Below are 57,671 nucleotides of genomic sequence, written 5' to 3'. Positions count from 1 at the left end.
CTCATTGGACCGTACATACCGAAGTGATCAAGATCTATGGGCACCTTCACCATCTCATAGATCCTCTTAAAGACCTCTAAAGGAGATATTCCCACCCTCTCCCCTATATCTCCAAGGGCATAGGCACATACATGAATGGGAAAACCTATATAATCTGCCAGGGTGCAGTTCTCTAGGAGTTCCCTAAGTGTCAATGAGGAGGCACAGGGACCTACTCCAATCTCCACTACATCACAACCTAGGGGGAACCTCCTGAAGTTACTTCCAAGTTTCTGAATATCTTCCATACTTAGATCATCTACTGTATCCACTATCTCTATTATATCACTTTCAGATAATTTTCCTCTAAGTATCCTTTTAATAACCTCTCTCCTTAACTCTAAACATGCATCTAAACTGTTAACAGCCTCCTTTATTATATCTCTCATATTAACACACATCTTTTTTTAATGATATTTTTTATTTAAATAAACATTAATTTTTAACTTTATAAGATTCAAATAAATTAATTAAACATATTTAGTTAAATAATTTTATAGGTTTAATATATAAAAAATAAAAGAGCAAAAAAATCTTCTCCAAAGGTCTCAAACACTTGAAAAGTCAAGTAAGAGGTATCTAGCATGTTCCTCTTAAATACTCCTTCATCCACTCTATAGTTCTCCTAATGCCCTCCCTTAAGTCAACAATAGGTTTCCATTGGAGATCTAAGGCCCTCTCTATATTTACCACCATTCTATATATCTCACCTTCTCGAGGATCTGAATATATAGGTTTCTCCTTAAAATCTAAAATATCTGATATTGTATTATACAACTGATTGATAGAAGTTTCCTTTCCTGTACCGATGTTCACTACCTTATTCTTCCAATTTAAAGCCATAATGGTGCCCCTTGCAACATCTCCAACATATACAAAATCCCTCGTTTGATACCCATCTCCGTAGATAGTAGGTACCTTACCCTTAAGCATACTCTCTATGAAGATACTTACAACTCCAGATTCCCCCCTTGGATCCTGCCTCTCTCCATAGACATTTGAATACCTTAAAATAGTGTAGTCTATACCGTAGAGATCACCATATAGTTCTATATATCTCTCACCGCAGTACTTACTCAACCCATATGGACTTAAGGGCTTCTTAGGGTGCTCCTCATCCACTGGTAGATACTTTGGATCTCCATACACCGCAACAGAGGAGGCAAAAACTATCTTTTCAACGTCGTATCTCCTAATAGTTTCTAGAATATTTAGAGTTCCCATAACATTTACATCGCAGTCGTAGAGAGGTTTTTCTAAGGAGGTTCTAACGTTCACCTGGGCACCTAGGTGAATAACTCCGTCTATATCTCTAAAATCTAAATTTTTATCCCTAATATCTCCTTTTATGAATTTAACCTTTTTATTTAGGTTTTTTATATTTCCAGTGCTGAGATTGTCCAAAACTATAACGGTATAGTTATTTTTTAGGAGATGATCTACAACATGGCTCCCTATAAATCCAGCACCACCTGTGACAAGTATTCTCACATTTTCACCTAATATCTTTTGGACATCCCTCCTTTACAGGTTCGGGATGTCCTACTCTACACCTACTATCTTTACGTCTCTACTTAGATACGCCTTCCCAACGCCCTTTCTTTTAACCTCTCCAACTTCAAACCCATAACACCCATACTTCTGAAGTTTCTCTATGAGATCTTCAGTGTACTCCCTATCTACGGATATAAAAAGACCCCCTGCAGTCTCTGCTCCATACCCCTCCAACAATGGATGTCCAAAGAGAGGGGCTAGGCGCTCGGTACCCTTTATTACAGGTAGTGTATGTATCACTATCTCAACGTTACTCTGTTTAGCCATCTCATTACCGTGGCCTAATATACCGAAGCCTGTAATGTCAGTCATTGCATGGCCTACCCTCCTACCTACCTCTCTCTCAAGTTCTCTAAGGGCTAACAATCCCTTTCTGTTGGAGAATGTCATCAACTCTATGGCTTTATTTATTATCTTCTCCCTCTCTCTATCCTCTATATCCAGTAATGAGATATACTCCTCTTCTACCCTTGAGAGCGCCATTGCAGTCTGAGTACCTAGAGGTTTTGTAAGTACTATCTTATCTCCCTCTCTGGCTCCCCCCTTGGTAAGTATGTCTTCTTTCTTACCTACTCCTATCACTGCACCTCCTATAAGAGGCCATGGGTTGAGAATAGTATGCCCTCCTATCACTGTGGTTCCTTCACCTCTACAGAAGTCTTGGAATCCCTTTAACATCTCCCTTGAAACCTCCACTGGAAGATTCTCTGGTATACCCATAATTACCAATACTCCAGTTATATCTAACACCCCCATAGCGTAGATATCACTTGTAGAGTTGCAACCTGCAATCTTTCCCTGAAGGTAGGGATCGTCCACTATCGGTGTAAAGACATCCACTGTCTTTACTATGGCTATATCACCCCTTAGAACTACTGCTCCGTCATCTCCTAGTCCAATATAGACATCTCTTAAATCCTCCTCTGAGATAATTCCCTGTATAAGGTGCTCTAACTGGGCGTTGGGAAGTTTACATGCTCAACCGTGAAGTTTTACCATCTTTGTAAGTTTTACATCTTTAAGGGTGTTTTTATGGGACAATGTTATCACCATAAGTATTTATTTCTTTAAAAATTATTTTATAAGGTATATTACTATGAAAGTGCCTCTTCTCTGCTGTTAGAGTTTTCTTTAAAAGGGTAGATATATATCCCTGTTTCTATATCTATGTATAATATAAACACCTTTTTATTTATAGTTTTAATTATCATTAATAACAATTTAGTTTCCTATTAAAAATGGTAATTAAAAAAATATATGACTTACCTTTTGGGAAGGTTCCTGAATATTAAATACTGGTAAAACAGAGCAGGATTTCTGTTAAATTCTTTTTTAGAGGATTATATCTCTTTTTTATTTAAAATTATAGTTTTTTATTATTTCTTAAATTCCATTCCATTTAATAAAATTTTTGATAGGGACTGGGTTTTTATAATAAAAATAATTTTTTATTAAATTTTAATTGGAATTAAATATTAAAATTAAAAATACAGGTGATAATATTTACAAAAAACCTTTAGAAAAAAAGAAAGTTTTAAAGTGGATAAAATCTAAAAAAAATATTATTATTGAATGGATATTATTCTTAGTAGTTTTTTTCATTGTTTGGAGTCATGTCAACGTCGTAGTGTCTAACAGTATGTACCCTGTAATGAAGAGGGGCGATTTAGTAGTTGTAGAAAACGCATATTGGGAGTTTAATCCTGAAGATGTCGAAGTTGGAGATATTGTAGTGTACAAAGCCCACTGGCCTCTTAGTGGTAATAGAATAGATTATATCCTTCAGATAAATAATAAAACCTTGGCAGTGTATAGTGGAGATAAAACTAAACCTGTGATTCATAGGGTAATAGAAAAGGTAAATATTGATGGCAGTTATTACATAATTACAAAGGGAGATAACAATCCTATTTACGATCCAGAACTTGTGTCTTTAGAGCAGATAAAACAGAGGGTTATAACAATTAATGGAAATCCCTTAATAATTCCTTATGTAGGGTATATATCTATATACCTGAAAAAATATATATGGGTATTTCTGCCTTTAATAATTATATGGATGATCTACGACTATATTAAAGATAAGATAAAAAATATAAAAAGGTGAGACGTTGGAAAATCAGGAAGAAGTAATTAGGGTGAGGATACCAAAAAAGGATCAGAATGAAATACTGGGAGTTATAGAGCAGATGCTCGGAGCCAGTAGGGTAAGGGTTAGATGTGTAGATGGAAAGGTTAGAATGGGTAGAATCCCTGGAAAGTTGAAGAGGAAGATATGGATAAAGGAGGGAGACGTTGTAATAGTGTCTCCCTGGGAGGTACAGTCTGACAAGAAGTGTGATATAATATGGAGATATACCAAGAACCAGGTTAGTTGGCTGGAAAAAAAAGGATATCTAAAGGATCTCTTATAACGGGGGGATAGTATAGGGAGGAGGAAAAAATCCTCTGCCAACAACTTTGAAGAAGAAATAGATAAAGAGTATCAGAAGAAGATAATAGAGAGGGAGAGAAAGTTTTTAGAGGATTTAAAAACGGAAGATGGAGTATTTGATCGTAGGACACTTTTTACACTTTACAGTTTACTCTGTGGAAAACATGTAGATGAATACATAGGTATTATAAACTCTGGAAAAGAATCTGCAGTTTTTTCTGCAATTAAAGGAGATAGATATTTGGCTGTAAAGGTGTATCGTGTTGCAACCTGTGATTTTAAAACTATGTGGAAGTATATCCAGGGAGATCCAAGGTTTCATCTAAGTAGGAGTTCTACTAGAAAGATTATACATACCTGGGTTGAGAAGGAGTTTAGAAATCTGAAGAGGGCAAATAACTACGTTAACAGTCCAGAGGCTATACTTAGAAGGGAGAACGTACTCCTTATGGAGTTAATATGTGATGATAAGGGAATTCCCTCTCCAAGACTGAAGGATGCTCCAGATGTGGATTATGAGAAGATGTATCAAAGAATAAGAAAGGATATGAAAATCCTATATAACGATGCTGAGTTGGTTCATGGGGATCTCTCCGAGTACAACATCCTTGTTAAAGATGGAGAGCCCTACTATATAGATTTCTCCCAGGGGGTTGTTGTTAGACATCCTCTATCTAAACCTCTACTTATAAGGGATGTTAAAAACATCTGTAGTTTCTTTAGAAAGAAAGGAGTAGAATGTGATTACAGGGAGTTATATAAGTATATTACAGGAGAAGAACTTAACCCAGTAGATGAGGAGTTGGCAGAGGAGTTATAACACTAATCAACTGATTAAAAAATAAAAAATATCCATTAAAGAAGAGTAAAAATCCTGTTATCAATACTTTTTATGTTTTTAATCGGAATAATAGAGAAAATTTTCTAGTATAGAGAATAACATCACTCTTTTATAATATTATTCACTGGTAAAATTCTACTTAGATCTACATTCTCCTCAATAACCTTTGCAATCTTCTCAAAACTACTCTCAAGGGTATCTTTATAGTTATCCTCAGTTATAGGCTTAAGGCCCTTTCTCCTCCTTACAAGATTTACAATGAAGTTTCTAAACTTGTAGTTCTCAAAGATACCATGGAAGTAGGTACCTAGGATATAACCTCTTTTCCCTCTTCCAACCTCTATCACCTTTATAGCACCATCAAAACCCTCCCCATTATTCCCAAAGCCTTTTATCACTTTAATTAAAGGTTTCTCCTGGGATACAGTAATACCTTCGTGGAGTTCATAGCCAGATACTTCAAATCTCTCCTCCTCTATCTCTAAAATACCGTAGGAGTTCTTTATCGCCTTCTCGTTTCCAAAGATTGTTTCCATATTAAAAAGCCCTATACCCTCTATGGTACCTACATCCCCCTCACTGAAGTTCCTGTCTATCAACATCTTCCCAAGGATCTGAAATCCTCCACATATCCCGATTACAATACCTCCCCTCTCTACAAACTCCCTTATCTTCCTATCCATCCCATACTCCTTTATCAGTTTCGCCTCAAGGGTAGAACATCGAGTGCCTGGTAGTATAAGTATATCCCCTGTAATGTCCTCCTGGAAGTCTATAAGTCTTATAAGGGTGTCGTTAGAGAGGGGATTTATATCTGTGAAGTTTGCAATCTTTGAAAACCTTATTACATTTACCTCAACAGGACTCCTTAGATTCCCAAATACCCTCTTCTCCTGGATAACCTGGCTGTCCTCCTCTGGAAATACAAAATCCTCCCTGTAGGGAATCACACCTAAAACTGGAATCCCTGTAAGTTCCTCTATTTTCTCTAATCCCTTCTTCAACACATCTAGATTTCCCCTGAACTTGTTTATCACAAAACCCTTTATAAGTTTCCTCCATTTCTCAGGTAGAAGGGACACTGTGCCATATAGGGACGCAAAGACTCCTCCCCTATCTATATCTGCCACTAAAATAGCATCCCCTCCCACCATCTCCAGAACCCTAAGGTTTGCAATGTCATCCTCTAAGAGGTTTATCTCACAACAACTTCCCGCCCCCTCCATAACTACGTAGTCGTAATTCCTATCTAGGTATTCTAAACTCTCCTTTATCTTTTTTAAGAAGAAGTCTTTATTTTTTCTGTACTCGTTGTAGTCCATATCCCTATATGGTTTTCCATGAACTATAACCTGAGATATGAAATTTCCCTTAGGCTTCAATAGTACTGGATTGAAGTGAATAGAGGGCTCAGTCTTCGCCGCTAAACTTTGGATGTACTGGGCAACTGCTATCTCCCCTTCCTCTTTGGAGACCCTTGAGTTTAAACTCATATTCTGGGATTTAAAAGGTGCCACCTTGTAGCCTCTATTTGCAAGTATTCTACATAGCCCTGCAACTGTTACAGTCTTTCCACAGTTTGAGGAGGTACCAACTACCATTATGAACTTCGCCATCCTTTCACCAGGTATTTAACAATTAAAAAAGTATATAAATAATAATAAATTTAATGATAAATATTAATAGATAAATAAAAAATATCAAAGGTGATTGTGATGGAAAATGAGATCTCAAAACTGATAGACACCCTATGTGATAGAGAGTTAATTGTAAGGTTTACTTTAAATAAAACCTTGAAGATATCAACATTCAAGATAGGCAGTATGGAATTAGAGGGAGAGTTTGGTATAAGTTTTAAAAATATAGAAGTTGCAAGGAAGTTAGAAGAGTTGGGGAAGAAAGGAGAAAAGGTTGAGGAGAGCATTGAGATAGATATAGAGGAGTTAGAAAAAGAGAAAACAGAGAAAGAAAAGGAAGAGAAAAGTGAGAAGGTAGTAGTTGAATAATTCTCCTTTTTAACTATTTTTTAACTATTTTACTATGTTTAAATATCATATAAATACTTTTTTAATCGGAGTTAAATAGTCATATTTAAACACTAGTAGGTAGTATAGGGATAATACTTACTATATTAAGGGATAGTATGGGAGATCTGGAGAAGTATCTAACATCTACCGCTGTAAAGGAAATTATGACAACTGATGTTATATACGTCTATCCCGAGGAGGGTATAGTAAAGGCCTTTGAAAAACTTCTAAAGTACAGAATAAGTTGCCTACCAGTTGTTGATAAGGATAAAAAGATAGTTGGAATTGTTACCACTACAGATATAGGGCATAACCTTATAGAGGATAGGTATACCTTGGATACTACAGTTGGAGATGTCATGACTAGGGAGGTAGTTACTATAAAACCAGATGAGCCTGTAATCAACGCTATAAAAAAGATGGATGAGTATGGAGATAAGGGAGAGATTATCAACCAGTTGCCTGTAGTAGATGAAGATAACAGGCTCGTTGGAATAGTATCTGATGGAGATATAATAAGGTTTTTATCGAGATATATAAAAACAGTTCCCGTTAATAAGGAATAGATGTTTAGCCAATGTTTTTATTTTTCTAAGAGAGATTCTAAGTACTGGAAAAAGGATAGATCCTATAACCATCTTTTTTATCATTTTTTTATTATCCTTATTTTTTTTTAATTATATAAATTCCTATTATAACATTCCTAGATACTTATGAATCTGTGGAGTACACATTACGTTATTCCCAAGGTACCTCCCACATAGTTTCATCATCTCTAGTAATTTTCCCTGGGAAACAGGTTTAATATCCTTTATTGGAGTTACAGGTTGGATAGATAAGGTGATATCTCCTATATCTGAAATATCCTTTGCAACATCTTCAACAACCTTTGGATCACTGTTTTCCAAAACAACTACCTTCCCATATACATCTGATCCCATACTGTAGAGTTTTTTTATAGACTCCAACTCCAGTTTGTAAATCCTTCTATATTCTTTCTCATCTAAACCCTTAAAGTGTTCAGGTAGTTTTATATCGATAGATGCGTAGTCGAAGAAGAACAACCTCTCTGGATATAAACCGTTGCTCTCCAAGTGAGTTCTATATCCCAAATCCTGAAGTTTCTCTGAGTACTCCCTTAATTTTTTATAATGTAGTAGAGGCTCTCCACCTGTAAAGGATACTGCAAAGAGATCTGGAGTTTTTAAGTTATTTACGATCTCTATGAGATCCCTCTCTATATTAGGATACTCCTGAAATGCACCACTCCCTGGACTCCTCTCAACCCTGGAGGGAATATTATCCTTGATACTCTCATCACAGTATATACATTGAAGTGGACAGCCTCTAAATCTAACAAATATATACCTCCTTCCTATGTACTTACCCTCTCCCATTATAGAGGAGAATACCTCACTTATCAAAGGATCACCTTATTAGATATCTACTATATACTTTATAGTGTATTTTCCATCCTTTTCCTCTATCTCCATTTTGTGGTAGGTAATGGCCTTTACATCCTCCTTAGGAGTGTGTTTCTCTCTATCCAACTCTTCTCCGTAGGCAATACATTCCAATCTGTATCCATCATCCTCCTTGTATATCTTTATTTGGAAATCAGAAAATACGATACCTTCACTGTCTCTTATTATCAAAAGTTCCGTTAGGAAATCATAGAGAAGACTGTAAAGATCTTCCGATTTAACAGTGATTTTTCTCTCAATCTTTTTTTCAACAGTGTCTATATCCACCATCAAGTTAGTAAGAGCCCTTGCAGCCTCTCTAAATGCCTCCTCAAGAGTTTCTCCCTCAGCGATAATTCCCATATCTGCCATAGTTCCAAAGTATCTATACATAGGATCACCAGTGGTGTAGTAAATGATGTTTTTTAAGTTATTATTATTAATATATAATGAAGGAAGAAAGAGTTATTAAAACTTAGTTTCCTTAAAGTAGTAATTATAAAAAATTAAAACTATAAAGTATGACAGGTTTTCTGTTAAACCTTTTTTATAATCATTTACCTCTTCTCTTATTTTATTTATAATAATTATTATTTTAATTAAAAAATAAAAATTTTTTTAATTACCACTTTAATGGAAACTAGGATTAATTTTAAATACTTTTTTTCTCGATTAGCCAATTTCCTAATAACAGTGCATCTCCTACAGTTCTAAAAGTCCTTATTCCGTCTAACTCTGTACATACTATAGGTTCTCCATGGATGTTAAAACTTGTATTTAAAACTACTGGGAGATCTATAGACTCGTGGATATATTTTATAGTGTCATAATATACCCTGTTGAAATCTCTCTTTAAAGTTTGGGGCCTCGTTGTATTATCTACATGTACTACACCCTCTATTCTTTCCCTAACATCTTCCTTAACCTCAAATACCATAGTCATAAATGGGCTATATTTAGGATCTATAAGGTAGTCCTCCACATATTCATAAAGTATGGTAGGTGCAAAGGGCATAAAACTATCTCTTTTAAGCAATCTACTAAGTTTTTCCCTATTCTCCTTAGTTGGTAGTGCCACAATACTCCTATTACCTAGGGCTCTTGGACCAAACTCCATTCTACCCCTACATATACAGAGGATCTTACCCTCCAATAGGAGATTTCCCACAGTCTCAGGTATCTCCCTCTCCTCTAAGTAGGTAATCCTGTAGTCTCTAAGATGTCCCTTTTCTATTAATTCCTCCACCTTCTCATCTGATATACTATAACCTAAGTATGTATCCTTTAGATCTATCCCATCCTTTTTTATGAGTAAAGAGGAACCTACGGAAAGGCCCTCGTCTCCCATAAAGGGAGGTATAAACACATCGTAAATTTCTCCTATCCTACTATTCAACTTAACATTCTGGGCTACACCACCACTGAAAACAACCTTGTCTATACCTGTCTCCTCTGCAAAATCCTTTATCATTTTTAACACAATATCCTCAAGTACCCTCTGGGCGTACTTTGCAACCCTCACCTTAGTTTTAAAGTCCATACTCTCAGGATCTATATTATAACCCTTAAGTATCCTCTTTAGCGCCTTTGTAGATTCCTGTCCCACAACCCCAAGATAATTTTTAAATGATTTTATCCTACTGTCGTAGTCTATAATAACACCTATATCTAACTCCTCCCCAGGATAACTGGAGAGGCTCATTACCTTACCCTCATCCTCCATAGGCTTAAAACCTAAAACCTCTGTAATCGATGCGTAGAAATCTCCAAGGGAATCTATTATATCACTTTGGGCTATAACCTCCAAACCCTCTCTACTACCTATGGAAACAGTTGCAGATAGGGCATCTCCTCCACCGTCTATGGTGATAACTAGACACTCCTTAAAACCTGAAAGTTTGTAGAGGGCAGCATGACATAGGTGATGGTGGAAGTAGAGTATAGGAATGTTTAACCTTTTCTGAAGTTCTTTTATAGATCTTAATCTCCCTCCTCTTCTGAACATCCCTCCAACTGTGATGAGATCAGTATTTCTATCTCCTGTCTTTTCCAGTATGTAATCTACAGTGTTAGAGGGAAAACCTCTCTGATTCTTCCTCCTTGTGAATCTCTCCTCACTTATGGCATACTCAATGCCCCTATTTGAGATTAGAGAGGCACTGCTATTGTGCCCGTCATGAATACCCAATATCATAGAGATCAGCCTACTCTCTACCTCTTTTTTTCTCCAACTCTCTGTAAAGGAGGGATTGTATCTTAGTTATAAGTCCAGATACTAGATACAGTATAGAGAGTACAATTATCCCCTTCCCCCAGGGAGTTACAGGAGTAATGTCTCCATACCCTACTGTAGTCAGAGATATCACTGTGAAGTAGAAAGCATCTGCAAAGTTGTTTATACCTGGATTTGCCTCGTTCTCCACCAGCCATATAAAACTGGATATTATAAAACTGTAGGTTAAGATTGTGATAAAGTTTATCATCTCACGACTGAGTCTAAGATGTTTAAACTTTACAATTCTTAGAAGTACTAGAACCCTAACAGTATTGATTATCCTTAAACTAACAATTGCATTTGTGGCCCATATCTGTAGAAGGTAGAGAATAAAGGCTCCAATAACTACGGCGTCGATTATATTGTAGATATTTCTTAGGAATCTTAGTTTATCCCTAGTGCCTATTAATTTATAGAGAAATTGAAGGGAGAGAATAGATATAGATATGAAATCTAATTTTATGAGAATATGTTGATAAGGTGGATTGTACGTTGAGAGAATAAAGGAGATAAGTATTTCTAAGGTACAGAGTATCCCTAGTATTTCAAGGGTGTTGTATATTTTAGGGTTGTATATACTCTTTTTAAGTGTTTTTGGAGATAGTTTCATCTTACCACAAAAAGGGATGATTAATAATCCTATCTGAACAATATTGTAAAAATTTATGTAAAAAATATATTTCAATTTAAAATCCTAAATAATAATTATTATAATTATTAAAAAATAAAAATTAATGGATATATAAAAATAAAAATATAAGGGACTCTAGAGAACAAAGGTGAATTCACTTATTTTTAATTACAAAAAATAAAGATTAATGACATGTATGAGGTGGTACAGGCAATCCTAACTCCTTCCTATGCTCGATCTCCTTCATATTTTTCTCCTTTTTAGTAAGTGCAAGTTTCTTAAGTATACCTAATCCAAACTTACCCTCATCTACAGGTTTAGTTTCTAAATAACCTTCCTCTATCATTTTATTAATGATTTCCTCTCCCTTCTCACTTCTTACAATCACAGTACTCCAACCGTCTGGACTACCTACTGAACCTGTTGAGATATCTGACAACTCTGCAGTATAGTCTGTACATACATGACAGGATGTCTGTTCATAGGGGTGGGTTTTCTTCAGTTTAATGGATTTTGTCTCTCCCCACCTTGTATAAACCCAGAATTTACCCTTTCCAATATCCATCTTCACTACATCCTCCAACTTCACACCACAGAGTTCCTCTACTATAGTTTTCATACCCATGTATGGGAAGTTCTCCATACAGAATATACCTAGAAGTAGTTTAACCTTGTCCTTTAAGTGTCGAAATCCTACTGGATACTTAAGAGCCTTCCTCGTGGATATTATCTGACATGGTGTACCAACTACCCCGATCTTTTCACAGGCGTACTCCCTTACAGCACTTTTTAAAACACTGAGATTTGGACATACTGTATATTTAGTACCTGCTGCCTCCAATACCTCCTCAGGTGTGGTGGCAACCTTTGGTACAGGTTTAAAGTTCTCCTCCTTATCTGCTACGATAACTCCATCTAAGAGGTTGTTCTCCAATCCGTATATGAACACTGCAGAGACTATACCTCCATCTTGAGATCTCTTAAGTATCCTCTTATCTGTAGCTCTTGCTGATATTATGCTTTTATAACTTCCCAGAGGTTCCATGAAATCACCTGGTAAAAATTATAAATTATTAATTGTTAGATGCCCTTTTCTATTAACCTTCGATTCTTGGACATTGGAAGGAACATACTCCACACTTTATACAGAGTTGGGAGGATACTAATGGTCTCCCATCAACCATCTCTATGGCCCTTGTTGGACAGGAGGCTGAACAGACGCCACATCCCATACATAGGGATTTGTTTATAACGTTAGTTATCAGATCGCATCCACAGGCTTCACTTTTACCCTCTGCATATTTAACAAAGGGCTTTAGATACTCGGCATCCCCCTTTATAACTGCAGTGATCACATCTACTATTAACTCTGGAGATGGTGGACATCCAGGTATTGCCAGATCACACTTTATTACCTCTGCTAGAGAGGAGAAAGAACCCTGAACAGGTTTAGGCATCTGTCCTCCTTTGGTGAATCTTATAATACCTCCTACCGCTGCACATGCACCTAAGGCTACCACTGTTTTACCCTTTTCTCTAACCTTCTTCGCCATCTCCATGGCATGGTGATCATCTAGACATACACCACCTTCTACTAAGATAACATCTGCCTCAGGGATCTTCCTTACATCCATCAGTGTCTGACAGTATACAAGATCTATATTGTTTAGAACGTCTAAAAGTTTCTCGTAAGTATCTGTTAGAGATATTAAACATCCACAGCAACTACATAACTGTACATGTGCTACAGTTATCTTTTTATCCTCCATTTTATCCCTCTCTATTGTTCTTTCTTATCTCCTTTAGGATTATCTCCACTGCTTTATCGATACTCTCCTTAACCTCTTTACTAAGTCCAATGTACACATCAGGTTTTGGTACATACTTCCCCTGACAACCTACCACAAGGAGATCTATATTGTACTTTTCACATATCTCCTTTAAGATACTGGCTAAAGGCCAGTTATGTATATCCAACCTAGAGCTCTTAGGATCTGGTAGATCCTCCTTTTTTAATATCTTTATCTCCCCAGGTTTTAGGTTGTAATCTATAGTATCTACAACGATTATCTTCTTCGTTTTAGTGGTGTCATCTATAAGGGAGAGTACCTGGTGAGGTGCCCCTATCCCTGCATCTACAAGGGCTACTCTTTTTTTCTCCTCCTCCGTTAGTAGATCTCTAAGTTTCTCTATCACATGATAGCCGAAACCGTCGTCTCCAAATAGGATATTTCCACAGCCTAAAACCATTATTTCCTTAAAGTAGGATGGGTTTAAATTCTCCATGTTATTACCTTTATTAGACTCTCGGGTCCAGAGATGGTTCCCCTCGAGTCTTAAATTCTTCTTATCTCTATTATCTCTTTACTCTCTTCATCTTTCACAATTACATGGGTTGCACATGATGCTCATATGTCGTAGGCACGCATTATAACCTCTGCATACTGATGAGGATAGCCCTCAATAGCCTTCTCAACTATCGGGAAGTTCCAGGTTGATGCTGCTATAATCTTGTAAGACTTAATCTTTCCATCTTTCCCAACCTCTGCAAAGTGGGTATTTGTAGCCCTTGGTGCCTCATGGACACCTATACCAAAACCGTCCCTGTATTCAGGTGTTGTTCTAGTCTTTCCATTTATATCCAACTCATCTAGTATCTCCATAGCCCTATACACTGCCCCTAAGTTCTCCTTAGCCCTTGCAATGTTTATATCCATCGCACTTCCTCCAGTTCTAAAGTTCCCAAATTTAACTAACCTAGCCCTTGGACCTCCCTCTGCAGGAACACCTTCGTAGAGAGGTATCATCACTGAAGTACTTTCTCCAATTTTACTATCTTTATAGTATCTCTGAGGTGGTATCTCCACCACACCATCCCAGTTTATAGCGTACTTGTCTCCGTAGGTTGTATGGGATGCTATATATGGGTAGTCATGGGATCCTAGATCTGGAATACCAACCTCTTCCAAGTATCTCTCTATCAATCCCTCATATATTTCATACATCATATAAGCATCTTTTTCGTACTGTTTTAATGCATAGTACAACTTTGCTTTGGCCCTCTCAGAGATATTTGTCCTCATACCCCCTATTACGATATTTGGAGGATGGATGCCTTCTCCTCCTACAATATCCACTATTAACTGTCCAACCTTCCTCATCCTCTGGATAAGTTTTATAGTGTCAATTTTTAGATCTTTTTCTTCAGGTTTCACAAAATCCTCGATAGTTAGTAAGTGATGAAGTGGATGGGAGTGCATTCTATTTCCTAATCCTACCAGTTCTCTTAATAAAAGTCCATCATCTGGTATCTCACAACCGATTGCATCCTCAATTGCACTACAGGAGGCTATACCATGGGTAGTTTGACATATACCGCATATTCTCATAACTGCAATTGGGGCAAATTCAGCAGGTCTTCCTACCAACATAGTTCCAAAGCCCCTTACTGGGGTAGTATTTATATAGTAGGCCCTACTTACTAATTCTTCTTCATCGACCTCTAGTATTAATTTAGCATGACCTTCATGTCTGGTAGTTGGTGTAATATCTATAGTCTGAGCCACAGAAGTCACCTCTTAATTTAGTGTAAAATCTATTCTTTTATAATATAATCTTACTTTTATAGTAATATATAAACTAATACCTTTAAATGTTTAAATAGGGGTTTTTAACATTTTAAATCATATAAAATGTTTATTTATGAATAAGGCTATTTTTTAGACTAAAATTGAGATATTCTTAGAACACTCTAAGAACTAAAAAGCGAGATAGAATTCTATTGGTCAATTATCTGATTTTGACTCTATTCTTTTTTATTAAGTATAAGACAACGTCTTTCCTTTGATATTATTTTTATTTTAAGCGAAGTAGTTATTTTTTAATATATTGGTAATATTATTTTTAACATTTATCGTAAATTATAAATATATTTTAACTAATAGGTAGTATCGTATATTACTAATTTTAAATAAAGTATTACAAGGTGAATACCAATGAGGAGTATATCTCACTTTATTATCCTGTCTCTAATAGCACTAACATCAATCCCCATATCCTTTGGACTCCAGATGGGAGATATAAACAGAGATGGAGATGTAAATATTGCTGATGTGGTTTATCTATTTAAAAACAGAGAGGTGCCTCTTGAAGAAGGAGATCTAAACTGTGATAACACCATAAACATTGCAGATGTGGTGTTTCTATTTAAAAACTACGACAGATTCAGAAGTCCTGTAGTATTTGCCGAAAAATTCATCTTAGAACCAAACTGGGATAATGGATACTGTTATTTAGAAGATTCCAAAGGGAATAAATTTTTATTGGTGATGAATGGAAGTACAGGGCCAGATATTCCAGGTGCGACAAAGATAACAGTTCCTGTACAGAGAATAGTTACTGTATTTTATTCTCCTGTTATCTCCACGGCGGATATTCTAAATAAGTATCACGATACCATAAAAGGAGCTCCTAAATATGCTATACATAAGTCTCCTAAACTTACGGAACTTTATAAAGAAGGTAAGGTACTAAATACTGGTTCTGCTAAGAGCATGAACTACGAAGTGGTACTTAACATATCTCCAGATATAGTATTCCTAGGAGATTGGGCCACCCATGATGAGATGGAGACGAAACTAAAGGAGTTAGGTATAACTGTAGCAAGGTGTTTCACCTACGAAGAACCTACATACCTTGGAAGAATAGAGTGGGCAAAATTTGTTGCGACCTTCTGGGGTGAGGATGCATACAAGGAGGCAAATGAATACTTCCAGAGAGCTTGGTATGAAAGAAATAATTTATTGAGAACAGTAAGTAAATCAGACAACTATCCAACTGTCGTCAACTTCTGGAAATGGAGTGATACAAGTACACCCTCTGTTCCCGAGGCTCAGAACTTCTATGCAAAGTTGATAGATCAATTCCATGGTAAATATGTATTCAGCGACATTCCTGGAACAGGTTCTACAAAAATAGACCCTGAGACTTTCATAGAGAGGGCAAGAAATGCCGATATAGTTATACTACGAACAACTAAAAAGATCACAAAGAAAGAAGATCTATTGAATGTATATCCAACCTCAGGATTTGAAAACTTTAAGGCCTTTAAAGAGGGAAGATTCTACGTATCAAAACCAGATTACTACGTATGGGAGGCAAGGGATCCTATTGGATACATGGAGGATTACGCTAAGATGATACATCCTGAGTTGTTCCCAGATGGAGATAATAACTTAAAGTATCATGTGAAACTTGGATAATTGAAAAACTATTTTTTGATTTTAATATCATAAAGTTTAATAGTAAAAATTTTAAATATCATATTTTTAAATTTTTATTAAAACACTTCAGGATAGGTGAATAGATGATAGTACTTATCAGTCCAAAGGATAAAGAGGAGGCTAAAGAGGCCATTGAAGGTGGAGCAGATATTATAGATGTTAAAAATCCATTGGAGGGTTCTCTAGGAGCAAACTTCCCATGGGTGATAAGGGAGATTAGAGACATTACCCCCAAGGATCGCCTAGTTAGTGCAACAGTGGGGGATGTACCTTACAAACCTGGAACAGTGGCCCTTGCAGCAGTTGGGGCTGCTGTAAGTGGGGCAGACTATATAAAAGTTGGACTCTATGGAACAAGGTCTTACAGGGAATCTGTGGATGTAATGGAGAAGGTGGTAAGGGCTGTTAAAGACATTGACGAGGATAAAATAGTAGTGGCTGCAGGGTATGCCGATGCCTACAGAGTAGGATCTGTGGATCCCCTTATAATACCTAAAGTTGCTAGAGATTCAGGCTGTGACGTTGCAATGTTGGATACAGCAATTAAAGATGGAAAGAGATTATTTGATCATTTGAGCAAGGATCTACTCTCTGAATTTGTGGAGGAAGTTCACACGTATGGTCTTGAATGTGCATTGGCAGGTTCTATAAGAAAGGAAGATATACCTGCGTTGAAGGAAATAGGTTGTGATATAGTAGGTGTTAGGGGAGCGGTGTGTACTAAGGGAGATAGAAACAACGGTAGGATAAAAAAGGAATTAGTTGAAGAGTTTGTAAAACTGTGTAAGGGAAATGAACAACTATAATAATCTAAAATAAAATAATAATAAATAATAAAAATAAATTGAGATAAAAACCCATCATTCAGCCCTTAGAAAGTTCTAAACACTAGAGATTAGTATATTTAACGAAGAGAATTCACTCCTTTCCAAGCGTCCAGAGGCATTTTTTAGGAGAGAATAACATAGGAAGATATATTTTATTTTTTTGCCTTTAATTTCTTTGTTTTATTTTTAATTATTATTTTTTTATTTTAAATTTTTAATATATGTAGGTTATGGCATCCAACTATAGATGTTAATCTTAATTTAGAAAGAACTCCATTCCACCAGTATTTGTAAGCAGTGGCATAACCTCCTGTAGTACACTTCGAGTACTGAAGGATACTCCCAATGAAAAAATTAATATATCAATTGGCATATTCTATTGTAATGTGGTGTCTATCTACCATATCTATTATAATATGCCCCTGTGGGCTAGCCAGGATATGCTTGCGAACTGCGGATTCGCAGACTCGGGTTCAAATCCCGACAGGGGCACCATTTATAACTCTATGGGGTGTTAGTATGATATGTTGGTACGGCCATGCATGTTTTAAAATAGATAGAGTACTGGTAGATCCCTTCATCCCAAATCCACTATGTAGTATAGACTACGACAGAGTTGTTGAAGGAGTTGAAGTTATAGCAGTAACCCATGGACACAGTGATCACATTGGGAATACTGTGGAGATTTCCAAGAGGTACAACATACCTGTAGTATCTAACCATGAGATCTCTGTATACTTGGGTAAACAGGGAGTAGTTGCAGAGGGAATGAACATAGGAGGGACTATCAAGATAAAGAACTCAAAATTGACAATGGTTAAGGCGGAGCACTCCTCAGATATAGATGAGAATACTCCTGGTGGAGTACCTGGGGGGTATATAATCAACGACAGAGTCTATCATGCAGGGGACACTGGACTCTTTGGGGATATGAAACTTATAGGAGAGATATACAGTCCAAAGGTGGTACTACTTCCAGTAGGTGGAAGATATACAATGGGACCAGAGGAGGCGGTGAAGGCTGTAGAACTTCTGAATCCAAAAGTGTTTATACCTATGCATTACAACACCTTCCCACTGATAGAGCAGGATATTACAGATATGGTGAAGAAAGTAGAGGAAATGGGAGTTAAAGTGATTGTGCCTAAGGTTGGGGAGTGTATAGATGTTTAAAGTACTATTTTTTAATACTTAGGCTTTTTTAGGGAGGATTTCTTATTTTTTTATAACCTATTTGTGAGTGCTATGAAAAGAGAAAAGATAGTAGTAACGGCAGGTACCTTTGATATTTTACATCCAGGACATTACAATACTCTCAAATATGCTAAGAGTTTAGGAGACAAACTGATCGTTATAGTGGCTAGGGATGAAACTGTTAAAAAAATTAAGGGAAGAAAACCTATTATACCAGAGGAACAACGTAGGTTTATGGTAGAGACACTTAAACCTGTAGATAAGGCTATACTTGGTAGTTTGAATAACAAGTTGGAACCTATTTTAAATATTAAACCAGATGTTATAGTCTTAGGTCCAGATCAGAAAACTTTTGATGCAGATCAGTTAAAGAAGGAGTTAAAAAAACATAACTTAGATGTTGAAGTTGTAAGATGTAAGGAATATGTAAAGTGTCCCTTTCATAGTTCCTACGATATTGTTAAGGAGATAATAGATAGGTGGAAAAAAGGGGAGTTTGAAGGATAGATTTTAATAAAAAATAATTGTGATAAAAATTATAAAAAATAAAAGAATAAAAAAAACTAAAAAAGAAATTAAAAAGAAATTCTACGTTTTTCCAGTATCCAGTGTAGCCTAGGAGAATGAGAACTTATTTTTGTTTATTTTATTATTATTCTTCTAATCATAATCTTGATAGGAACTGGAGTTATTATAAAAGAAAAATCTCTAAAAATTGTTAAACGCTTTAAGCAAATATATAATAATAATCTAATCTAAGTTGTTATTGATCACTTTTTTATTATTTTAAGGAACAACTAATATAATCTTGTTATAAAAAGTATAAAACTGCTAAACATCTATAACTGTTAAACTGTCTAACATCTACAAAGAAAGAGGGATAGTGTGAAACTACTACTGATACACTCTGACTATTTAGAATTTAAAACTACAGAAAAAACAAAGATTGCCGAGGATACTGATAGATTAGAGGGAAGAATGGAGGAATGTCTGACAGTATTCACCGCAGTTGAAAAAGAAGATGAAAAGGATCAGGAGGCAGTTGTAAAAAATGCACTAAATGAGATAATAAAAGTTGCTAAAAATCTCAAAGTTAATAACATAGTAGTTTATCCCTATGCACATCTATCAAGTGATTTAGCATCACCAGAGGTTGCAAAGAGAGTACTTGTAGAGATGGAGAGAAGATTAAAAGAGATGGGTTATAACGTACTTAGGGCTCCCTTTGGATGGTATAAGGCATTTAAGATCAGTTGTAAGGGACATCCATTGAGTGAGTTGTCCAGGAAGATTACCTGTGATATAAAAGAAGAGGAGAAAGAGAAGGAAAAAGGTGAATCAAAGATCTACCTCTTAGATGTTGATGGAGAGAGACTTGTAGAGTTAAGGGAGGATAACATAGATGAGGTTATAAAGGATGAAGATTTAAAATCTCTGGCATACAAGGAACTTGGTATAAAGGTTAAGGGAGAGGAGAAGGGAGAACCACCTCATGTAAAGTACATAAGGGAGAAGGAGATCTGCGACTATGAACCCTCCTCAGATCATGGGCACTTCAGATGGTATCCAAAGGGGAAACTTATCAGGGATCTCCTTGCAGATTACGTATATAATATTGTTGTAGATTATGGAGGGATGCCTGTAGAGACGCCAGTTATGTACAACTTGGAGAACAGGGCAATAAGGGAGCATGCAGATAAGTTTGGAGAGAGACAGTACAGATTTATTCAGGGAGATAGGGAGTTGATGCTTAGATTTGCGGCGTGCTTTGGACAGTTCATGATGAAGAGGGATATGTATATCCTTCCAAGATATTTACCTCTAAAGTTATATGAACTCTCAACATACAGTTTCAGATATGAGCAGAGAGGAGAACTTGTAGGTTTAAAGAGACTTAGGGCATTCACAATGCCCGACATGCATACGGTATGTTTAGATATGGAACAGGCTATGGAGGAGTTTGAGAATCAACTCTGGATGTGTCTGAAAACTGGAGAGGATCTAGATCTATCTTACTCGGTGATATTCAGATTTACAGAGGACTTCTTCCAGGAGAATAGGGAGTGGTTCTTTAAACTGGCAAAGAAGTATAAAGAGAGGTATAAAAGAGATGTACTTATTGAATTACTACCTGAGAGGAAGCACTACTGGGTTGGAAAGGTAGATATGGCTGTAATTGACAGTCTCGGTAGGCCTATTGAGAATCCTACTGTACAGATAGATATTGAAAGTGCTAAAAGGTTCGAGATAAAGGTACATGATGGAGATAGGGAGATATACCCTGTAATACTCCACTGCTCCCCAACTGGAAGTATCGAGAGGGTAATATGTGCATTACTAGAGAAGGCTTATAAGGATCTTGAGGAGGGCAAACTTCCAATGCTACCTCTCTGGTTATCTCCAGTGCAGGTTAGGGTAATACCTGTATCTGATGCCCATAAGGATTACGCCTTAGAGGTAGTTAAGAAGTTGAGGGAGAACAACATCAGGGTAGATTTAGACGACAGGGATGAAAGTGTTGGTAAAAAGATAAGAAAGGCTGGAAAGGACTGGATTCCTTATGTGGTAGTGGTGGGGGATAAGGAAGTTGAGGAGGATATCTTAACTGTTACTGTTAGGAAGAGATCCACCTTGAAAAAAAGTTATAAAGAAAAGATGAAAGTTGAGGAGTTAATAAAAAGGATAAAGGAGGAGACTAAGGGATGTCCATATAGGCCCTTAACCCTACCGATGTACTGCTCCTTACAGCCAGCATTTAAGTAATATTATCTGTACTGAGTTTTTGGAAAAGTTTAGTTATAAAATTTTTTAATTCTAGATTATTAAAAATGACATTTTTTCGAAAACCTCAATACTAAAAATTTCATAACTTAAAAAGGAAATAAAAACTGATAAAAGAGTGAATCTTGCTATATATCTCTAAAATATTTTTTATAATAATTATAATTAAAAAATAAAAAGAAATCTTATTTTTTATCTTCTACCTCTTCTCTCATTATTTTTACTAACATGGGAAATTTTCTCTGTTACGTTCTCTACAGTGTTTAAATCCTCCTTTTTTGTATAATTATCTATGTGATATGTATAAGTCCAGTTTTTATAGGTATAACTTTCATTTGAATGGTTTTGATATCTTAAACCAGGATGGTTGTTCTTATTATGTACGTTTATCATTATACTATTATTTTTAGTGGTTACATTTATTTTTATACTTCTATTGGTGTTGCCCATAGAGGATACATTTATATCAATAGAGAGCCCCAACTTTTTTCCAATCTTGAGTCTTTTCATTATTCTTACTTTTAATCCTCTTTTTTCAAACTTTTTTACTATGTGTATAGAGTTGTATAATGGACTCTCTACAACATTTACTTCCTCTATTGAGATATTTAACTTTTCAGGATCTAAAGTTAAATTTACACCATTTGTAAGTATAAGTAGAGATGGTTTTGTACTAGTAGTGTTAATCGTCTCATTTAGGGGTACATCATATCCATGGCATATACAGATAGTAACTCTATTTCTTATAGCATTTTTGAATTTCAATATAAGTTTAGCGTTAGTTTCATATCTGTCCTTTCCACCAATTCTCTCAACGGTGATTCCAGCACTATTCAATTTCTCCACGTACTCATCAACTACTGCCCTTGGACCTCCCACTATAATAACTCTCTCAGGATTCAAAGATAATATTTTATTCAGTACATCCTCGCTGTATTCTCCCCAAGGAGTTTTAACCACAGTTATATTGAGAAGTTTTGCAATACTCACTACTCCCCCATAATCCGCTGGATTGTCGCTTACTAGAAATACTTCTGTTGCAGATACTGTAGGTACTACTACTAATAGAAGTAGGAATAGTATTAATTTCTTTATCATACTTTCACCTAGTTCTCTAGTTGATAATTTTCAGTAATATTAATAACTCTAATTAGGGATTATAATATGGTCTAATATATATAGTTTACGATACATTGGCTAAAAAAATATTAATACGTATTTTCTAATTAAAAAAAATGAAAAAAATATATATCCTATAATCTCTCCTCTACCATCCCCTCGATCTCTAAGTATTTCCTCCTTAATTTTTCCTTCATCTCCTCATCTGCCTTCCATTTACCTCTCTCTATAGCCTCTAAAAGTCGTTCTGTAATGTTCATTAAGGCGTATGGGTTATTCTTCCTGAAGAACTCCTCCATATCTTTATCAAATACGTACCTATTAGCGATCTCCTCGTACATCCAGTCGTCGATGATGTTGGAGGTACAGTCCCAGGCGAATATGTTGTCTATATACTTGGAGAAGTCTGCAGCCCCTTTATATCCATGTCTCTTCATACCTTCAATCCACTTTGGATTCATTACCTTACTTCTGAATATAAGTTTTCCTTCTTCCTTCAGATGTTTCGTTTTTATCCTCTCCCTGTTAGAGGTATCTCCAACGTAACTCTTAGGTTGTTTCCCTGAGTAGTAGGTAACTGCAGCGATCAATCCCCCATGATAACTGTTGAAGTCATCCCCCTCGAAGATATCCCACTCTTGAGAGTCCTCATTCTTTACAGTTAGTTCTATCTTAGATAGACGGTTTATAAACTCCTCCCTCGCATCTACCCCATAAATACCTTTACCGTAGGCGTATCCTCCCCATTCAACATAAACCTTGGCCAAATCCTCTATAGATCTCCAGTTCTTCTCGTCTATTAAATTGGCAACCCCTGCCCCATAGGTACCTGGTTTATCACTGAATATCCTATAGAGACTAGTTTCCCTTGCTATCTTCTCATCTATACCCTTTTTTATCTTCTCCTCAACCTCCTCCCTGTAGTGCTTTTTAACAAAGTTCATCTCCTCAGGCTCTGGAAGGTTTGCAACCTTCCTTATAGCCTCGTCTATAAGTTCAATAACCTGTGGGAAGGTGTCCCTGAATAACCCACTTACCCTCAGTGTAACGTCTATCCTAGGCCTCTTCAACTCCTCCAATGGAATTACCTCGATACCTACAACCCTCCCCATCTTGTTCCATACAGGTTTAACCCCTAAGAGATACAGTACCTCCCCAATATCATCCCCCCTCGTCCTCATGGTGGGAGATCCCCATATTACTATCCCCAAGTACTCTGGATATTTGCCCTCCTCCTCTAAGTACTTCTTTATAAGATCTTCTGCAAGTCTCTTCCCCATCTCGTATGCCGACTTTGTAGGTATCTCCTGAGGATTACAGGAGTAGAAGTTCCTCCCAGTTGGAAGACAATTTATATCCTTAGTGGGAGCCCCAGCCACCCTTGGAGGCACATAACACCCCTCAAGGGCATCTACTGTATGTTTTATCTCCTCCTCCACCCTCATCAAGTTTCTGTATATCTTAGATACAACCTTTAAAACGTCCCTTAAGTCCTCATTTACAGGAAGGGTTTTCAATCTATCTATATATTCCTCCTGGAAGTTGTATCTACTGTACTCCTGAAGGAGGGATATACCGTATTTATACACCTCATCTATCAACTTCTGATACCTACCTGGATGTTCATTCAACTCCTCCCAGTTGTAATTTAGCACCTCTGAAATCCTCTTCAAGTAGTCAAACTGATACCTTATTATCATAAATATCATGTTTATTAACCTCTCCCCCTCCAAGGGCGCCCCCATAATATGGAGTCCATCGTTTATCTGCCTGTACTTTATCTCCTCTATATAGTCATGGATCTTATCCAGTAGATCCTCAAATTCAATATCTACCCTCTCTATAATCCTCCCATCTATGAGATCCTCATCTAGTTTTAACTCCTTAATCTTCTCCAGTATCTTCTTCCTTAAAAACTCCTTTTTCTCCCTACCCTCAGCCTCGTAGTACTCCCCTATGTACCCTTCCAGTTCAGAGAGTTCTCCATAGAGATCCGAAATAGTCATAGGAGGTATTAGATGGGATACTATTGTAGCGTAGGATCTCCTCTTTGCCTGGGTACCTTCACCAGGGTTATTTACAATATAGGGGTAGATATTTGGAAGTTCCATATTTATATCTGGATAACAGTCCTTTGAGAGTCCAACACACTTCCCAGGTAGCCACTCTAAACTACCATGCTTCCCCACGTGGATAACAGCATCTGCCTTAAAGACATCCCTGATCCACTTGTAGAATGCGATATAGTAGTGGGATGGAGGTAGATCTGGACAGTGGTATATCTTCGATGGATCCTCTCCAAAGCCCCTTGGTGGTTGAAGGGATATGAATATATTTCCATTTATTATACCTGGGATTATCAACTCTCCCCTGAAGTTCATAACATCTCCAGGTATAGAGCCCCAATGCTCTATTAACTCCTTCTTAACCCTCTCAGATAGACTGTTGAACCACCTCTCATAGGTTTTTTTATCTATCTTATCCACAGTTCTCTTTATCTTCTCCTCAGTTAGAAACCTTATATCGTTAGTTACATGATCCAGAATCTCCTCAATAAGTTCGTTCCCACTACTATACAACCTCTCCACAAGGAAACCCCTTCTCCTCAACTCCTTCAGTATATTAACTACACTCTCTGGACTGTCCAACCCAAAGGCAGATGCGATCTTATCGTTTCTCGGTGGATAGTTGTGGAATACTATTGCAATCTTCTTATCCCTGTTATCCTTTAACTTCAGATCTACGTATTTCAATGCTAAATCTACTATCTTCTCACATCTATCCCTAATAGGTTTGTACTTTACAATAGGAACCCCAACTCTACCCTCCTTAACCTTCTTCTTCCCCCCTATAGGGAAGTGTATTATCGCCCCGTCAAACTCAGGCATCGCCATACCGATAACGAGATCTATGGGATTAAGGCCCCTCTCAGATCTCTCCCACTCCTCGATGTATCCAGTAGATATTATACCCTGTAATATCGGTGTGTTAAGTTCCTTCAGAAATTGAGGTTCCTCTAAGTAGTCATCCCTTATACCCATGGATAGTGTAAACATCGTTGTATTTATTAGAACATCTATCACAGGTTTTCCATCTATGTAGAAGTACCTCCTAAATGTCTCCAAGGTACCAAGTGCCCCCAAATCATTTTTTAGATGGGAGGAGAATATCCCAATAGGAATACCTCCCTTCCTCTCGATGGTATCTATTAGGTAATCTACGTAGTCGATGTTGTTTGCAATAAACCAGTTTCTATAGAAGAGTATTCCAACAGTGGGCTTTTTCTTTAACTCCTCCTTGGATACACCTAAGAACGATAGATACTCCTCTAAATCCTCGAAGTATCTCCCCTTATAATAAATTCCCTGCCAAGGTGTAGGTTTTGGCTCCTCGTATTCTATAGAACTGTCTCCAAAGGTACTTGCTAAATATAGAAGTAAGTTCTTATAGTTTTCAACTCCCTCGTAACTTAGATACTTCATTACCTTTTCCCTAACCTCATCATCTACAGTGGTAGCCTCTAAGAGATCAGGATGTACTTCATTTACTGTAGGTAGAGGTAAAAATGGAATGTTATACTCCTCAGTAACTTTCCTCAATTCATCGAAACCCTTAAAGGCGTCTTTTCCTCCCATAAGTTTTGTAAATACTATATTAGATTTTTTAACAAACTCTAGAAACTCCTTAAACTCCTTTTCGCTGTAATCATTTTTTAATATTTTAAATTCTAGATAATCCTTAACTTTCTCATACGCTTCTTCAAAAACTAAGTCGTCACTATCCACAGTAGATACAAAGGCTATTCTTACCATAAAGATCCCAATTTTTATTTTTCTATATAAATAACTTTATTAAAGTTAAACTAAACTTTATAATAAATTTAATATTTAAAGTATGTTCCATATAAAATCTAAATTTATCTGTAAAGCCCAGTCCCTTCTTTGCTCTTTATCATTTTTATAATAAATAAAATAGAAAAAATAAAATCGTTAAAGAGTGTAGAAATTACAGAGATTTTAGGCTTTAAACCTATGGAATGTTAGAAAGGTGATGGGTCCCCCAGTTATACTGGAAATTAGATATTAAGTGTTATTATAGGCTACGACAGAGATGTTAAGGGTTGGTAAAATTTTATCGTCGATAGAGGTAGTGATCCGGCAACGTTGAAACGATATTTATCTGTTTTGTGGTATTACATCAGTTTTTTAAATTTTATTTATTTAGATGTTTTTATATTATTTTAATTATATTATTAAACCTTAGTTCCCACCAAGTAGCGATTAAAAGAATAATGAAAATAATAATAATCATTATTAATAAAAATCATAATGAAAATAATCAGTATAAAATCATATAAAAACTATTAAACATTCTAGGATCTTTCTGATCACTTAGGTAGGATAGGAGATCTTACTCTGAATTCATGTATTAAAAGATATACAGAGGATCGTTCTCCTTCAATATTTATTTTAAAATTTTCTGTATCTAGGATGATAAGAGTTTTCTGTTTTTTAAATATTATTCTTTATTTTATTATTTTTATAATTATTTTTATTATTTTTTAAACTATCCTTTTGACGGGAACTAGGGTATTATTAATTTTATTAAAGCAAATTATAAGGTTATTAATGAAACCTAGGATTTATTAATGATTTATAAAAAAGAGAGAGGCGTAGGTATATAAATTTTAAAATAATGGCCGAAATTCTTACAACAGAACAGACATTGTTAAAAACCTTATTAAAAACTTAATATTCTTCATCATAACAAGAAAAGAACTTCCAGAAAAAGATTACTCTAAAAGATTACCCAAAAATTAAAAATTTACTCTTGAAGATCTTTCGACAGCAACTTTTTCAAATGGTAATAGTATTTTTCATCCTCTGCTAAGTTATGAATAACACTCTGTCTGATTCCAAAGTTTGCCCCTATTCTTTTTGCAAAGGTTTTCTCCAGTTCAATAGTTTCCCCTAAGATATCCATTATATTCTCCTTAGAATCTACCTCAAATTTTATATCAGGTTTCCCGTAGTAGATAAGGTACTTTTCATATAGTGTTTCAACCCCTTCCCTCTGAACCTCAGAAAAATCCTCCAATATATTACTACGGTACTCCTCTATAGAGAGGAACTTTGCAAGAACTGTCATCTTTATCTTGTTGCATATTATCTTTAACATAATCTCCTTTAGATTATCCATAATTTCACCAATTATTTATATAAATATATAAATAAACAAAAATAAAAAATTAAAGATTTTACTCAAATTTTACCTTAACAGCACCTGTTGGACAGACATCCTCACAGACACCACAACCTGTACATTCCTCCTCATTGGCTACAACTACCTTATCTCCCTCAACGGCGAAAACCTCCATTGGACAGTTATGATAACACTCTCCACACTCTTTGGCGCCTTTACATGTCTGGTAATCTATCGTTACACTGGGCATCTATTCACCATTTTTTGTTTTTGATTAGGAGTTTTAATAATAGATATATAAATTTAACTATTTAATCGTCTACTTTGATGGGTTCTTCTGGTCCTCCGATCTTTGAGGGATGAGGCGCCTTGATTACGAAGAATTCCAAAATATCTGAAGTTAAATTTTGGGCGATCATCTTTGTATTGAAGGGTATGTATATTATTGTTCCAGCGGGATAAACCTTTGGTTCTCCATCCTCCAACGTTAGAGTCATCTCCCCCCTTACAACTATAAGATGGACGTTAGAGTTGGTGTAGTGTTTAGGAGTACCCTCTCCCTTAGGGAATATCATATGGATGATCTGAACGTCTTCGGTGTTTACTATCTTCTCTACAACCTTTGTATCAGATTCCCTAGTAAATTTATAGACCTTCTCTATCATATTATCCCTTTCATTATTAAAATAATAAAAATAATAATAAAAAATTTAATAATAATTATTTCTCATCGTATATCAACTTTTTAATATCCTCCTCTACAGTTGAGATTGTCCCAATTCCAAATTTATCTACAAGTACCTTTGCCACATTTGGAGATAAGAAGGCCGGTAGTGTAGGTCCTAGGAGGATATTCTTAACTCCTAAGTAGAGTAGTGCTAAGAGTACTGCCACTGCCTTCTGCTCATACCATGCTACGTTGTACGCAATCGGTAGTTGATTTATATCCTCTAAATTAAATACCTCCTTCAACTTGAGGGCTACCACTGCCAGGGAGTAGGAGTCGTTACACTGTCCAGCATCCAACACCCTTGGAATACCGTTTATATCCCCTAAGTCCAACTTTATGTATCTATACTTTGCACATCCTGCTGTAAGTATTACAGTGTCCTTTGGTAGAGCCTTTGCAAACTCAGTGTAGTACTCCCTACTACTGTGTCTTCCATCACACCCTGCCATTACAACGAACTTCCTTATAGTTCCAGATTTTACAGCCTCGACGATCTTGTCAGCCAATGACAACACCTGGTTGTGGGCAAATCCTCCTACTATCTTCCCCCTCTCAAGTTCCTTTGGAGGAGCACACTTTTTAGCCTGCTCTATTACCTCCGAGAAGTCCTTATTACCGTTCTCGTCCTCAGGGATCCTCTTTACACCTGGATAGGAGGCACATCCTGTGGTATATAACCTATCCTTATAACTGTCCTTTGGAGGTACTAGACAGTTTGTTGTCATTATAATCGGTCCATTGAATGCCTCAAATTCCTCCCTCTGTCTGTACCATGAACCTCCATAGTTACCTACAAAGTGATCGTACTTCTTAAATGCAGGGTAGTAGTGGGCAGGTAGCATCTCACTGTGGGTATATACATCTACACCGGTGCCCTTAGTCTGTTCTAAGAGTTGCTCCAAGGTTTTTAAGTCATGACCACTTATCAATATACCTGGGTTGTTTCTAACTCCAATATTTACCTCTGTTATTTCAGGGTGTCCGTAGGACTCTGTATGTGCCTTATCAAGTAGAGCCATGGTGTCTACTGCATACTTACCAGTTTCAAGTACAAGGGCCAAGAGATCATCCATCGATAGACTGTCGTCCAAAGTGGATACAAGTGCCCTCTTTATAAACTTGTGGATATTTTCATCGTTGTACCCCAGTACCATACCATGATGTAGATAGGCTCCTATTCCCTTAACTCCGTAGGTGATCAACTCCCTTAGGGATCTTATATCCTCATCCTCTGTAGCTAGGATAGATACCTCTTTTGAATTGGCCTTTTCAACGATATCCTCCTCATTCTCTGGTATCCATGTAGCACAGTCAGGCAACTCTACACCGTTAGGAAGTTCTTTCTTTAAATTCTCCCTAAGTTCAATACCTCTCTTTATCCTCTCTATTATGTCCCTGTCGTCAAAATTCACGTTTGTGATTGTGGCAAATAACCCATCTACTATATATCTATCGATCTCCTCAGTGGATCTACCTACCTTTTCACACACATAGGCTAACCCTTTTATAGTATATACTAAAAGATCTTGAAGATTGGCCACGTTATCCTTCTTACCACATACACCTACAACTGTACAACCTGTATTCCTTGCAGTCTCCTGACACTGGTAGCAGAACATCTTTGTTGGTCTTTTCTCGTATCTCATTTTATACGCCCTTTTTACTTTTTTCAATAATGTTATTAGTGGTATTATGGTATAAAAAAATTTTTGACAACCCTTATTAAATTATATGTATAAAAATTATCTCTTTTATGAGACTATATTGTATAAATAGTAATACTAATTATAAAAATAGTAATACTGTAGATGTAGAGTCTCTGAGAATTTATAGTAAAAAATAATGATTATAAAAATAAAAAATTAAATTAAAAAACGAAAAAAAAATCCTAAAATGTTGGTACCTTAAATAAAGAATAAATATAGGCAAAAAAATAAAATAAACTCCTTTATTTTCCTAGACTGTAGCAAGTACTGGAAAAACTGAACAGGATTTCTGTTAAGCCTTATTCTTAAAAGTTTTTTCTTCTCTTTTTTATTAATTTTATTATCTACTTTTATTTAAAATATTTTTTATTATTATAATAATTTTTATACTCTAATTCCCATCAAAAGGATAATTTAAAGAATAAGGAAAATAATTATAAAAACTAAAAGTATAAGAAGAATGTATTAAAATCAAAATAAGAGATAGATAATCTCTCCTGGGATACTCTAAGACACTATAGAAGTGGAGTAGATCCTTCCTAACAAGTTGCTATTATTAATTTTATTGCAGTCTTTTATTTTAATTATAATTTTTATTATTTAAATTATTACTTTGATGGGTATAAAAGTTATTATAATTATTAATTTTACAATTAGTTTTAAAATTACTTCCTTAAAACACTATTATCTTGTCGTAAATCTTTCCATCCAAGTTAGATACTTTACTGTAAAATTTAGAAACCTCCTCTGAATTTCCCTCTACAATAAATATTTCAACCTTCTTATTACTACCACAGGATGTTGTAATGTAGGATTGGTTTATAGACTTCACTATACTGTTGTGTTCAAAGTATGCCTTACTCATCTCCTCCATAGAGTTTTTTGTTGGGTTATACACTACTATAATAATAGCACTAATAGGGTTCCTTTTATCTAGTTGATTACTCTCTAAGATGTACTTTCTAACAGCATCCCTTATAAGTTCACTTCTACTGGAGTATCCCTTATTTTTTACTACTTCATCAATCTCTTTTAGGAGAAATTTAGGGAAGGATAAACTTATTCTCTCAACGTTAACCATAGTAATATCACCAGGTATTACCTATCTCTTAACTTCTCTCTACGTCCCCATAATGGAACTCCCTACCTGTTTCAAATATCTTTATACATCTATCTCCAAACCTCTCGATATCCTTCAGAAACATTCCAAATTGAATATAGTAATTTATATTTTTAGTCTTACATTTCTCCCTCTCAGATAGAACCTTCATAATCTTTTCCAACTTTCTATGTAGTTCCTTCTCTAAGTCGTATATCTCATAGGAGGATTTTTTATCTTTCACCATATCCATGGCTATGATGAACATTCTCCTGATTATACTAAATATCTCATCTATATCCTTATGGAGATACTCTTTTATATGGAGTCCTCCTATAACCTCCTCTGCGATATTTGACAGGTAATCACCGCATCTCTCAATATTGGAGGCTATCTTAGATAGAAGTGCAGTCTGTTTAGAGGGTAGATATTTAAGGTTGTCCATCTTAAGGGTAATATTAACCTCTTCCTCCAACTTGTTAAGAGTGTAATCTTGGAATATAATACTCTTTGCATCCTCTGTATTTCCTGTTTTCACTGCGTTGTGAACCTTATCTAAGTTCTGTAGTACGTTATTACCCATCTTATCCAGTAGGTCTATAATATGGGATATAGGTTTTTCTATATTGTTGTATATCTCTAACTTGGACAACTTCTCTATATCTACAACGTAGGGATGTAGAACTATTTTTTCATCTATTAGAGGTTTCAGCAACTTTGCAACGTATCTTCTACTTATATTCAACTTCTTTGCTATTTCATCCTGGGTTTCAGGTTCTTCCTTTATTATTGTTTCTATGATTGCCGCCAATGTGGCATCTTTACCTCTTAACATTTTACCACATTTTTATACATCTTTTGAATAATTATACATATTATATGACTTAAGTACCTCATCCTTTAATATATTTACTATTCTTTTTCTATACTCTATAAACTCCAAGGTATCTCTTTTTCTAGGTCTTGGTAGGTCTATAGAAATAATATCCTTTATCCTTCCAGGTCTTGCAGTCATCACTATAACCCTGTCGGAGAGGTATACTGCCTCATCTACACTGTGGGTAACGAATAGAACTGTCTTTTTCTCCTTCTCCCATATCTTTAGAAGTTCATGCTGGAGTATAGTTCTAGTCTGAGTATCTAAGGCCCCAAAAGGTTCATCCATGAGTACAATCTTAGGGTCGTTTGCCAAGGTCCTTGCAATGGCAACCCTCTGCTGCATACCTCCACTGAGTTCGTAGGGATATGCTTCTTCAAACCCCTCTAACCCTATCATCTTGATGAATCTCATGGCAATTTCATATCTCTCTTTCTTAGGTAATCCTCTAATTTCCAGTCCAAAGGCAACGTTATCCAGTACATTTCTCCAGGGCAGCAAGGTGTACTGTTGGAATACCAACCCTCTCTCCGCCCCAGGTCCCTCTATCTTTTTACCCTCCATAAGAATCTCTCCAGAGGTAGGTTTCTCAAGTCCTGCGATCATCCTCAACAGTGTAGATTTACCACATCCACTGGGGCCAACTATTGATAGAAATTCATTGTATCTGACGTGGAATGTAATGTTATCCACTGCCAGGATCTCCTTATTTTTACTTACGAACTTTTTACTCACATTCCTTATTTCCAGTATATTCTCCATTGAAAACACCTTATTTTATTAGGTATCTCCATCTAAAGTACCTATCTTCTATATATCTCAGCCCTCTATCTAGAGTAAGTCCTATTATACCTATTACAATCATAGATGCAATAACTACGTCCATTCTACTTAAGGAGTAGGCGTACATAATGAGATATCCTAAACCTGCACTACTTCCTGGGAGCATCTCCGCTGCTACAACACACATCCAGGCAATACCTGCCCCTATCCTTAACCCAGTTAGTATACTTGGAGAGGATGCAGGTATAATCACCTTTAAGAGGATATCCTTCTCCTTGGCTCCAAGGGTTTGAGCAGTCTCTACAAGTATCTTAGGTACACCTTTTACCCCTGCAATGGTGTTAATGAGTATAGGGAAAAAGGCCCCTATAAATATTATAAACAGCATCGAGGTCTCCCCTATACCGAACCATGCCAGAGCCAGCGGTACCCATGCAAGGGGCGGTATTGGCCTCAGGAGTTCTATAACAGTATCAAAGAGATCCATAACTGTTGGGAAATAACCCATAAATATTCCCAAGGGTATTCCAACAATACCTGCCACAACAAACCCTGCGAGCACTCTCTTTATACTTATCAAGGTATTTTCAATTAGAGTACCTGTTCCAAGGATGGAGAGTTGGGGATTTATTAAAACCTTAATAACATCTTCCACAGGAGGCAATACTACAGGGTTATTCAACCATATAGCCAAAAGTTCCCAGAGTACAAGACCTATTAAGGGCATTATTATCTTTTTAATGTCCATGGTATCTCCTCGTAGTATTTACCATTTTATAGTACAGCACTCTATTTTTATACTTTAAGGTTAAATCATTGTTGGGAATATATAAGATATTGTTAATTTGATTTCTTAAATTGACTCTAGTTTCCTTAAAAAATTCTGATAAAAAATAATTTGATTATATCTTTTAAAAGTAAAATATCTTAATTATAATAATTATAATAATAAGAAAAAAGAATAAATTTAGCGATAATTTTTAAAATGTTTCTAAATACTGGAGAAAGGGAATAGTAAAATCCTTTTAACCATTTCCTTTAGCATGAATCATTCCTTTATAATCCAGAAATAGGTTCTATTTACAATAAAATCTCACCTTTATCAAACACCTTGGTGAAAACATGAAAAAGAGAAAAGAAGATAATCCATTTAAAAAGATCCCCACTATACTCTTTCCAGAGGAACTTATGAATAAAGCATATAATAGGGCAGAAAAGGCTGCAGATAATCTTAGAAAATCTACAATAGGTCTTAATCTCTATAAATCAAGGGTTATAGAGGAGCAAAAGGTAAGAACTGCTACTTCTGTTATAGCAGATTATCTGTCAAATATCGTAAAGAGAACACCCTCCATAGATAATTTAAATCCCTTCTATAGGGAGATACTAGAGATCCTTATAGACAGTGATGATTTTAAGAAGTCCCTTGGTGCTGTAAATTGGGCCTCTGAGTTGGTTAGAAAACTTGGAAATACTTACAGTAGAAAGATAAGAAGGGCGAAGACTCCACAGGAAACTTCAAAAATAAGGAGAGAGTTCTTTGGTAGGGTTTCCTCTGTACTGAAACAGATATATCCAAATTTAGCCTGTATTGCAGTGGCCAGGGAAAAACTGAAAAATATTCCTACTGTTAAAGATGTGCCAACTGTGGTGATAGCAGGTTATCCCAACGTTGGAAAATCCTCACTTCTAAGGAAGTTGACAGATGCAGAACCTGAGGTTAATTCCTATCCCTTTACAACTAAGGGCCTCAACGTTGGATATTCTCACCATGGTATTCAATTTATAGATACACCTGGGATATTGGATAGACCTATCTACGAGAGGAACGATATAGAACTCCATGCAGTTGTGGCCCTTAACTATCTTGCTGATGGGATAATATATGTGATAGACCCTACTGAGTACTGTGGTTATTCCATAGATGAACAACTGAATCTATTAAATGAAATTATAGAGACCTTTAATGTGCCTATAATAGTCGCCATTAATAAGATAGATATAGATGAAAGTGAATACAGGGAGAACTTAGAAAAGGTGGAGAAGTTTTTAAAGGAGAAAGGAATCAAAGACGTTGTTATGATATCTACTGAAAAGGATATCAACTTGGATACTTTAAAGAGGAAGATTGTTGAGATGGTAAATAAGGAAGTAGTAAACTCTTAATTCTTATTAAAAACCCTAATAAAAATAATAAGTTATTTCTTCTCAATATTCCTCTAGAAGAAGAGAATGGTCCTTTCTTACCTATATAGTTCTCTCCTCTTATTTTAACACTTAAAAATTCCCAGGCACTTCTCAACTTTTCCATCCTTTCACTACAACGATAGGAGTGTGCTCCACCTTCTCCAATATTTCTTCACTAATTTCAAAGGTGTTATACTTCTCCATGTACTGGTGTATAGACTTTGTAGGATCTGATCGACACCTATCTGCAACATCTGCAATATGGAGGATTTCCTCTAAGGAGTATTTTTTATATACTTCATTTCCAGTTATGGCAAGAGGTGTAGCTCCACATAACCCTCCTATCTTTAATAAACCTGCTAACTTCCCTAAAACATATCCTAAAACACCTATCCCAGATACTATCCCATCTATAGCATAGGGTAGAGCAGTTATATACCATCTAAGAAACCTATAGGTAGCGTCAGTATCTGCTATCATAACTACAACATCCACATTCAACTCCTTCTTTATAACTGAGTATATTCTTTCCGCCGATTTCTGTGGGTCTTTAGGGAGTAAAACAGCATAGGTACCAGGTACGTTAGTTAGATCTACTCCTCCCTCTGAGGCAGGTTTTAACGCATATATAAGCCCCACCTTATCTATAACAGCCTGTTTATGTTTTAATGTCTCCTCCTTAGGCATCCTCCTAAGATTTTTTATCCTATCTGGCCTTGTTTTCAAGAGAGGACCTAGAATATATCCCCATATATACTTAGACCAGAGATAACAGAGATATGCTAAAGGTCCTACCTTAACATCTTTTTCATCTATTAGGTTATCCTCTCCCATAGCAACAAATTTCTCACTAATTACGACAAAATCTCCGTCCTCCAATTTCAAACCGTTTTTAATTTCTCTCTTTAAAGATGTAATAATTACCTCTAAGTAATCCTCTCCCCTTTTAAGGTATCTTGTTTTTATGGGCATTATTTCAATGTTCATGGTTATCATTACTCTCGTTTCATTAAAAAACGATAAAAATGAGTAGTAGGTATGGGATTTTTTAATTTTTAATATTATGCTCTGGATTCCATTCAAAATCTTAATAAAATAAAAAAACCTTAGTTCCCACCAAGTAGTGATTAAAAGAACAGTGAAAAATGATAATTATTATAATAAAAATCATGATTAAAATAATCAGTATAAAATCTATATAAAAACTCTTAAATATCCTTAGGATCTTCTGAACACTTAGGTAAGATAGGAGATCTTACTCTGATATCCACTACACTAGAAGGTTTACAGAGGATCATTCACCTCCAATCCTCTTTTTAAATTTTTCTGTTTTTTTAAAACATTTTCTTTTATTTTTTATTTTTATAATTATTTTTATTATTTTTTAAACTATCCCTTTGATGGGAACTAGGGCTAAAATAAAAAAATAATAAAAAATTAAAGTAAAAAATAGTGAGAAGTTATATTTAAAAATAAAAAATTATATTTCTCCCCTAAATTCTGAAATTAAGGATATAATGTTTTCCTCATATTTTTCTAACTACTACTGTTGAATATCTCTTATATTACAACAGAACTTCTTAATTTACCTTACAATGTTCAGGAATATTTGGGAGATAGATGTGGTTAAAGACATATAAAACCAAAATATTTTATTTTTCTTTTTTAATTATAATATTTTTTATTTTTTACATTTCAGTGAGACTTAAAAATATTAATTAAACATACTCCTACCATTCAAAAAACACAACACCACTTTCCTTTAACTCATGAAGGATCTTCTTAGCGATCTTCTCCCCAAGGATGCTTCTAACTTTTTGATAGTTATCTATAATATCCTGGGCGCTTTTTATCCCTGCATCGTACAGCATCCTAGCCCTTGCTCTTCCTATGTGTTTAATTTTCAATAGATCTATAAGTTCTCTCCCTGCACCGTACTCTATCCTCACCTTCAACTCCTCTAATGCCTGGGAGATAATTTCATTCTCTATATTTAATATTTTGTAGAGTTCTCCTGTTGCATGTATTAGCCACTTTGCCTGTTCAACTCTATATTTTAAAATTCCAGGTTCTATACCATATTTTTCTAATATCTTATCCTCTGGTACCTCGTTTATCCAGTCGTAAAAGATCATTGCATTTTTAGCATATTTCAAACCTTTTCCGTCCTCTATATCTATATCTCTCCTTATCATCTCGTAAAAGAGAATATCCTCTTCACAACTTCTTACCCTCGGTAAGGGTAACATCTCCGAAGTCTTTGAAATAAGGTATAGGATATAGAATGTAGAATAATCAACAGGATCCCAATCTCTTAGGTATCCAGTTTTCTCATTCATCTTCAATTTTCTATTTAGTTTCCTTAACTCCTCTATTATAATCTTCCCACTGAAAGGATCTATATAGAGTTCGGATATCCTCCTTCCCAGTGGAGTTATTTTATATTTTCCTTCCCCTCCTGTTATAGATATGCCATTTTCATCGAGAGTTAACATCTTCACTCTATATCCGCCGCCTCCATATGCCACTGAGATAAACCTGTTAAATTCCAAAAACCTTATAATCTCCTCGATATCCTTTAGGATCTTTGAGATATTTCCATACTGGTGGGCGTAAAAGGTATTCTTTATAAAGTTCTCTAAACTTTCCTTATCCTTTATATCTCCTAAGGCTATCAAACCAAGTATATGGGATCTTAAAATCTTAGGATAGGATAACTTAGAATAGATATACTCTACAGGTCCTGTAAGATAGCCTTTCACATCTTCTATATCCATCCTCCCATCAACGTATATTATGCCTTCACCGTAGGGATCTAAGTTTGGACGCCCAGCCCTACCTATACACTGTAGTATCTCCATCTTTGGAATAGGTACCATTCTTCCCTCCCAGTATCTCTTAAGATCCTTCACTATGGCCCTTCTACAAGGAACGTTGACTCCCATACTTAATGTGGGAGTACAGCAGATAACCTTTATAATTCTTCTTCTAAAGGCGTCCTCAATAATTTTCCTCTGTTCATACGTTAAACCAGCATGGTGAAATGCAATACCTCTTTCTATACATTCTGCAAGAGTTTTACAGGTTTCCGTTGGTCTATCAAATACACTTAGGATCTCCTCTTTTATACTCTTAAGTTCCTCCAACTCCTTCTGAGAGAGATAATCCCTTAAATCCAATTTTTTTGACTCAGCGACAGCGTTCTTCTTAGAGTTGCAGAATATTAAGACAGAACCTCCATCTAACACACAATCTACAACAAGGTTGAACAACTTACTTCTACTTTTGTTATAGGTTTTCAGTTGATACTCTTCTAAAACCTCTCCATCCTCTCCGATAAATAAAATCTTATCTCTATAACCAATTCCTTTCTTCAACTTAACAGGTCTCCAAGTATCTATAACTAACTCCGCCTCCAACCATCTCGCTAACTCCTCCGGATTTCCTATAGTGGCAGAGAGTCCAATTATTTGGACGTTATATTTACTCTTCAACTTAGTAATAAGTACCTCTAAGGTACCTCCTCTCTCCTCGTCTCCTATAAGATGGATCTCGTCTATAACCACAACAGATACATCATCTATCCACTTTACTCTATGTCTTATAAGAGAATCTAACTTCTCTGCAGTGGTGATTATTATGTTGTAATCACTCAGATCCTCCTCCTCATCATAATCTCCAATGGAGAGCGCCACCTTTATACCGTATCTTTTATATTTCTTCTTAAATTCTTCGTACTTCTCAGAAGCCAGAGCCTTCAAGGGAACAATAAATAGGCCCTTTTTATTCCTATCTTCTAATATATGGTTTAAGAGGGCTATTTCACCTATTAGTGTTTTTCCACTGGCTGTAGGTATGGAGATTAGAAAGTTTTTCTTTTTATCTAATAGCCCTCTTTCTAAAACCTTCTTCTGAGGGGGTCTAAGTTCTTTGATACCGTTTTCTCTGAGTATACTTAAAATTCTCTCTAGCATAATATTACCTGTATTGATACTAATTACTCTTTTAGGGATGTATTTGCGGAATTCGATAACATTTCGATTGTTAGTAGTAGTCATTTTGTTTTTATTTATATGTTGTTTATTTTTTATGATATCTGCAACAACATTTATAAAAGATCTGAGTTTCCATTAAATCCTGATAAAAATAGGGTTTATAAAAATAGGTAAGACTTTAAAAACTTATTTCTAGATACCTCTAGGCACTGGAGAATAATTGATTCTTAATAAAGATTAATAAATATTATAATAATAAAAATAAGAATAAATAAAAAAATAACAAAAATAATAAATGTTTTTTAGATTTATTTTCTCTCTAAGTACTAAAATATCTTTAGGTTTTTATTTGATCCATCATTTTTTGTTATTATTTAAATTTTAATCAAAAAATTTTCCCTTATAAATATACAAAATTGTTAAAAAATACAAAAAAATTCTTATTAAAATAAGTTAATTACTCTGACTCCTATCAAGTAGTTAATTAAATAATAAAATAACCATAATAAAAAATAAAAATTTAATCTAAAAATAATAAAAAACACTGTATACATAATATATAATAAACCTAATAGTAATTTCTTGCTAGGGGGGTTTATTTACTTCTTTTATATCATTAAAAATTGTAAATTCTAGTTTCCACTAAAAAGATAAAAATTACTTGAATATAGGTACTTTTGGATGTACAGCAAGACGATTTTTCTCTATATTCAACAGAAGGTAGGACGTGGCTCTCCCTACAGAATTTTATACTATATTTCTTAATCTAAAAAAGTACTTTTATATTAAATTTTATTATAATAATTATTTCTATAATAAATTATCCTGATTAGGAAAAATTTAGAACTCTATACTTGTTTAAAAATAATCTAATAAAATATAAGGTTTAAATAAAAATTTACTGATTATTAATTTGAGTTGCCATATATTCTACATTAATTGTAGTATACTCTCCTTTATTTATTGTAATAGCAACTATATCATTGTTGTTGTTTTTTCCACAGGTAATATAGTAAGTATTGCCATCACTTGCTGTATATAGAATATTCCAACCTTCTCCTTTAATATTTTCTTTATACCAATTAAACACATCCTCTGGATCTTTGTCAGTCCCATACTCGATATAGATGTATTTTTTATTATCTTTGGTAACTACAGCATGTTTTAACATAACTGAGTCAGGGTATCTTTTTACTGGTTCCTCTCCTGAGGTTTTATCGGAGGATGGTAACTGTGGTTTTTCTACTTCGCTATAATCAGAGGTTGAAGGTGTTGAACTTTCCATTTCTGTATTTTCAGAGGAAGTCTGAGGTGTTGAACCTAGTAGTTTATCAGCAGAACCTTTACCTACGAAATAAATGGTTCTTTCGTGGATAGGATCTCTCATTGCCCAAATTCCAGTAGCATCATTATCTTTTTTAAAGATTACTATACCGTATTCAATAGTACCTTGTGGACCAGAAATTTTTGCTACGGTCGTATTTACAGCTATATCGTATCCTTCTGCAATCAGTTTGTTTTTGTACCACTCTAATATATCTTTTACATTATCACTAGTTTCATACACATTCAGAGTTATACCCTCTGTGGCAATTCCCATGATATTGTAGTAATATCCTGGAACATCGTTACAGGGTTTTGAATTGGGATATACGATCTCGGAACTTACCACTATATTGCTACTAGTACCACTATGGTCGTTGTTATCTGTATTACCTCCATTTCCCATACAACCAGAGAGGGATAGTATCAATATTGTGGATATAAAAATTAAAATAGTACTGTTCTCCTTTAAAATATTTTTCATTATTACACCGCCTTATTATTGGATACTTACATTTTTTATAACCATCTATTATTTATAATAATACTATCCAGAAATTATAATAAACTACTTTAAAATTATTGTTATCATCATATAATTTAAAAATCGATAGAATAAAAGGATATCATTCTTTAAATTCTTTTTAAAATAACAAAAAATATCTGGGGATCCTATGGAGGAGATAGTAGTAGAGGGAAATGTAAAGATAAAGGTTCCAAAGGATAGGAGTATCTCAAAAAAGGATAAGGTATTCTACAATCCAAGAATGGAGATTTGTAGGGATATATCCGTTGCTGTGGTACAGAGTTTTTTAAATAACTACGGGAGAGAAGAGTTTTTAGTATGTGATCCTTTAGGAGGTAGTGGGGCTAGAGGGATAAGATACGCAAAGGAGTTAGTAAATCCCTCTGGAACAGTTGAGGTAGTTATCAACGATATCAACCCTTTTGCAGTTGAATTAATTTGGGAGAACCTAAAACTGAACAACTTAAGAAATGTAAAAGTATTTAACAAGGATGCAAATGTCCTCCTTTCAGAGCACTTTAGAACATTTAACTTAGTAGATTTAGATCCCTTTGGATCTCCAAATCCATATTTAGATAGTGCTATACGTAGTTGTATTACAAAAAATGGTATAATCGCTATGACTGCCACAGATACTGCAGTCCTCTATGGATCTTATAGAAAGGCATGTATTAGAAACTACGACGCTATTCCACTAACTGGCGATAAGGAGTTGGCAGTGAGGTTGTTAATAGGCTATGCTATCAGGGTGGCAAGTAAGTACGACATAGGTCTTAAACCTATCTTCTCTCACTTTACAGACCACTATATAAGAACCTTTCTGATCACGGAGAGGGGAGCAAAGAGGGCAGATGATGCTATAGAGAAGTTAGGGTATATTAAAATAGAGAATGAAGAGAAGATTATCAGAAAAAGAGAGGAAGGTTTTGAGAAGGGATTTGGAGGGCTCTTTTACTTAGGGGAGATAAACAGCATGGATATTGTAAAGGAGGCGTTAAAGATTGCCCAGGGTAGGGGATACTCCCAGAGAAGTGTAAAGATCCTCGGGGAGATATATGAAGAGTGTACAGTTGGGAATGTAATAGGATGCTACAACATCCACAGAGTATGTAGCGCCATAAAGGAGCATGTACCTCCTATTAGGGAGTTGGTGGAAATGTTGAAGGAGAGAGGTTTTAGGGCCTCAAGGACCCACTACGATCCAAATGGGATAAAAACAGATGGAAAGATTACAGATGTAATTGAGTGTATTCGTGATTATAATAGGGACAAAGAAATAAAGTATAGTTAATAAAATAATAAAAAACAGTTAAAAATAAAAAATTAGAATATTGGAAGAATCCTATTTTATTGGTATAGTGAAGGTTAAAATAATGGGAATTGTGAATATCCCTCTTTTGGTTGTTTGAAACTAGATAATTAAAATCGTCCACTATTTTTTAAATCAGTAGGAAATCTAGCTATTGAAGGAGTTATTAACTCTAGTTCTGTTAGAAAAATCTGACCTAATTATTCTTAATTAGTTATTTTTAGAGAATAATTATAATAACCCTAGTTCCTATCAAGATTGTGATTAAAAAAATAATAATAAAAATAATAATCATAATAAAAAATAATAAAAATCTTAAGAGGAATAATAATAAAATAAACCTTAATTTCCATCAAAGTAAGATTTAGATAATAAAAAAAATAATAAAGTTAATAATAGCAGACTGTTAGGGAGGATCTGCTTTATCCCTACAGTATCTTAGAGCATTCTAGGAGAGATTATTTATCTCTTGTTTTGATTTCAATAATTTTAATACTTCTTTTTATATTTTTATTTTTTATAATTATTGTTATTCTTATTAGAATTTTTTGATGGGAATTAGGGTTTATAATAATTATAATGAGAATATACAATAATTAAACAATTAATAACTTTTTTACCTACTATCCTCCTATATAAATGATGTAAAGTAAGAATATATAAAGAGAATAGGAGAAATTCAGGTGAAGTACAGATGTTTTTACCAGAGCCAAGAATATACAGAGAGATGTCTGTTGAAGAGGCGATATTTAAAAGGAGATCGATAAGAGAGTACTCAGAAGAACCTCTGAGACTTGAAGATCTCTCTCAGATTCTATGGGCGGCACAGGGGGTAACGAATCCCAATAGGATGTTCAGATCTGCACCAAGTGCTGGTGCAACGTATCCCCTTGAAATCTATGTTGTTGTGAAGGAGGTGGAGGGTTTAGAACCTGGAGTTTACCGCTATATACCTATTGATCATTCCCTCAAACTGATCAGGGAGGGTGATCACAGTTATCATCTATACAGAGCATGTATAAATCAGAAATGGGTATTGGATGCAAAGGCAAATTTAATAATAACTGCTGTTTATGAGCGTACTACCTCTATATATGGAGAACGAGGTATAAGATACGTCCATATGGAGGCTGGACATGTTGGACAGAACATATACCTTCAAAGTACGGCGCTAGGTGTAGGTACAGTAGCAGTAGGTGCATTCTACGATGAGTATGTAGAGGAAGTTGTTGGATGTGGACCAGAGGAAAGGGCCCTCTATGTCTTTCCTTTAGGATATGAGAGATAAGACTCCTATTGCTTCTCCTTCTCTTTTTTCTCTTTCTCCAATATGGCGATCTCCCTTACAATTAGGGTAATTTCCCTTTCAATATTTTCTATTTTAATATATAATCTATATAGGAGATAGAAGAGTATTATAATGGCGACGTATATTACAACATCCACTCCCCTACCTACACCTGTTAATGTAGCGAGATGACTCATAGTTTGTGGAAATACCACGATGAGTATAACCAATACCCAAATAAATATCCAGAATATGGCAGATTCCAAGTTTATTTCGTTGTTTTTAAGTTGCATTATTATTTTAAACATTGCAAAAATTGCAAAAACTAAGGCGAATATCTGGATCAGTTCCATAGTATCACATCTATCTTTTTTATGGACAAAAATATCTACAGACCTATATCTCCTATTCTAACATTATTTATAACTTTATTTTATAAATATTAATAATATTAATAACCTCCTATAACTTTAAATATCATATTACACTTATAATATAAACTATATTAGCCTAAAATTAAGATAGAAAGAGATATTGAAACAGTTAATATGGTGGAAATATGGATCCTAAGATAAGTTATTTTAAAACCTTTGTAACTACCTCTAAGACAAAGAGTTTTTCCAAGGCTGCAAAAAAACTTGGTATCACTCAAGGTACTGTAAGCAATCATATCTCAGCCCTGGAAAAGTACTTCGATACCCAGTTGTTTATAAGGACTCCTGAGGGTGTAGAGTTAACTCCTGAAGGTCAGATTCTCTACGAGAGTGCCAAAATGATACTGGAACTTATAGAATCTACGAAACAGCGTATTAAGTCACTTCATGAATATCCAGAGGGAACTGTCAAAATTGCAGCAAGTACTACTCCAGGGGAGCATATTTTACCAGGTATAATAATGGACTACAAGAGGGAGTATAAAGATGTCGACTTCCATATAGAGATAACAGATTCTAAAAGGTGTTTTGAACTACTGGAGAAAGGTTCAGTGGATATGGCGGCAGTTGGATATCTCTACAACAAAGATTACGAGCATCTGATAATAGGAAAGGATAGATTGGTACTGATAGTACCTCCAAACCATAGATTGGCTAAAAAAGGTATAGCAACACTCTCAGATATTATGAAAGAAGACTACATAGATAGGGAAGAGGGATCTGGTACAAGGGAAGTTATAATAAAAGCCCTAAACGAGAAGGGCTACTCCATGATGGATCTCAACGTTGTAATGAGACTTGGAAGCAACTCCTCTATAATAACTGCAGTCTCCGAGGGGAATGGAGTAAGTATTATATCTGAGATACCTGCAAAGAAGGCCGCCGAGGCTGGTTTGATAAAGATAGTCCCTATAGAGGATCTAGATCTTACCAGGTATTTATATCTGGTAAAGGGTAAAAAACTTAAGAATCCCAGTGCAGTAAGATCCTTCTGGGAGTTCTTGGAGGGTTAAGGTATTGTAGATAGTTCCTTCAATTATCTCTTTAACTGGGAGAGTTATGAAAGTAGTGGTATGTATTACAGGTGCAAGTGGAGTATGTTATGCAAAGAGACTACTAGAGGTACTTAGGGATAAAGGTGTAGAAGTATCTCTAATAGTCTCAGAGTCTGGTAAAAAGGTAATAGAACATGAGTTAGATGTAGATCTTGATTATCTCATAGGTCTGTCCCATGAGTACTATGAGAACAGTGACCTATTCTCTCCTTTAGCCTCTGGTTCCCATATATTTCACAGTGTGGTAGTTATACCATGTTCCATGAAAACACTATCTGCAGTGGCAAATGGATACAGTAGCAACTTAATATGTAGAGTGTGTGATGTAGCGATTAAGGAGAAGAGAAAGTTAATCCTCATGCCCAGGGAGATGCCGTTAAGTTCTATACACCTTGAAAATATGTTGAAGTTATCTAAGTTAGGAACCATTATCATGCCACCTATTCCTGCCTTCTATGGAAAACCTAAAACAGTGAATGATATGGTGGATTTTGTTGTTGGAAGAATATTGGATATCTTAGGTATTCCCAACGATCTATTTAAAAGGTGGGGGGGTATTTAAAGATAGTCAGAACATTTTTTAGTTATTCTATTTTCAAGGATGCACCTAAACAGGGAGTGGTGAGATTCTAGTGAATAAGGTTATTTACATGATGAGCTATTTTTAAAATAAAAATACAGAGTGTTTCTATTTTATTACTACTTTTATTTTTTACTTGCATTTAAAAATTATAGTAATAATAAAATAATGTAAAAAACCTTAAAAAGGAGAATTAATAGAATCTTGTTCTACTCTTTTAGTATTCAATATAAACCAGAGGATGAAAGCCATATTTTAGTTTTAACATAATTCTTTTTTAGACAGTCGAATTTTTAATATTTTTTATTTTTTTTAATTCTCCGATAATTATTATTTTAATATAAAAAATTATGAACAAAATTTTTGTTAAATAATATAAAAATTAATAAATTAAGAAACAATTTAGTGTTATAGTGTTTAGAATAAAATAAATAAAGGGCAATTTTTACCTGTAAGCACTTAACAGTTTTATTAAAGACTTAATTTTCTACATTAAATTGTATTATTTTCATTTTGAATATAAATATTTATATAAATTAATAAAAAATGCTCCCCATATATAATTAATAACAGTCCTATTAAGGAGAATTTACTACATCCTATAAAGTGTTTAAGGGTTATTTCCAAGAAAAGCATTATCTTTTGTTTGATAAATTAACGAAACAGGAATAAATAATAATTAAAGTCTATCCTCTATATACTTTATAAAGTCCTCTTTATAGGGGATATAGGCACCACAGGCGAATCTGTGTCCTCCTCCACTACCTCCTACCTTCATAGAGGCATAACTTACAGCATCTGCAAGGTTGATGTTTTCGGCAAAGGTTAATAATTTTGGACATCTCGCAGATATCTTATATCCGTTCTCTCCTTCCTTTATAGCGAAGATAGGTTTTTTCCAATCTACATCCTCGATGGAATAACTCATCCCTGCTACAATACCTACTATACCTTCTTCTATTTTTCCTCTTTCTATTTCAAAGTACTGGAATTTATCTCTCTGTATAATTTCTACATTCTCCCTTATATACTTCAAAGCCTTAAATAGGTTCTTCTTATGTCTATTCAGCATATACAACATTCTACTGTAGTACCTCCCTCTATCTCCTTTCAGTACCTCTAAAGGTGTTTTATAATCTCCATACCTGGAGCAGGCGTTTATACATGTTGAGAACTCCTCTAAGTTTCTCAAGGGTGTCATTATCATCTCGCCACTAAATTCATAACTCATTCCAAAGATTACCTTAGGAAGGTACTTTATCCAAGATAGAGGAACGTACCTATTACACTTACTTAGAAATTCACTTCCAATGGCCCTCTTCTCCTCAGTGGATAGACTGCAGATAGGTTCTCTCGGATCTATCTCTAAATTATACTTTCTATTTACCATTTTTATAAAGTTTAATATTCTTGAATCGTTGTTCATTAGATCTGTCCTAACGTCTGTAAAGTACCTCATAGAGACAAACATAGGTCTGGTATGTTTACCGTAGAATTGAAGATCTGGAAATTCAACAATATCTCCTCTTACTTTAGCATCTTCCAATATCCCTCTGTTCAACCCTACGAAACCACCTCCTAAGTTCTGAATGTCCCCTACTGCACCTAATATGGCATACTTTGCTAGATCTGTATAGTTAGGGTTGCACATTTTGGCGAATTTATAGGCCACTCCTGCTCCACAGATCTCCTTTCCTCCATCTAAGTTGTCATTCCAGGGATTTACATGGATTATATTATCAGGGATCTTACAATAGGCAGGTATGTGATGATCTAGTATAACAATACTGTGATCCCTACTATCCCAAATGTCGTACTCTCTAATCTTCTCATTTATAAGGTTGATCTGCCCACTACCTAGATCTGCAAAGATTACTAAGTTGTATTCTTTAAAGGGAATGCTCTCAATAGTCTCCCTGTTAAGTTGTTTCAAAAACCTAAACTCTCCCTCTATTTCCAACCTGTTAAATAACTCCTCTAAGATAGCCCTCGATGTAATACCGTCTGTATCTACATGAGTACATACTAGTATATTTCCATCTTTGTTTTTCATCAATGTTTTAGTGGCCCTCTTTAGTTGAAATTCCATAGAGTTTACCATATATTAACACCTATATTCTATTAAAAGATGATAATTATAAAAATTTTGTAATAAAGTCTTTCATAATTAAAAAAATATTAATTATAACTTCATGGATTTAGTAAAAATAAGTAATATAATTATTATTAAAATAAAAACAACTTTCTATGTAGGATCTTTTTCTGAAAACTTCTAAGTATTTGAATTAAGAATTTATTGGATCTTGCAGGATCTACAACTTCAACAGTCTCTCCTTTACATCCCTGATCTTCTCCATCTTACTGTCTATGTCCCTCTCATAATCCTCTATTTTACTATGGTAGGATCTTATAGCCCTTCTTACCTCTTCAGGGGCTGGACCTCCTATAACCTTTCTTATCTTTACATTCTCCATAGGATCCAATGCCTTCTCTATTTTCTCCCTCTCCAACTTTAAGTTATACCTCCTAAGTACCTCCTCCACAACCTCAACTAAATCCCTTTTCTCCTCTATGGATCTTCTAACAGCCTCTCCTACTATTCCATGGGCAGTTCTAAAGGATATGTTGCACTCCCTTACAAGGGTATCTGCCAACTCCGTTGCAGTAGAGTAGTTACTTTCTGCCAATTCTTTCATCCTCTCCCTATTAACCTTCAGGGTCTTTACCATTCCCTCTACCATCTCTAAAGTATCCAAGATAGTATATACACTATTCCAAAGATGGGGAGTTACCTCCTGCAGATCCCTGTTGTAGGTATTTGGAAGTGCCTTTAAGATGGTGAGTACAGTAATGAGATTTCCATTTAAGGTGGAGAGTTTTGCCCTGGCGATCTCTGCAACATCTGGGTTCTTCTTCTGGGGCATAATGGAAGATGTAGAGGTATAGGTATCTGACAACTCTATAACTCCAAACTCGTAGGTGGAGAAGAGTATCAACTCCTCACATATCTTAGATAAATTTGTTCCAAGGATGGAGAGATCTGCCATAGTCTCTAAGATGAAATCCCTTGTAGAGACGCCGTCCATGGAGTTCTCAATGAGATCGTCAAATCCTAACAACTCCATAGTTCTCCTTCTATCTATATTGAAACCTGTTGTAGCCATGGCTCCACATCCTAAAGGTGAGATATTTATTCTCTTATATGTATCTAGTAATCGTTGGATATCTCTTTCAAGCATGGAGACGTAACTTAGTAGATGGTGTCCGTAGGTTGTAGGTTGGGCATGTTGTAGATGGGTGTATCCTACGAAGAGGGTTTCTATATGTTCCTCTGCCATGGATAGGATAGTTTTCTCCAAGTTTATAAGTTTCTTTAATATAAGAAGTACCTTCTCCCTTAAAGTCATTCTAATATCTGTTGCAACCTGATCGTTTCTACTTCTACCGGTGTGCATCTTCCCTGCAACATCCTCTCCAAGTCTCTTTATAAGTTCGTTTTCGATTACCATATGGATGTCGTCTAAGGAAGGATCTAGATCTAAGGCATCTATTCCCTCTTTAAGTATCTTTATAAGTTCCTCTATTATCTTTCTTCCATCTTCCTCTGGAATAATATTTCTCTCCATCAACATTTTGGTATGGGCTATATCACATAGGATATCACTTTCGAATATCTCTCTGTCGAAGGATAAACTGGTGGTGTACTCCATAACTTTTTCCTCTGTGATGTTGGAGAGACGCCCCCTTCTTAGAATGTTCTTACTCAAGATACCACCTAATAATTTATACTACCTTTTTTCTATATACGGCTAGATCTTATAGTGAAATAATTACTAACTATTCACTTTAAATGGGTAATTATCTATCATACCTTTATTGAAACTATTTTTAATTCTGATTAAAACTTTTTCTGTACTCCCTATGAGGTAATATTAACTTTTATATAATGTTAGATAAATATGTATATTTTTGGTGGAAACTGGAGTAGAATAAAAAAAGAGTAAAAAACTATCTATGAAGGAATTAATCTTTTCTAATAATTTAAGGATTTGTACATAGATAATAATTGAAATTATCTTTCATATTTTACTTAACTATACTATTATCCTCGATATTTATATATATCTTGCAAAAATATTTATAAAATTTAATTTTATTATTATCATAAAACTCTATTAAGGTGAATAATAATGAAGAAAAATATAGAGGTAGTACTTAACAGTGAGGATGAACTCTACAAATACTTAGAGGATATAGAAGAAGGAGACTACTTCGAGGCCTACTTTGCTAGGTACCATGTGGAAGGTGTTGTAGTTTTAAAGGACGAGACATTCTTTAAGTTAGATACAAAGAGGGAATTCTTAGGTATTATAGACTTTGAACTTACCAGCGTACTCCCTGACTTGATAGAGGTTGCATACACAAAGTCTGATGGTATAAGGAGGGTTTTAAAGTTAATAGAGTAAGGTGGATAGATGTTCATGGGTGCAATCAGTAGGGATGGGTTGGATGTTGCAAGGAGATCCAGGGAGATAGTTAGGGAGAAGATAAGGGAGGTACTGGGAGAAGATATAGAGAGATACTCAGAGTGGGAGATGAGAATAATTGAGAGGGTAGTCCATGCCACTGCAGATATGGAGTATGCAAAACTTATAAGGTTCAAAAACCATCCTATAGAGAGGGGGATAGAAGGTATAAGGAATAACTGTCCCATGGTAGTGGATGTGGAGATGGTTAAGGTAGGTATAAGATATGACAATATATTTTCATTTATAGATGATGAGAGGGTTTATGAGATCGCCAAGGAGGAGGGAATTACAAGGGCTGCTGCTGCCATGAGGGTGGCAAAACCTTACATTGATAGAGGTATCGTTGTAGTTGGTAATGCACCTACTGCACTCTTCGAGGTTGTTAGATTGATAGAGGAGGAAGGAGTTGAGCCGAGACTTGTAATAGGGGTTCCTGTGGGGTTTGTTAAGGCAGGTGAATCTAAGGAGTTGCTACGTAGTATAGATGTTCCCTCTATAACCACTGAAGGGCCTAAAGGGGGCACTCCTGTTGCAGTATCTATAGCTAACGGTATAGTGGAGTTAAGTAGAGGGAGGGAAGTTTAACAGTGATACTATGTTGAAGGAGTACGTTATAAAAACTAGCAAGAGGGAGGAGTTTATAGATATTACAGGGTATGTGCTCCAATCTGTAAGGGAGTCCAAGGTGAAGGATGGAATCGTTGTGGTATATACACCTCATACCACTGCAGCACTGACGATAAACGAAAATGCAGATCCATCAGTTAAGGAGGATATCTTAGGGTTTCTAAGGAGGATGATACCTAAGGATGGTCCCTATACCCATGTTGAGGGCAACTCAGACGCCCATATAAAAAGTTCCCTCCTAGGAGTTTCCCTACATCTCATAGTATCCAATGGAAAGTTACTTCTTGGAACCTGGCAGGGGATATTCTTCTGTGAATTCGACGGACCCAGGACTAGGAGATTCTACGTTAAGGTTGTAGGAGAGTAGTTATGATAAAAAAGTTGGATGTTTTGATATGGAGGGGAAGTCCAGAGATTACAGAGGATTACCTATGTGTTGAAAGGGATTACAATATATACATAAATGAGAAAAAGATAGCAGAGGGGATTTCTGCATCTCCTGAGTATTTGAGGGAGTTAGGGGTGGGATACACTGTTTCCCAGGGATATTTAAAGGAAAAGGACGTTAAAAACGCCTATGTAGAGGATAACAAAATAGTGGTAGAGGGCCAGATAGATAGGGAAAATGACAACAACAGGGTTGTAAAAGAGATTAAACTACCTCTAAGTACTATCTTGAAGGTTATGAAGGACATGTTAAAAGATAAAAAGACATGGGAATTAACTGGGGGTACTCATTGGGCATCTATTTACACCTTAGAGGGGGAGAGGATCCTCTCCATCGAGGACATAGGGAGGCACAACGCAGTGGATAAGGTGATAGGCTACTGTGTGCTAAGGGGTATAGATCTAAGGGATAAGATCCTCGTATCCAGTGGTAGGCAGACATACATGATGGTAAATAAAGGAGTAAATGCAGGGATACCTGTGATTATATCAAAATCTCCTCCTATGGATAGAGGGGTAGAACTTGCAAGAAGAAGCAATTTAATCCTTATAGGATTTGCCAGAGGGGATAGATTTACAGTATATAGTGGTTATGACAGAATACTCTTTAAGGAGTAGATTCTATTTTGCTGAGTATTATCTTTATATCTGTTTTCCTAGTAATATCCTCTTCCCTTTCCAGTAGTTCCTTTAATCTCCTTTTTAGGTCTTCAATATCCTTAGATTTCTCTAAAAGTTCTTTAAAAAATTCTATATCTTCAATATAAGGGGCGATGTCTACGAGTAGAGTTTCTTTTGTTTTTTCATCCATAAATATCTCCTTTAATTTTTATAGAAATAAATTATAATAATTATTAATATAAAAATGATCCTAATTTAATGTATTTTTTCATCATTCTCAGGGATGTTTATGGATATAATGAAGTACTATGAAAAAGTAATAAGGGGAAAAATCACTTTCAGAGATATCCTAGATCTTTGGAATGAGGGAGATACCTACGATCTACTGTACTTGGCCTATTCTATTAAGAGATATTATAGTGATAACTCCCTTAAAATAGATCTATGCTCTATAGTTAATGCGAGATCTGGAAGGTGTCCTGAAAACTGTATCTTCTGCTCCCAGTCTATACATCATAATACAGATATAAAAACATACGAATTGAAGCCTAAGGAGGAGATTATAAAATATGCGAAGTATATGGAGAGGTACTGTAATAGATTCTCTATAGTAGTTAGCGGCAGATCTATAGAAGATAGGGATTTTGAGAGGGTGGTAGATACTATAAGGGAGTTGAAGGAGAAGACAGGATTAAAGATCTGTGTATCCCTTGGAATACTGGATAAGGATAAACTGAAAGAGTTAAAGGAATTAGGGGTTAGAATACATAACAATTTAGAAACTTCACGGGATTACTTTGAGAAGGTATGTACTACCCATAGTTATCAAGAGAAGGTAAGAACTATAAGGTATGCAAAAAAATTAGGGTTAGAGGTATGTAGTGGGGGTATATTTGGATTAGGTGAGTCTTATATAGACAGGATAAAGATGTTGGAGGAGTTGAAAAACTTAGATGTAGATAGCGTTGCCCTAAATATACTTCATCCTATAAAGGGTACTAAAATATACCATCTAATAGAAAAGGGAGAGATAAGGGAGATCACACCAGAGGAGGCACTGAAATCCATTGCACTTGGGAAGATATTACTACCAGATAGGGAGATACGTCTATGTGGGGGAAGGTTGTACAAGTTAAAGGATCTTCAATGTCTATCCCTTCTGGCGATTGATGGCCTTATGGTAGGGAACTATTTAACTATACAGGGGCGATCGATAGAGGATGACATAAAGATGATTAAGGATATGGGATTTGTATGTTAATGGAAAAGTTCAGAAGGTTGAAGGAGTACTTTAAGGGAAAAATATCTGTGGTATCCTATTCAGGGGGGATGGACAGTTTGTTAGTTGCTCTTATGAGCAAGCACTACGGAAGATACACCTTAGCCATAACTGTGAATAATGGATTCTTTCCAGAGGATAGTATTAAAAAAAGTGTTGAACTATCTAAAAAATATAGTATAGATCACAAGGTTGTAGATTTTAACTATCTAAAGAACGGTGTAGTTTGTGAGATAAACAGAGATCTGAAGAATAGATGTTATATATGTAAAAGATATATGGCGGAGGTACTTGTAAAGGAGAGGGATAAATTAAGGGATTTTTTTGACAGGGAGGTAATTATAGTAGATGGAACTAACTACGACGATCTATTTGAGGATAGACCAGGGATAAGAGCCTATAGGGAGTACGGTATAAGATCGCCCCTTGCAGAGTTGGAGATAAGAAAAAAAGAGGTTAAGGAAATACTTAGATATTTAAATGTACCAACTCCAAGGGAGGACTCCTGTTTAGCCACAAGAATATTAAATCCTCCTATTACAGAGGAGAGGTTAAAGAGGGTATATGAAGGTGAGAAGTTCTTAGCGTTCTATCTGGGTTTAGAGGGATACTTCAGGGTGAGAGATTTTCACAATATAGCAGTTATTGAGATAAACAGTGAGGAAATACATAAGATAATGGATATCGCCAAGTTTAGGGATATAAGTAAGAGGTTTAAGGAGATAGGGTTTGAGAGGTGTGTTTTAGGGGTGGATAGGGTTTAAAATTAATAAAAATTGATAATTATTATAAATTAAAAAATAATAAAACTTCTAAGAAAAAAAATAAAAATAATTGATAAAAATTGATTAAAACCTTTGACTATGCTTATAGAAGATATACTTTTTTTATTTTTGTTTTTAATTATTTTTATATACTCATTTAATATCTTTTAGTCTTTTTTATTATTTTTATTATTATTTTTTTAATATGGGATTTAGAGTTTTTTATATTTATTTTTATATTTTTAAACTTTATCACTTTAAGAACTTTTTATTAAGATGTCATATCTCTCTTATCCTCTATCCAACTAACCACCTTGGAGACTCCTAAGGCAATACCCTCCACCTCTATCCCTCCCTTCCCTTTAACTCCATCTCCTACAAGGTACAACCTTTTATCCACTATAGGATCTACATCTGTACCATTTGAGGCGTGATTTACTGGGATATCATCTCTAAATGTCTGGATATGGAGTATCTCGTAGTTCTCTATATTGGCGTCCCTGAATAATCCCTCTATATCCTCCAGAACAATATCTATCTCCTTCTTTACATTGTCTTTAACTTGGATGGCGTGAGCCATTATTAAGTTATAGCCCTCCCTTGCAAGAGATCTATCTACGTTAGATGGACAGTTTAAACCACATACCCTCTCGCACTCTGGAGTGAAGAGTACTCCGTTGTGTTTAATCAACTTCTCTTTACAACCTATGGATACCTTTATACCTCTAGAGGGTACAGGTTCTTTATCCTTTATAACCTTTACATTGGATATCTTCTCTGTAAGTTTTGGAGATAGATTGCTTATAACTACATCGAACTCTGAACATCCCTCCTCTGTGTATATATATCCCTTATCCTCATCTATCTCTATCCTCTCAACTTTACACTCAGTAATTATCCTACCTCCATTCTCCAGTATAACCTTAGCAAGTTCATCTATCACTCCCTTACATCCACCTATTGGTATCCCAGGCCCTCCAAACCTGTAATAGTTTTTGGCGATCTCGACGATCTCATCCATAGGGACACTGTAGGCGTCTAAACTTAAAGCCCATCCTGTGAAGGAGTTGCCTACCTTCAATGCCAGTGGTACGTCCTCTAAGAACTCTCCAAAGGATATATTCCTGTCCACTCTACCTAACTTTAAGTTAGTAGCCATCTTTAGACATTTTATCTTATCCTTTAACCCTACTATATTAAATAGATCCTTATATTTGTAGTCCCTCTTACCTATTCTAAAGAGTCCATCTGGATCGGAATTTACAATATCTACCTTACAGCCTGCCTTAGAGAGCAACTGTGCCAAATAACCGTCTGCTCCATGGGGTATCATATGGAGGGCTCCTGTAGTAAGTTGATAGTCCTTATACGGGATATTTGTAAATCTTCCACCTACGTAAGGTAGTTTCTCGTATAAAACTACATGGTTATTCCTAGAAAGTAATGCTCCTGCTAGTAACCCCCCTAATCCTCCACCAACTATACCAATTTGCATACTTTTCCCTTTTATTTTAAATTATAAGAATAATTAACATTAATTATTATTTATAAAAAATTATTTAATAATATAAACGAACTTTTAAAAAGATAATAATAATTATTAAAAATTTATAAAAAATAATTTAAAATCAAAAAATAAAAAATATTTGAAATATTGACCTAATAAAGGATTATTACACAGGTGGAAAAATAAAAAAGGAAGAATTCACTTCGTCCTTATAGAATTCTATTTGATTTTTTAATAACTATCTTTTTTTAATATTTTTATTTTTACATCTTTACTAAGTTATTTATAATTATAAAATCATGAAAATTTTCCTTGCAGGAGGGTTTTTCTCCTCCAAATATTCAGGAATTAAAGTAGAATCATCTTGTTTTATACTCTAAAAATCTATATTTAAGGTAGATGATGGTTTTATTTTTTATTTCGATTATTAATATATTAATTTCTATCAGAGAAGGGCTTTTAAACGAGAATTAGGATTTCAATTACTATTTAAAAAATAAAAAGAAAAATTCTTTAACCGTACATTACGTTAAGTGCTGGAGTGGTTGGACTACTTCCCTTTTTCTTCTTTATCTTTTCCACAGCATTTATGAAGTCCTCCATTGTAACATAGTCTCTATTATCCCTAATTGCAAACATACCAGCCTCTGTACATACTGCCTTTAGGTCTGCACCAACGAACCCTTCTGTCATCTTTGCTATCTTACTTAGATCTACATCATCAGCTAGGTTCATTTTTCTAGTGTGGATCTTCAGTATCTCCAATCTACCCTCCTCTCCTGGAGGTGGTACCTCTATTATTCTATCGAATCTACCAGGTCTTAAGATTGCAGGATCTAATATATCCAGCCTGTTTGTAGCGGCGATGATCTTTACATCTCCTCTGGAGTCGAATCCATCCATTTCTGCAAGGAGTTGCATTAGGGTTCTCTGAACCTCCCTGTCTCCTCCAGTAAGAGCCTCTGTTCTCTTACTTGCTATGGCGTCTATCTCATCTATGAAAATGATAGATGGAGCCTTCTCCTTTGCCAGTTTAAATACATCCTTCACAAGTTTGGCTCCTTCTCCTATAAACTTTTTCACAAGTTCTGATCCTACAACCTTAATAAATGTTGCGTTGGTCTCATGGGCTACAGCCTTTGCAAGGAGTGTTTTACCTGTTCCTGGTGGTCCATAGAGTAGTACTCCCTTAGGTGGTTCTATCCCTACCTTTTCAAAGAGTTCAGGGTGGGTTAATGGGAGTTCAACAACTTCCCTGATCTCTCTTATCTGTTCGTCTAAACCACCGATGTCATCAAAGGATACATTTGGTCTCTCATCTACCTCCATAGCCATGGCTCTGTAATCCTTCTCCCTTGGAAGTACATCTACAATAACGAGAGTCTGCTGGTTTAGACAGACCCTTGCACCAGGTACTATTTCCTCTTCGTCTACGAACTGGGAGATATTTACCAGGAAACTTGGACCTGTAGAACTCTTTACAACAGCCTTCCTCTTTCCCACCCTGTCAGTTACAGTTCCTAATATTAGAGGAGGTATTCTAAGTTTATCTAACTCTCTCTTTAATATCTCGTTCTCCTTCTTTAGTTGGAGATTCTCTCGCTGAAGGTTTTTATTCTCCAGTTCCATCTTCAATATTTTACTCTCTAACTCTGCAATGTAGGTTTTTTCAAATTCCTTTACAGGATCTACGTTGTTCTTTTTCTCTTCAACATCCTCATTATCATAACTTGGAAATACCATATTTATTACCTCCCATGATTATGATAAAAATGATGAGTAATGAATCTAATGACATAATTATTATATCACAATTAAAATATATATATTTTTTTAAATTAATTTATATAGAATTTTAAATGGTGGTTCTATGCAGTGCGAACTATGTGGTAGGGATGTAAATAAACTTGTACCTGTAAGGGTGGAAGGTGTAGAGATGATGGTATGCAGTGATTGTGCCAAGTACGGTGTAACTCTAAAGACTTACTCGAGAATACCTAAATTAGGGAAAAAGAGCATTCCAAGGAGTGGTGGGAGTAGTAGGAGGATATATAGACCTAAGAGGGATGTATTCGACACAATAAAAACCATTGTGGAAGATTACGGTGAGATCATAAGGGAGGCTCGAATAAAGAAGGGCATGAGCATAGAGGAGTTGGCACGTAAGGTAGGTATAAAGGTATCAACACTTCATAAAATTGAAAGTGGCCAGTTGGAACCTGAGGAGAAGTATATAAGGAGGCTCGAAAAGGAGTTGAATATAAGCCTCTATGAGGAAGGTGGTGAGGAGTGCAGTAATCAGGGATCTAGGGATTTTACCTTAGGAGACTTCATAA

The 57,671-nt window shown here is 35.3% G+C and carries 53 protein-coding genes and 1 tRNA gene (2 of these 54 only partly in view); 23 read left to right on the top strand and 31 right to left on the bottom strand.

Annotated elements, in window-relative coordinates; all coding sequences use genetic code 11:
- From hmdC to selD, 3 genes are all read right to left on the bottom strand, one after another.
- A protein-coding gene (hmdC, locus tag CFE53_RS05565; protein ID WP_148120866.1) for a 5,10-methenyltetrahydromethanopterin hydrogenase cofactor biosynthesis protein HmdC crosses the window boundary here: on the bottom strand, positions 1 to 428 show its 5' end (the start). The gene continues 1,114 nt to the left of window position 1, outside the view; only the first 428 of its 1,542 coding nucleotides appear in the window; the start codon lies at positions 426 to 428; the stop codon falls past the left edge of the window.
- A 190-nt stretch (positions 429 to 618) separates the two neighbouring features.
- Positions 619 to 1,530, bottom strand: a complete 912-nt coding sequence (locus CFE53_RS05560; RefSeq protein ID WP_148120865.1) for an SDR family oxidoreductase — start codon at positions 1,528 to 1,530, stop codon at positions 619 to 621.
- 51 nt (positions 1,531 to 1,581) lie between these two features.
- Positions 1,582 to 2,646, bottom strand: coding sequence for a selenide, water dikinase SelD (gene selD, locus CFE53_RS05555; RefSeq protein ID WP_148120864.1), 1,065 nt, complete (start codon positions 2,644 to 2,646; stop codon positions 1,582 to 1,584).
- Positions 2,647 to 3,136: 490 nt separating this feature from the next.
- Between selD and CFE53_RS05550 the strand changes: the two genes are divergently transcribed.
- The 3 genes from CFE53_RS05550 to CFE53_RS05540 are packed head-to-tail and all read left to right on the top strand — an operon-like array spanning position 3,137 to position 4,847.
- Positions 3,137 to 3,700: a S26 family signal peptidase gene (locus tag CFE53_RS05550; RefSeq protein WP_148121174.1), complete on the top strand. Its 564-nt coding sequence runs from the start codon at positions 3,137 to 3,139 to the stop codon at positions 3,698 to 3,700.
- Between the two features lie 4 nt (positions 3,701 to 3,704).
- Positions 3,705 to 4,007 (top strand): translation initiation factor eIF-1A, encoded by a 303-nt coding sequence (eif1A, locus tag CFE53_RS05545; RefSeq protein WP_148120863.1) that lies wholly within the window; start codon positions 3,705 to 3,707, stop codon positions 4,005 to 4,007.
- A 12-nt stretch (positions 4,008 to 4,019) separates the two neighbouring features.
- Positions 4,020 to 4,847: a serine protein kinase RIO gene (locus tag CFE53_RS05540; RefSeq protein WP_148120862.1), complete on the top strand. Its 828-nt coding sequence runs from the start codon at positions 4,020 to 4,022 to the stop codon at positions 4,845 to 4,847.
- 122 nt (positions 4,848 to 4,969) lie between these two features.
- Here CFE53_RS05540 and cobQ read toward each other — a convergent pair whose 3' ends face one another.
- Positions 4,970 to 6,484 (bottom strand): cobyric acid synthase CobQ, encoded by a 1,515-nt coding sequence (cobQ, locus tag CFE53_RS05535; protein ID WP_148120861.1) that lies wholly within the window; start codon positions 6,482 to 6,484, stop codon positions 4,970 to 4,972.
- 99 nt (positions 6,485 to 6,583) lie between these two features.
- Between cobQ and CFE53_RS05530 the strand changes: the two genes are divergently transcribed.
- Together CFE53_RS05530 and CFE53_RS05525 are read left to right on the top strand one after the other, a co-directional pair.
- Positions 6,584 to 6,874, top strand: a complete 291-nt coding sequence (locus CFE53_RS05530; protein WP_148120860.1) for a hypothetical protein — start codon at positions 6,584 to 6,586, stop codon at positions 6,872 to 6,874.
- A gap of 137 nt (positions 6,875 to 7,011) precedes the next feature.
- Positions 7,012 to 7,461 carry a CBS domain-containing protein gene (locus CFE53_RS05525; RefSeq protein ID WP_148120859.1) on the top strand — a complete coding sequence of 150 codons (450 nt, stop codon included), beginning with the start codon at positions 7,012 to 7,014 and terminating at the stop codon, positions 7,459 to 7,461.
- 126 nt (positions 7,462 to 7,587) lie between these two features.
- On the opposite strand, the gene CFE53_RS05520 is transcribed toward CFE53_RS05525, so the two are convergent.
- The 8 genes from CFE53_RS05520 to frhA all read right to left on the bottom strand — a co-directional run bounded on the left by CFE53_RS05520 (position 7,588) and on the right by frhA (position 14,830).
- Positions 7,588 to 8,319, bottom strand: a complete 732-nt coding sequence (locus CFE53_RS05520) for a 7-carboxy-7-deazaguanine synthase QueE (protein ID WP_148120858.1) — start codon at positions 8,317 to 8,319, stop codon at positions 7,588 to 7,590.
- A 12-nt stretch (positions 8,320 to 8,331) separates the two neighbouring features.
- Positions 8,332 to 8,751, bottom strand: coding sequence for an archease (locus CFE53_RS05515; RefSeq protein ID WP_148120857.1), 420 nt, complete (start codon positions 8,749 to 8,751; stop codon positions 8,332 to 8,334).
- Positions 8,752 to 9,010: 259 nt separating this feature from the next.
- Positions 9,011 to 10,552, bottom strand: coding sequence for a carbamoyltransferase C-terminal domain-containing protein (locus tag CFE53_RS05510; protein ID WP_148120856.1), 1,542 nt, complete (start codon positions 10,550 to 10,552; stop codon positions 9,011 to 9,013).
- 10 nt (positions 10,553 to 10,562) lie between these two features.
- Positions 10,563 to 11,243, bottom strand: coding sequence for a hyperpolarization-activated voltage-gated potassium channel (gene mvp / locus CFE53_RS05505; protein ID WP_148120855.1), 681 nt, complete (start codon positions 11,241 to 11,243; stop codon positions 10,563 to 10,565).
- Between the two features lie 205 nt (positions 11,244 to 11,448).
- Positions 11,449 to 12,309, bottom strand: coding sequence for a coenzyme F420 hydrogenase subunit beta (frhB, locus tag CFE53_RS05500; protein ID WP_148120854.1), 861 nt, complete (start codon positions 12,307 to 12,309; stop codon positions 11,449 to 11,451).
- A gap of 52 nt (positions 12,310 to 12,361) precedes the next feature.
- On the bottom strand, positions 12,362 to 13,033 hold the full coding sequence (gene frhG, locus CFE53_RS05495; RefSeq protein ID WP_148120853.1) for a coenzyme F420 hydrogenase subunit gamma: 672 nt from the start codon (positions 13,031 to 13,033) through the stop codon (positions 12,362 to 12,364).
- Between the two features lies 1 nt (position 13,034).
- Positions 13,035 to 13,550, bottom strand: a complete 516-nt coding sequence (frhD, locus tag CFE53_RS05490) for a coenzyme F420-reducing hydrogenase, FrhD protein (protein ID WP_148120852.1) — start codon at positions 13,548 to 13,550, stop codon at positions 13,035 to 13,037.
- 50 nt (positions 13,551 to 13,600) lie between these two features.
- Complete coding sequence (frhA, locus tag CFE53_RS05485; protein ID WP_148120851.1) at positions 13,601 to 14,830, bottom strand: coenzyme F420 hydrogenase subunit alpha; 1,230 nt, start codon at positions 14,828 to 14,830, stop codon at positions 13,601 to 13,603.
- 429 nt (positions 14,831 to 15,259) lie between these two features.
- On the opposite strand from frhA, the gene CFE53_RS05480 reads away from it, so the two are divergent.
- The 6 genes from CFE53_RS05480 to CFE53_RS05455 all read left to right on the top strand — a co-directional run bounded on the left by CFE53_RS05480 (position 15,260) and on the right by CFE53_RS05455 (position 21,330).
- Positions 15,260 to 16,525, top strand: a complete 1,266-nt coding sequence (locus CFE53_RS05480) for an ABC transporter substrate-binding protein (protein WP_148120850.1) — start codon at positions 15,260 to 15,262, stop codon at positions 16,523 to 16,525.
- A 104-nt stretch (positions 16,526 to 16,629) separates the two neighbouring features.
- Positions 16,630 to 17,352, top strand: a complete 723-nt coding sequence (locus CFE53_RS05475) for a (5-formylfuran-3-yl)methyl phosphate synthase (protein ID WP_148120849.1) — start codon at positions 16,630 to 16,632, stop codon at positions 17,350 to 17,352.
- A gap of 439 nt (positions 17,353 to 17,791) precedes the next feature.
- Positions 17,792 to 17,868: transfer RNA gene (locus CFE53_RS05470), tRNA-Arg, on the top strand.
- 24 nt (positions 17,869 to 17,892) lie between these two features.
- Positions 17,893 to 18,546 (top strand): metal-dependent hydrolase, encoded by a 654-nt coding sequence (locus tag CFE53_RS05465; protein WP_148120848.1) that lies wholly within the window; start codon positions 17,893 to 17,895, stop codon positions 18,544 to 18,546.
- Between the two features lie 72 nt (positions 18,547 to 18,618).
- Entirely contained in the window at positions 18,619 to 19,074 is a 456-nt protein-coding gene (locus tag CFE53_RS05460; RefSeq protein WP_148120847.1) for an adenylyltransferase/cytidyltransferase family protein, read from the top strand.
- 378 nt (positions 19,075 to 19,452) lie between these two features.
- The gene (locus CFE53_RS05455) at positions 19,453 to 21,330 is read left to right on the top strand and encodes a threonine--tRNA ligase (RefSeq protein ID WP_148120846.1); all 1,878 of its coding nucleotides are present in this window, start codon (positions 19,453 to 19,455) and stop codon (positions 21,328 to 21,330) included.
- Positions 21,331 to 21,540: 210 nt separating this feature from the next.
- Here CFE53_RS05455 and CFE53_RS05450 read toward each other — a convergent pair whose 3' ends face one another.
- From CFE53_RS05450 to CFE53_RS05405, 10 genes are all read right to left on the bottom strand, one after another.
- On the bottom strand, positions 21,541 to 22,446 hold the full coding sequence (locus CFE53_RS05450) for a cell wall-binding repeat-containing protein (RefSeq protein ID WP_148120845.1): 906 nt from the start codon (positions 22,444 to 22,446) through the stop codon (positions 21,541 to 21,543).
- A gap of 155 nt (positions 22,447 to 22,601) precedes the next feature.
- Positions 22,602 to 26,279 (bottom strand): cobaltochelatase subunit CobN, encoded by a 3,678-nt coding sequence (gene cobN / locus CFE53_RS05445; protein WP_148120844.1) that lies wholly within the window; start codon positions 26,277 to 26,279, stop codon positions 22,602 to 22,604.
- A 1,012-nt stretch (positions 26,280 to 27,291) separates the two neighbouring features.
- The gene (locus CFE53_RS05440) at positions 27,292 to 27,666 is read right to left on the bottom strand and encodes a hypothetical protein (protein WP_148120843.1); all 375 of its coding nucleotides are present in this window, start codon (positions 27,664 to 27,666) and stop codon (positions 27,292 to 27,294) included.
- Positions 27,667 to 27,724: 58 nt separating this feature from the next.
- Positions 27,725 to 27,919 (bottom strand): 4Fe-4S binding protein, encoded by a 195-nt coding sequence (locus CFE53_RS05435; RefSeq protein WP_148120842.1) that lies wholly within the window; start codon positions 27,917 to 27,919, stop codon positions 27,725 to 27,727.
- A gap of 61 nt (positions 27,920 to 27,980) precedes the next feature.
- Positions 27,981 to 28,334, bottom strand: a complete 354-nt coding sequence (locus tag CFE53_RS05430) for a cupin domain-containing protein (protein WP_148120841.1) — start codon at positions 28,332 to 28,334, stop codon at positions 27,981 to 27,983.
- A 55-nt stretch (positions 28,335 to 28,389) separates the two neighbouring features.
- On the bottom strand, positions 28,390 to 30,045 hold the full coding sequence (gene hcp / locus CFE53_RS05425) for a hydroxylamine reductase (protein WP_148120840.1): 1,656 nt from the start codon (positions 30,043 to 30,045) through the stop codon (positions 28,390 to 28,392).
- Between the two features lie 733 nt (positions 30,046 to 30,778).
- A complete protein-coding gene (locus CFE53_RS05420; protein ID WP_148120839.1) occupies positions 30,779 to 31,186 on the bottom strand; it encodes a CopG family ribbon-helix-helix protein in 408 nt (135 codons plus the stop codon).
- A 28-nt stretch (positions 31,187 to 31,214) separates the two neighbouring features.
- A complete protein-coding gene (locus CFE53_RS05415; RefSeq protein ID WP_148120838.1) occupies positions 31,215 to 32,039 on the bottom strand; it encodes a PhoU domain-containing protein in 825 nt (274 codons plus the stop codon).
- Positions 32,040 to 32,051: 12 nt separating this feature from the next.
- Positions 32,052 to 32,843 carry an ABC transporter ATP-binding protein gene (locus CFE53_RS05410; protein WP_148120837.1) on the bottom strand — a complete coding sequence of 264 codons (792 nt, stop codon included), beginning with the start codon at positions 32,841 to 32,843 and terminating at the stop codon, positions 32,052 to 32,054.
- A 10-nt stretch (positions 32,844 to 32,853) separates the two neighbouring features.
- Positions 32,854 to 33,612 (bottom strand): ABC transporter permease, encoded by a 759-nt coding sequence (locus CFE53_RS05405; RefSeq protein WP_148120836.1) that lies wholly within the window; start codon positions 33,610 to 33,612, stop codon positions 32,854 to 32,856.
- Between the two features lie 374 nt (positions 33,613 to 33,986).
- Between CFE53_RS05405 and CFE53_RS05400 the strand changes: the two genes are divergently transcribed.
- On the top strand, positions 33,987 to 35,030 hold the full coding sequence (locus tag CFE53_RS05400; RefSeq protein WP_148120835.1) for an NOG1 family protein: 1,044 nt from the start codon (positions 33,987 to 33,989) through the stop codon (positions 35,028 to 35,030).
- Positions 35,031 to 35,162: 132 nt separating this feature from the next.
- Here the strand turns inward: CFE53_RS05400 and CFE53_RS05395 are convergent, their stop codons facing one another.
- The 3 genes from CFE53_RS05395 to CFE53_RS05385 all read right to left on the bottom strand — a co-directional run bounded on the left by CFE53_RS05395 (position 35,163) and on the right by CFE53_RS05385 (position 40,853).
- A complete protein-coding gene (locus CFE53_RS05395) occupies positions 35,163 to 36,038 on the bottom strand; it encodes a coenzyme F420-0:L-glutamate ligase (RefSeq protein WP_148120834.1) in 876 nt (291 codons plus the stop codon).
- Between the two features lie 743 nt (positions 36,039 to 36,781).
- Positions 36,782 to 39,025 (bottom strand): DEAD/DEAH box helicase, encoded by a 2,244-nt coding sequence (locus CFE53_RS05390; RefSeq protein ID WP_148120833.1) that lies wholly within the window; start codon positions 39,023 to 39,025, stop codon positions 36,782 to 36,784.
- Positions 39,026 to 39,944: 919 nt separating this feature from the next.
- Positions 39,945 to 40,853, bottom strand: a complete 909-nt coding sequence (locus CFE53_RS05385; RefSeq protein WP_148120832.1) for a hypothetical protein — start codon at positions 40,851 to 40,853, stop codon at positions 39,945 to 39,947.
- Between the two features lie 190 nt (positions 40,854 to 41,043).
- On the opposite strand from CFE53_RS05385, the gene CFE53_RS05380 reads away from it, so the two are divergent.
- Together CFE53_RS05380 and CFE53_RS05375 are read left to right on the top strand one after the other, a co-directional pair.
- The gene (locus CFE53_RS05380) at positions 41,044 to 42,186 is read left to right on the top strand and encodes a tRNA (guanine(10)-N(2))-dimethyltransferase (RefSeq protein WP_148120831.1); all 1,143 of its coding nucleotides are present in this window, start codon (positions 41,044 to 41,046) and stop codon (positions 42,184 to 42,186) included.
- 712 nt (positions 42,187 to 42,898) lie between these two features.
- Complete coding sequence (locus CFE53_RS05375) at positions 42,899 to 43,492, top strand: SagB/ThcOx family dehydrogenase (RefSeq protein ID WP_148120830.1); 594 nt, start codon at positions 42,899 to 42,901, stop codon at positions 43,490 to 43,492.
- Between the two features lie 5 nt (positions 43,493 to 43,497).
- Here the strand turns inward: CFE53_RS05375 and CFE53_RS05370 are convergent, their stop codons facing one another.
- A complete protein-coding gene (locus CFE53_RS05370) occupies positions 43,498 to 43,845 on the bottom strand; it encodes a DUF2304 domain-containing protein (RefSeq protein WP_148120829.1) in 348 nt (115 codons plus the stop codon).
- A 206-nt stretch (positions 43,846 to 44,051) separates the two neighbouring features.
- Between CFE53_RS05370 and CFE53_RS05365 the strand changes: the two genes are divergently transcribed.
- Both CFE53_RS05365 and CFE53_RS05360 read left to right on the top strand, forming a co-directional pair.
- A complete protein-coding gene (locus CFE53_RS05365) occupies positions 44,052 to 44,939 on the top strand; it encodes a selenium metabolism-associated LysR family transcriptional regulator (protein ID WP_148120828.1) in 888 nt (295 codons plus the stop codon).
- Positions 44,940 to 44,985: 46 nt separating this feature from the next.
- The gene (locus CFE53_RS05360; RefSeq protein WP_148120827.1) at positions 44,986 to 45,543 is read left to right on the top strand and encodes a UbiX family flavin prenyltransferase; all 558 of its coding nucleotides are present in this window, start codon (positions 44,986 to 44,988) and stop codon (positions 45,541 to 45,543) included.
- A gap of 697 nt (positions 45,544 to 46,240) precedes the next feature.
- Here the strand turns inward: CFE53_RS05360 and recJ are convergent.
- The gene (gene recJ / locus CFE53_RS05355; protein WP_371677930.1) at positions 46,241 to 47,662 is read right to left on the bottom strand and encodes a single-stranded-DNA-specific exonuclease RecJ; all 1,422 of its coding nucleotides are present in this window, start codon (positions 47,660 to 47,662) and stop codon (positions 46,241 to 46,243) included.
- A gap of 211 nt (positions 47,663 to 47,873) precedes the next feature.
- Positions 47,874 to 49,271 (bottom strand): argininosuccinate lyase, encoded by a 1,398-nt coding sequence (gene argH, locus CFE53_RS05350; RefSeq protein ID WP_148121172.1) that lies wholly within the window; start codon positions 49,269 to 49,271, stop codon positions 47,874 to 47,876.
- A 480-nt stretch (positions 49,272 to 49,751) separates the two neighbouring features.
- On the opposite strand from argH, the gene CFE53_RS05345 reads away from it, so the two are divergent.
- Genes CFE53_RS05345 through fdhD form a run of 4 tightly spaced genes read left to right on the top strand, consistent with a single transcriptional unit; the run spans position 49,752 to position 51,782 of the window.
- Positions 49,752 to 50,027: a DUF2097 family protein gene (locus tag CFE53_RS05345; protein WP_148120826.1), complete on the top strand. Its 276-nt coding sequence runs from the start codon at positions 49,752 to 49,754 to the stop codon at positions 50,025 to 50,027.
- Positions 50,028 to 50,042: 15 nt separating this feature from the next.
- Positions 50,043 to 50,675, top strand: coding sequence for a cobalt-precorrin-8 methylmutase (locus tag CFE53_RS05340; protein WP_148121171.1), 633 nt, complete (start codon positions 50,043 to 50,045; stop codon positions 50,673 to 50,675).
- 10 nt (positions 50,676 to 50,685) lie between these two features.
- Complete coding sequence (locus CFE53_RS05335; RefSeq protein ID WP_148120825.1) at positions 50,686 to 51,084, top strand: secondary thiamine-phosphate synthase enzyme YjbQ; 399 nt, start codon at positions 50,686 to 50,688, stop codon at positions 51,082 to 51,084.
- 2 nt (positions 51,085 to 51,086) lie between these two features.
- Complete coding sequence (gene fdhD / locus CFE53_RS05330; RefSeq protein ID WP_148120824.1) at positions 51,087 to 51,782, top strand: formate dehydrogenase accessory sulfurtransferase FdhD; 696 nt, start codon at positions 51,087 to 51,089, stop codon at positions 51,780 to 51,782.
- Here fdhD and CFE53_RS05325 read toward each other — a convergent pair.
- A complete protein-coding gene (locus CFE53_RS05325) occupies positions 51,772 to 51,975 on the bottom strand; it encodes a hypothetical protein (protein ID WP_148120823.1) in 204 nt (67 codons plus the stop codon). The two genes, fdhD and CFE53_RS05325, sit on opposite strands and share 11 nt — an antisense overlap.
- 99 nt (positions 51,976 to 52,074) lie before the next feature.
- Between CFE53_RS05325 and bioB the strand changes: the two genes are divergently transcribed.
- Entirely contained in the window at positions 52,075 to 53,046 is a 972-nt protein-coding gene (gene bioB, locus CFE53_RS05320; RefSeq protein ID WP_148120822.1) for a biotin synthase BioB, read from the top strand.
- Positions 53,040 to 53,828, top strand: coding sequence for an ATP-dependent sacrificial sulfur transferase LarE (gene larE, locus CFE53_RS05315; RefSeq protein ID WP_148120821.1), 789 nt, complete (start codon positions 53,040 to 53,042; stop codon positions 53,826 to 53,828). The genes bioB and larE overlap by 7 nt, the downstream gene beginning before the upstream one ends.
- A gap of 271 nt (positions 53,829 to 54,099) precedes the next feature.
- Here larE and CFE53_RS05310 read toward each other — a convergent pair whose 3' ends face one another.
- Positions 54,100 to 55,323, bottom strand: coding sequence for an NAD(P)-binding protein (locus tag CFE53_RS05310; protein WP_148120820.1), 1,224 nt, complete (start codon positions 55,321 to 55,323; stop codon positions 54,100 to 54,102).
- Positions 55,324 to 55,848: 525 nt separating this feature from the next.
- The gene (locus CFE53_RS05305) at positions 55,849 to 57,078 is read right to left on the bottom strand and encodes a proteasome-activating nucleotidase (RefSeq protein ID WP_148120819.1); all 1,230 of its coding nucleotides are present in this window, start codon (positions 57,076 to 57,078) and stop codon (positions 55,849 to 55,851) included.
- A 127-nt stretch (positions 57,079 to 57,205) separates the two neighbouring features.
- Here CFE53_RS05305 and CFE53_RS05300 point away from each other — a divergent pair, with 127 nt between their 5' ends.
- Positions 57,206 to 57,671 carry the 5' portion of a multiprotein bridging factor aMBF1 gene (locus tag CFE53_RS05300; protein ID WP_148120818.1) on the top strand. Its footprint extends 14 nt past the window's final position, so the window shows 466 of its 480 coding nt (coding positions 1-466); the start codon lies at positions 57,206 to 57,208; the stop codon falls past the right edge of the window.

The sequence above is a fragment of the Methanofervidicoccus sp. A16 genome, assembly GCF_003351865.1.
GTDB lineage: Archaea > AGJL01 > Methanococci > Methanococcales > Methanococcaceae > Methanofervidicoccus.
This window is presented reverse-complemented; position numbering and strand designations above follow the sequence as displayed.

Coding starts and splice junctions, on each gene's coding strand:
- cobQ (WP_148120861.1), bottom strand. CDS start 6,484: ATGGCGAAGTTCATAATGGTAGTTGGTACCTCCTCAAACTGTGGAAAG.
- CFE53_RS05530 (WP_148120860.1), top strand. CDS start 6,584: ATGGAAAATGAGATCTCAAAACTGATAGACACCCTATGTGATAGAGAG.
- CFE53_RS05525 (WP_148120859.1), top strand. CDS start 7,012: ATGGGAGATCTGGAGAAGTATCTAACATCTACCGCTGTAAAGGAAATT.
- CFE53_RS05515 (WP_148120857.1), bottom strand. CDS start 8,751: ATGTATAGATACTTTGGAACTATGGCAGATATGGGAATTATCGCTGAG.
- CFE53_RS05510 (WP_148120856.1), bottom strand. CDS start 10,552: ATGATATTGGGTATTCATGACGGGCACAATAGCAGTGCCTCTCTAATC.
- mvp (WP_148120855.1), bottom strand. CDS start 11,243: ATGAAACTATCTCCAAAAACACTTAAAAAGAGTATATACAACCCTAAA.
- frhB (WP_148120854.1), bottom strand. CDS start 12,309: ATGGAACCTCTGGGAAGTTATAAAAGCATAATATCAGCAAGAGCTACA.
- frhG (WP_148120853.1), bottom strand. CDS start 13,033: ATGGAGGATAAAAAGATAACTGTAGCACATGTACAGTTATGTAGTTGC.
- frhD (WP_148120852.1), bottom strand. CDS start 13,550: ATGGAGAATTTAAACCCATCCTACTTTAAGGAAATAATGGTTTTAGGC.
- CFE53_RS05480 (WP_148120850.1), top strand. CDS start 15,260: ATGAGGAGTATATCTCACTTTATTATCCTGTCTCTAATAGCACTAACA.
- CFE53_RS05475 (WP_148120849.1), top strand. CDS start 16,630: ATGATAGTACTTATCAGTCCAAAGGATAAAGAGGAGGCTAAAGAGGCC.
- CFE53_RS05465 (WP_148120848.1), top strand. CDS start 17,893: ATGATATGTTGGTACGGCCATGCATGTTTTAAAATAGATAGAGTACTG.
- CFE53_RS05460 (WP_148120847.1), top strand. CDS start 18,619: ATGAAAAGAGAAAAGATAGTAGTAACGGCAGGTACCTTTGATATTTTA.
- CFE53_RS05450 (WP_148120845.1), bottom strand. CDS start 22,446: ATGATAAAGAAATTAATACTATTCCTACTTCTATTAGTAGTAGTACCT.
- cobN (WP_148120844.1), bottom strand. CDS start 26,279: ATGGTAAGAATAGCCTTTGTATCTACTGTGGATAGTGACGACTTAGTT.
- CFE53_RS05440 (WP_148120843.1), bottom strand. CDS start 27,666: ATGGATAATCTAAAGGAGATTATGTTAAAGATAATATGCAACAAGATA.
- CFE53_RS05435 (WP_148120842.1), bottom strand. CDS start 27,919: ATGCCCAGTGTAACGATAGATTACCAGACATGTAAAGGCGCCAAAGAG.
- CFE53_RS05430 (WP_148120841.1), bottom strand. CDS start 28,334: ATGATAGAGAAGGTCTATAAATTTACTAGGGAATCTGATACAAAGGTT.
- hcp (WP_148120840.1), bottom strand. CDS start 30,045: ATGAGATACGAGAAAAGACCAACAAAGATGTTCTGCTACCAGTGTCAG.
- CFE53_RS05420 (WP_148120839.1), bottom strand. CDS start 31,186: ATGGTTAACGTTGAGAGAATAAGTTTATCCTTCCCTAAATTTCTCCTA.
- CFE53_RS05415 (WP_148120838.1), bottom strand. CDS start 32,039: ATGTTAAGAGGTAAAGATGCCACATTGGCGGCAATCATAGAAACAATA.
- CFE53_RS05410 (WP_148120837.1), bottom strand. CDS start 32,843: ATGGAGAATATACTGGAAATAAGGAATGTGAGTAAAAAGTTCGTAAGT.
- CFE53_RS05405 (WP_148120836.1), bottom strand. CDS start 33,612: ATGGACATTAAAAAGATAATAATGCCCTTAATAGGTCTTGTACTCTGG.
- CFE53_RS05400 (WP_148120835.1), top strand. CDS start 33,987: ATGAAAAAGAGAAAAGAAGATAATCCATTTAAAAAGATCCCCACTATA.
- CFE53_RS05395 (WP_148120834.1), bottom strand. CDS start 36,038: ATGAACATTGAAATAATGCCCATAAAAACAAGATACCTTAAAAGGGGA.
- CFE53_RS05390 (WP_148120833.1), bottom strand. CDS start 39,025: ATGCTAGAGAGAATTTTAAGTATACTCAGAGAAAACGGTATCAAAGAA.
- CFE53_RS05385 (WP_148120832.1), bottom strand. CDS start 40,853: ATGAAAAATATTTTAAAGGAGAACAGTACTATTTTAATTTTTATATCC.
- CFE53_RS05380 (WP_148120831.1), top strand. CDS start 41,044: ATGGAGGAGATAGTAGTAGAGGGAAATGTAAAGATAAAGGTTCCAAAG.
- CFE53_RS05375 (WP_148120830.1), top strand. CDS start 42,899: ATGTTTTTACCAGAGCCAAGAATATACAGAGAGATGTCTGTTGAAGAG.
- CFE53_RS05370 (WP_148120829.1), bottom strand. CDS start 43,845: ATGGAACTGATCCAGATATTCGCCTTAGTTTTTGCAATTTTTGCAATG.
- CFE53_RS05365 (WP_148120828.1), top strand. CDS start 44,052: ATGGATCCTAAGATAAGTTATTTTAAAACCTTTGTAACTACCTCTAAG.
- CFE53_RS05360 (WP_148120827.1), top strand. CDS start 44,986: ATGAAAGTAGTGGTATGTATTACAGGTGCAAGTGGAGTATGTTATGCA.
- recJ (WP_371677930.1), bottom strand. CDS start 47,662: ATGGTAAACTCTATGGAATTTCAACTAAAGAGGGCCACTAAAACATTG.
- argH (WP_148121172.1), bottom strand. CDS start 49,271: ATGGAGTACACCACCAGTTTATCCTTCGACAGAGAGATATTCGAAAGT.
- CFE53_RS05345 (WP_148120826.1), top strand. CDS start 49,752: ATGAAGAAAAATATAGAGGTAGTACTTAACAGTGAGGATGAACTCTAC.
- CFE53_RS05340 (WP_148121171.1), top strand. CDS start 50,043: ATGGGTGCAATCAGTAGGGATGGGTTGGATGTTGCAAGGAGATCCAGG.
- CFE53_RS05335 (WP_148120825.1), top strand. CDS start 50,686: ATGTTGAAGGAGTACGTTATAAAAACTAGCAAGAGGGAGGAGTTTATA.
- fdhD (WP_148120824.1), top strand. CDS start 51,087: ATGATAAAAAAGTTGGATGTTTTGATATGGAGGGGAAGTCCAGAGATT.
- CFE53_RS05325 (WP_148120823.1), bottom strand. CDS start 51,975: ATGGATGAAAAAACAAAAGAAACTCTACTCGTAGACATCGCCCCTTAT.
- bioB (WP_148120822.1), top strand. CDS start 52,075: ATGGATATAATGAAGTACTATGAAAAAGTAATAAGGGGAAAAATCACT.
- larE (WP_148120821.1), top strand. CDS start 53,040: ATGTTAATGGAAAAGTTCAGAAGGTTGAAGGAGTACTTTAAGGGAAAA.
- CFE53_RS05310 (WP_148120820.1), bottom strand. CDS start 55,323: ATGCAAATTGGTATAGTTGGTGGAGGATTAGGGGGGTTACTAGCAGGA.
- CFE53_RS05305 (WP_148120819.1), bottom strand. CDS start 57,078: ATGGTATTTCCAAGTTATGATAATGAGGATGTTGAAGAGAAAAAGAAC.